This window comes from Kitasatospora sp. NE20-6, assembly GCF_045862635.1.
The window spans coordinates 1-57,491 of record NZ_BPRL01000003.1; the positions used below are offsets into that span (position 1 = coordinate 1).

At 74.4% G+C, this 57,491-nt stretch carries 47 protein-coding genes, 1 tRNA gene, 2 rRNA genes and 1 pseudogene (1 of these 51 running past the window's edge); 39 read left to right on the forward strand and 12 right to left on the reverse strand.

All coding sequences use genetic code 11. From position 1 onward, the window contains the following. The 4 genes from SNE206_RS02320 to SNE206_RS02335 all read left to right on the forward strand — a co-directional run. Positions 1–125: ribosomal RNA gene (locus tag SNE206_RS02320) — 23S ribosomal RNA — on the forward strand; the annotation flags it as partial. Between the two features lie 110 nt (positions 126–235). Next, positions 236–352 (forward strand): 5S ribosomal RNA (rrf, locus tag SNE206_RS02325). A 442-nt stretch (positions 353–794) separates the two neighbouring features. After that, on the forward strand, positions 795–2,369 hold the full coding sequence (locus SNE206_RS02330) for a hypothetical protein (protein WP_407911620.1): 1,575 nt from the start codon (positions 795–797) through the stop codon (positions 2,367–2,369). Continuing rightward, positions 2,354–3,328 carry a hypothetical protein gene (locus SNE206_RS02335; protein WP_407911621.1) on the forward strand — a complete coding sequence of 325 codons (975 nt, stop codon included), beginning with the start codon at positions 2,354–2,356 and terminating at the stop codon, positions 3,326–3,328. Before SNE206_RS02330 ends, SNE206_RS02335 begins: the two co-directional genes overlap by 16 nt. A gap of 61 nt (positions 3,329–3,389) precedes the next feature. Here the strand turns inward: SNE206_RS02335 and SNE206_RS02340 are convergent, their stop codons facing one another. Beyond that, positions 3,390–4,754: a DUF1015 family protein gene (locus SNE206_RS02340; RefSeq protein ID WP_407911622.1), complete on the reverse strand. Its 1,365-nt coding sequence runs from the start codon at positions 4,752–4,754 to the stop codon at positions 3,390–3,392. A gap of 103 nt (positions 4,755–4,857) precedes the next feature. Here SNE206_RS02340 and SNE206_RS02345 point away from each other — a divergent pair, with 103 nt between their 5' ends. Then, a complete protein-coding gene (locus SNE206_RS02345; RefSeq protein ID WP_407911623.1) occupies positions 4,858–5,352 on the forward strand; it encodes a tetratricopeptide repeat protein in 495 nt (164 codons plus the stop codon). 32 nt (positions 5,353–5,384) lie between these two features. Further along, entirely contained in the window at positions 5,385–6,482 is a 1,098-nt protein-coding gene (locus tag SNE206_RS02350) for an HAD-IIA family hydrolase (RefSeq protein ID WP_407911624.1), read from the forward strand. Between the two features lie 72 nt (positions 6,483–6,554). Here the strand turns inward: SNE206_RS02350 and SNE206_RS02355 are convergent, their stop codons facing one another. Further along, complete coding sequence (locus SNE206_RS02355) at positions 6,555–6,902, reverse strand: SCP2 sterol-binding domain-containing protein (RefSeq protein ID WP_407911625.1); 348 nt, start codon at positions 6,900–6,902, stop codon at positions 6,555–6,557. 159 nt (positions 6,903–7,061) lie between these two features. On the opposite strand from SNE206_RS02355, the gene SNE206_RS02360 reads away from it, so the two are divergent. The 4 genes from SNE206_RS02360 to SNE206_RS02375 all read left to right on the forward strand — a co-directional run bounded on the left by SNE206_RS02360 (position 7,062) and on the right by SNE206_RS02375 (position 10,055). Beyond that, positions 7,062–8,048 carry a hypothetical protein gene (locus SNE206_RS02360; protein WP_407911626.1) on the forward strand — a complete coding sequence of 329 codons (987 nt, stop codon included), beginning with the start codon at positions 7,062–7,064 and terminating at the stop codon, positions 8,046–8,048. Then, positions 8,041–8,196 (forward strand): hypothetical protein, encoded by a 156-nt coding sequence (locus SNE206_RS02365; RefSeq protein ID WP_407911627.1) that lies wholly within the window; start codon positions 8,041–8,043, stop codon positions 8,194–8,196. The genes SNE206_RS02360 and SNE206_RS02365 overlap by 8 nt, the downstream gene beginning before the upstream one ends. Before the next feature lie 58 nt (positions 8,197–8,254). After that, positions 8,255–9,061: a TlyA family RNA methyltransferase gene (locus tag SNE206_RS02370; RefSeq protein ID WP_407911967.1), complete on the forward strand. Its 807-nt coding sequence runs from the start codon at positions 8,255–8,257 to the stop codon at positions 9,059–9,061. A gap of 91 nt (positions 9,062–9,152) precedes the next feature. Then, positions 9,153–10,055: an NAD kinase gene (locus SNE206_RS02375; protein ID WP_407911628.1), complete on the forward strand. Its 903-nt coding sequence runs from the start codon at positions 9,153–9,155 to the stop codon at positions 10,053–10,055. Between the two features lie 51 nt (positions 10,056–10,106). Here the strand turns inward: SNE206_RS02375 and SNE206_RS02380 are convergent, their stop codons facing one another. Continuing rightward, entirely contained in the window at positions 10,107–11,612 is a 1,506-nt protein-coding gene (locus SNE206_RS02380; RefSeq protein WP_407911629.1) for a PLP-dependent aminotransferase family protein, read from the reverse strand. A gap of 79 nt (positions 11,613–11,691) precedes the next feature. On the opposite strand from SNE206_RS02380, the gene SNE206_RS02385 reads away from it, so the two are divergent. From SNE206_RS02385 to SNE206_RS02395, 3 genes are all read left to right on the forward strand, one after another. Beyond that, positions 11,692–12,486, forward strand: coding sequence for a YczE/YyaS/YitT family protein (locus SNE206_RS02385; protein WP_407911630.1), 795 nt, complete (start codon positions 11,692–11,694; stop codon positions 12,484–12,486). Between the two features lie 75 nt (positions 12,487–12,561). After that, positions 12,562–14,295 carry a DNA repair protein RecN gene (gene recN / locus SNE206_RS02390; protein WP_407911968.1) on the forward strand — a complete coding sequence of 578 codons (1,734 nt, stop codon included), beginning with the start codon at positions 12,562–12,564 and terminating at the stop codon, positions 14,293–14,295. A gap of 268 nt (positions 14,296–14,563) precedes the next feature. Then, positions 14,564–15,733 carry a glycosyltransferase family 4 protein gene (locus SNE206_RS02395; RefSeq protein WP_407911631.1) on the forward strand — a complete coding sequence of 390 codons (1,170 nt, stop codon included), beginning with the start codon at positions 14,564–14,566 and terminating at the stop codon, positions 15,731–15,733. Between the two features lie 29 nt (positions 15,734–15,762). On the opposite strand, the gene SNE206_RS02400 is transcribed toward SNE206_RS02395, so the two are convergent. After that, positions 15,763–17,706 carry a glycoside hydrolase family 15 protein gene (locus tag SNE206_RS02400; protein WP_407911632.1) on the reverse strand — a complete coding sequence of 648 codons (1,944 nt, stop codon included), beginning with the start codon at positions 17,704–17,706 and terminating at the stop codon, positions 15,763–15,765. Between the two features lie 628 nt (positions 17,707–18,334). Between SNE206_RS02400 and SNE206_RS02405 the strand changes: the two genes are divergently transcribed. The 10 genes from SNE206_RS02405 (at position 18,335) to SNE206_RS02450 (ending at position 31,102) form a co-directional block, all read left to right on the forward strand. Further along, positions 18,335–20,014 carry a CTP synthase gene (locus SNE206_RS02405; protein ID WP_407911633.1) on the forward strand — a complete coding sequence of 560 codons (1,680 nt, stop codon included), beginning with the start codon at positions 18,335–18,337 and terminating at the stop codon, positions 20,012–20,014. A 133-nt stretch (positions 20,015–20,147) separates the two neighbouring features. Continuing rightward, complete coding sequence (locus SNE206_RS02410) at positions 20,148–20,789, forward strand: NUDIX domain-containing protein (RefSeq protein WP_405011029.1); 642 nt, start codon at positions 20,148–20,150, stop codon at positions 20,787–20,789. A 164-nt stretch (positions 20,790–20,953) separates the two neighbouring features. Beyond that, positions 20,954–22,936 carry a tetratricopeptide repeat protein gene (locus tag SNE206_RS02415; protein ID WP_407911634.1) on the forward strand — a complete coding sequence of 661 codons (1,983 nt, stop codon included), beginning with the start codon at positions 20,954–20,956 and terminating at the stop codon, positions 22,934–22,936. A 243-nt stretch (positions 22,937–23,179) separates the two neighbouring features. Further along, complete coding sequence (ald, locus tag SNE206_RS02420) at positions 23,180–24,295, forward strand: alanine dehydrogenase (protein ID WP_407911635.1); 1,116 nt, start codon at positions 23,180–23,182, stop codon at positions 24,293–24,295. Between the two features lie 385 nt (positions 24,296–24,680). Then, positions 24,681–25,838 carry a ParA family protein gene (locus SNE206_RS02425; protein WP_407911636.1) on the forward strand — a complete coding sequence of 386 codons (1,158 nt, stop codon included), beginning with the start codon at positions 24,681–24,683 and terminating at the stop codon, positions 25,836–25,838. Positions 25,839–25,879: 41 nt separating this feature from the next. Beyond that, the gene (locus SNE206_RS02430) at positions 25,880–26,317 is read left to right on the forward strand and encodes a hypothetical protein (protein ID WP_407911637.1); all 438 of its coding nucleotides are present in this window, start codon (positions 25,880–25,882) and stop codon (positions 26,315–26,317) included. 155 nt (positions 26,318–26,472) lie between these two features. Next, on the forward strand, positions 26,473–27,420 hold the full coding sequence (locus SNE206_RS02435) for a segregation and condensation protein A (protein WP_407911638.1): 948 nt from the start codon (positions 26,473–26,475) through the stop codon (positions 27,418–27,420). Between the two features lie 401 nt (positions 27,421–27,821). Beyond that, positions 27,822–28,409, forward strand: a complete 588-nt coding sequence (gene scpB / locus SNE206_RS02440; RefSeq protein ID WP_407911969.1) for an SMC-Scp complex subunit ScpB — start codon at positions 27,822–27,824, stop codon at positions 28,407–28,409. A gap of 67 nt (positions 28,410–28,476) precedes the next feature. Then, entirely contained in the window at positions 28,477–29,925 is a 1,449-nt protein-coding gene (locus SNE206_RS02445; protein WP_407911639.1) for a pseudouridine synthase, read from the forward strand. A gap of 196 nt (positions 29,926–30,121) precedes the next feature. Further along, complete coding sequence (locus SNE206_RS02450) at positions 30,122–31,102, forward strand: helix-turn-helix domain-containing protein (RefSeq protein WP_405011022.1); 981 nt, start codon at positions 30,122–30,124, stop codon at positions 31,100–31,102. Between the two features lie 136 nt (positions 31,103–31,238). Here the strand turns inward: SNE206_RS02450 and SNE206_RS02455 are convergent, their stop codons facing one another. The 3 genes from SNE206_RS02455 to SNE206_RS02465 are packed head-to-tail and all read right to left on the reverse strand — an operon-like array spanning position 31,239 to position 35,491. After that, positions 31,239–31,601: a DUF952 domain-containing protein gene (locus SNE206_RS02455; RefSeq protein ID WP_407911640.1), complete on the reverse strand. Its 363-nt coding sequence runs from the start codon at positions 31,599–31,601 to the stop codon at positions 31,239–31,241. 54 nt (positions 31,602–31,655) lie between these two features. Next, positions 31,656–33,269: a mucoidy inhibitor MuiA family protein gene (locus SNE206_RS02460; RefSeq protein ID WP_407911641.1), complete on the reverse strand. Its 1,614-nt coding sequence runs from the start codon at positions 33,267–33,269 to the stop codon at positions 31,656–31,658. A 2-nt stretch (positions 33,270–33,271) separates the two neighbouring features. Then, on the reverse strand, positions 33,272–35,491 hold the full coding sequence (locus tag SNE206_RS02465; RefSeq protein WP_407911642.1) for a DUF4139 domain-containing protein: 2,220 nt from the start codon (positions 35,489–35,491) through the stop codon (positions 33,272–33,274). Positions 35,492–35,767: 276 nt separating this feature from the next. On the opposite strand from SNE206_RS02465, the gene SNE206_RS02470 reads away from it, so the two are divergent. The 4 genes from SNE206_RS02470 to der all read left to right on the forward strand — a co-directional run bounded on the left by SNE206_RS02470 (position 35,768) and on the right by der (position 40,065). Next, positions 35,768–36,853, forward strand: a complete 1,086-nt coding sequence (locus SNE206_RS02470; protein WP_407911643.1) for a prephenate dehydrogenase — start codon at positions 35,768–35,770, stop codon at positions 36,851–36,853. Between the two features lie 130 nt (positions 36,854–36,983). Continuing rightward, positions 36,984–37,502, forward strand: coding sequence for a hypothetical protein (locus tag SNE206_RS02475; RefSeq protein WP_407911644.1), 519 nt, complete (start codon positions 36,984–36,986; stop codon positions 37,500–37,502). 184 nt (positions 37,503–37,686) lie between these two features. Then, complete coding sequence (gene cmk, locus SNE206_RS02480; RefSeq protein WP_407911645.1) at positions 37,687–38,403, forward strand: (d)CMP kinase; 717 nt, start codon at positions 37,687–37,689, stop codon at positions 38,401–38,403. Positions 38,404–38,610: 207 nt separating this feature from the next. Next, positions 38,611–40,065: a ribosome biogenesis GTPase Der gene (gene der / locus SNE206_RS02485; RefSeq protein WP_407911646.1), complete on the forward strand. Its 1,455-nt coding sequence runs from the start codon at positions 38,611–38,613 to the stop codon at positions 40,063–40,065. A gap of 101 nt (positions 40,066–40,166) precedes the next feature. Here the strand turns inward: der and SNE206_RS02490 are convergent, their stop codons facing one another. Then, positions 40,167–40,796 carry a hypothetical protein gene (locus tag SNE206_RS02490; RefSeq protein ID WP_407911647.1) on the reverse strand — a complete coding sequence of 210 codons (630 nt, stop codon included), beginning with the start codon at positions 40,794–40,796 and terminating at the stop codon, positions 40,167–40,169. A 290-nt stretch (positions 40,797–41,086) separates the two neighbouring features. Then, the gene (locus SNE206_RS02495; RefSeq protein ID WP_407911648.1) at positions 41,087–42,001 is read right to left on the reverse strand and encodes a hypothetical protein; all 915 of its coding nucleotides are present in this window, start codon (positions 41,999–42,001) and stop codon (positions 41,087–41,089) included. Between the two features lie 581 nt (positions 42,002–42,582). Between SNE206_RS02495 and SNE206_RS02500 the strand changes: the two genes are divergently transcribed. Next, entirely contained in the window at positions 42,583–43,311 is a 729-nt protein-coding gene (locus SNE206_RS02500) for a transglycosylase family protein (protein WP_407911649.1), read from the forward strand. Between the two features lie 294 nt (positions 43,312–43,605). Continuing rightward, complete coding sequence (locus SNE206_RS02505; RefSeq protein ID WP_407911650.1) at positions 43,606–44,178, forward strand: transglycosylase family protein; 573 nt, start codon at positions 43,606–43,608, stop codon at positions 44,176–44,178. Here SNE206_RS02505 and SNE206_RS02510 read toward each other — a convergent pair. Further along, complete coding sequence (locus tag SNE206_RS02510) at positions 44,103–44,906, reverse strand: MBL fold metallo-hydrolase (RefSeq protein ID WP_407911651.1); 804 nt, start codon at positions 44,904–44,906, stop codon at positions 44,103–44,105. The two genes, SNE206_RS02505 and SNE206_RS02510, sit on opposite strands and share 76 nt — an antisense overlap. A gap of 273 nt (positions 44,907–45,179) precedes the next feature. Here SNE206_RS02510 and SNE206_RS02515 point away from each other — a divergent pair, with 273 nt between their 5' ends. From SNE206_RS02515 to SNE206_RS02535, 5 genes are all read left to right on the forward strand, one after another. Then, positions 45,180–45,890 (forward strand): alpha-ketoglutarate-dependent dioxygenase AlkB family protein, encoded by a 711-nt coding sequence (locus SNE206_RS02515; RefSeq protein ID WP_407911652.1) that lies wholly within the window; start codon positions 45,180–45,182, stop codon positions 45,888–45,890. A 263-nt stretch (positions 45,891–46,153) separates the two neighbouring features. Next, a complete protein-coding gene (locus tag SNE206_RS02520; RefSeq protein ID WP_407911653.1) occupies positions 46,154–47,017 on the forward strand; it encodes an acyl-CoA thioesterase in 864 nt (287 codons plus the stop codon). A 118-nt stretch (positions 47,018–47,135) separates the two neighbouring features. Then, complete coding sequence (locus SNE206_RS02525; RefSeq protein ID WP_407911654.1) at positions 47,136–47,960, forward strand: DUF1684 domain-containing protein; 825 nt, start codon at positions 47,136–47,138, stop codon at positions 47,958–47,960. A 33-nt stretch (positions 47,961–47,993) separates the two neighbouring features. Then, positions 47,994–49,379, forward strand: a complete 1,386-nt coding sequence (locus SNE206_RS02530) for an MFS transporter (RefSeq protein WP_407911655.1) — start codon at positions 47,994–47,996, stop codon at positions 49,377–49,379. A gap of 153 nt (positions 49,380–49,532) precedes the next feature. Next, positions 49,533–49,606, forward strand: a tRNA-Pro gene (locus tag SNE206_RS02535). A 161-nt stretch (positions 49,607–49,767) separates the two neighbouring features. Here SNE206_RS02535 and SNE206_RS02540 read toward each other — a convergent pair. Together SNE206_RS02540 and SNE206_RS02545 are read right to left on the reverse strand one after the other, a co-directional pair. Beyond that, positions 49,768–49,986, reverse strand: a complete 219-nt coding sequence (locus SNE206_RS02540) for a hypothetical protein (protein ID WP_407911656.1) — start codon at positions 49,984–49,986, stop codon at positions 49,768–49,770. Positions 49,987–50,619: 633 nt separating this feature from the next. Next, the gene (locus SNE206_RS02545; RefSeq protein ID WP_407911657.1) at positions 50,620–51,588 is read right to left on the reverse strand and encodes a glycoside hydrolase family 16 protein; all 969 of its coding nucleotides are present in this window, start codon (positions 51,586–51,588) and stop codon (positions 50,620–50,622) included. A 301-nt stretch (positions 51,589–51,889) separates the two neighbouring features. Between SNE206_RS02545 and SNE206_RS02550 the strand changes: the two genes are divergently transcribed. From SNE206_RS02550 to SNE206_RS02570, 5 genes and pseudogenes are all read left to right on the forward strand, one after another. Further along, on the forward strand, positions 51,890–52,360 hold the full coding sequence (locus SNE206_RS02550; protein ID WP_407911658.1) for a hypothetical protein: 471 nt from the start codon (positions 51,890–51,892) through the stop codon (positions 52,358–52,360). 106 nt (positions 52,361–52,466) lie between these two features. Then, the gene (locus SNE206_RS02555) at positions 52,467–54,542 is read left to right on the forward strand and encodes a bifunctional polysaccharide deacetylase/glycosyltransferase family 2 protein (protein ID WP_407911970.1); all 2,076 of its coding nucleotides are present in this window, start codon (positions 52,467–52,469) and stop codon (positions 54,540–54,542) included. 327 nt (positions 54,543–54,869) lie between these two features. Next, positions 54,870–55,841, forward strand: coding sequence for an HNH endonuclease (locus SNE206_RS02560; protein ID WP_407911659.1), 972 nt, complete (start codon positions 54,870–54,872; stop codon positions 55,839–55,841). Positions 55,842–56,173: 332 nt separating this feature from the next. Continuing rightward, on the forward strand, positions 56,174–56,677 hold the full coding sequence (locus SNE206_RS02565; RefSeq protein WP_407911660.1) for a hypothetical protein: 504 nt from the start codon (positions 56,174–56,176) through the stop codon (positions 56,675–56,677). A gap of 21 nt (positions 56,678–56,698) precedes the next feature. Then, a pseudogene (locus SNE206_RS02570) lies at positions 56,699–57,491 on the forward strand (sensor histidine kinase); its annotated part runs 425 nt beyond the window's last position; the annotation flags it as partial.

The following is a 57,491-nucleotide window of genomic DNA, read 5'->3' on the forward strand; positions in this document are numbered from 1 at the left end:
AGATGAGCACTCCCACCTCCTTGAGAGGGTAAGGCTCCCAGTAGACGACTGGGTTGATAGGCCGGATATGGAAGCCCTGTAAGGGGTGGAGTTGACCGGTACTAATAGGCCGAGGGCTTGTCCTCAGACGCTCGCGTTCACTGTGTGGTTCCCGGGTAGCGAACAGCTATCGCCGGCGAATCCAAGAAACACTTATTCAACTAAAAAGTGTGTTTCGCTGAATACCCGATAGGGTTTCGGTGGTCATAGCACGAGGGAAACGCCCGGTTACATTCCGAACCCGGAAGCTAAGCCTCGTAGCGCCGATGGTACTGCAGGGGGGACCCTGTGGGAGAGTAGGACGCCGCCGAACAATTCTTCAAAGGCCGCGGCCCCAGCGATTCGCTGGGGCCGCGGCCTTTTGTGTTTTCCGCGGACTTGGAGCAGTACCCGGTAGTGAGGTTCGAGCCCGGACGCGGCTCGGCACTCGATGCCGGACAATGGAAGTGGTGCACGGCCGTGTGGCCGGCACCGGGCCGTACAGGGCGTTGGTTTCACTGGACGACGACGCGGCCTGGCTGAAGCAGCAGAAGGAGTCACCGGAATGTCGAACCCGCCCCAGGACCGTCCCGAGCGTCGATCGGACGACGGCCGCGGCAACGAGCCCCGGTCCCGCGGGAGTTGGTCGAACGATCGGGACCGCGGCCCTCGCCGTGACGACCGCGGTGACCGCCCGTCGTACGGTGACCGCCCCCGCAGCGGAGACCGCCCGTCCTACGGTGACCGTGACCGTGGTGGCGACCGCCCCTCGTACGGTGACCGCTCGCGCAGTGGTGGCGACCGCCCGTCCGGTGGTGGCTTCAACCGTGGTGGTGACCGCCCTTCGTACGGCGACCGCCCTTCGTACGGCGACCGTCCGCGGACGGGTGACCGTCCGTCCGGTGGCGGCTTCCGTGACCGTGGCGACCGCCCGTCCTACGGTGACCGTCCCCGCACGGGCGACCGCCCGTCGTACGGTGACCGTGACCGTCCGCGTGGCGGTGACCGTCCCTCGTACGGCGACCGTCCGTCCGGTGGTGGCTTCAACCGTGGTGGTGACCGCCCTTCGTACGGTGACCGTCCCCGCACCGGTGACCGCCCCTCGTACGGTGACCGTGACCGTGGTGGCGACCGTCCCTCGGGTGGTGGCGGCTTCCGTGACCGTGGTGACCGTCCGTCCTACGGTGACCGTCCCCGCACGGGTGACCGCCCGTCGTACGGTGACCGTGACCGTGGTGGCGACCGTCCCTCGGGTGGCGGCTTCAACCGTGGTGGTGACCGCCCTTCGTACGGTGACCGTCCGCGGACGGGTGACCGTCCGTCCGGTGGTGGCTTCAACCGTGGTGGTGACCGTCCGTCCTACGGCGACCGTCCCCGCACGGGCGACCGCCCCTCGTACGGTGACCGTGACCGTGGTGGCGACCGTCCCTCGGGTGGCGGCTTCAACCGTGGTGGTGACCGTCCGTCCTACGGTGACCGTCCCCGCACCGGTGACCGTCCGTCCTACGGCGACCGTCCCCGCACGGGCGACCGCCCCTCGTATGGTGACCGTGACCGTGGTGGCGACCGTCCCTCGGGTGGTGGCTTCAACCGTGGTGGTGACCGTCCGCGGACGGGTGACCGTCCGTCCGGTGGTGGCTTCAACCGTGGTGGTGACCGTCCGTCGTACGGCGATCGTCCGCGGACGGGTGATCGTCCGTCGTACGGTGACCGTGACCGTGGTGGCGACCGTCCCTCGGGTGGCGGCTTCAACCGTGGTGGTGACCGCCCTTCGTACGGCGACCGTCCGCGCACGGGTGACCGTCCGTCCGGTGGTGGCTTCAACCGTGGTGGTGACCGTCCGTCGTACGGCGATCGTCCGCGGACGGGTGACCGTCCCTCGTACGGTGACCGTGACCGTGGTGGCGACCGTCCCTCGGGTGGCGGCTTCCGTGACCGTGGTGACCGTCCGTCCTACGGCGACCGTCCCCGCACCGGTGACCGCCCGTCCTACGGTGACCGTGACCGTGGTGGCGACCGTCCCTCGGGTGGCGGCTTCAACCGTGGTGGTGACCGCCCGTCCTACGGAGACCGTCCCCGTACGGGGGACCGTCCCTCCTACGGTGACCGTCCCCGCACGGGTGACCGGCCGTCCGGTGGTGGTTTCCGCGGGCGCGAGGACCGTCCGTCGTACGGCGACCGTGACCGCGGTGGCGACCGTGGCGGCCGCTTCGAGGGGCGCCGTGACGACCGTCGCGACGACCGCGGGGACTACGACGACCGCCGTGGCTCGTTCGAGCCGGTCAAGCGGCTGCCGATCCCGGACGAGGTCACCGGTTTCGAGATCGACGCGGACGTGCGTCAGGACCTGAAGAGCCTGCCGAAGACCCTCGCCGACGACGTCGCGCGCAACCTCGTGATGGTGGCGCGGCTGCTCGACACCGAGCCGGAGGAGGCCTACAACTACTCGCGGGTCGCGCTGCGGCTGGCGTCCCGTGTGGCGAGCGTGCGCGAGGCCGCCGGCTTCGCCTCGTACATGACGCAGCGGTACGCGGAGGCGCTGACCGAGTTCCGCGCCGCGCGCCGGATGACCGGGCGTTCGGACCTGTGGCCGGTGATGGCCGACTGCGAGCGCGGCCTCGGCCGTCCGGAGCGGGCGCTGGCGATGGCCGGTGAGCCCGAGGTGAAGCAGCTCGACAAGGCCGGCCAGGTCGAGATGCGCTTGGTCGCCGCGGGTGCCCGTAGCGACCTGGAGCAGTTCGACGCGGCCGTCGTGACGCTGCAGAGCCCGGAGCTGGCCTCCAACACCATCCACCCGTGGACGGCGCGCCTCCGGTACGCCTACGCGGAGGCGCTGATCGCCGCCGGCCGTGGCGAGGAGGCCCGCGACTGGTTCGCGAAGGCCGCCGACGCGGACACCGACGGTGCGACCAACGCCTCCGAGCGGCTGGCCGAGATCGACGGCCTGGAGTTCGTCGACGTCCTGGAGGACGACGGGGACGAGGACGGCGCGGAGGCCGCCCAGGACCTGGACGACGCCGACGGTGACGTCCGGGACGAGGACGAGGACGAGGACGAGGTCCGGGACGAGGACGACCTTCGGGACGCCGACGACATCGACGAGGACATCGACGAGGACGTCGACGATGCCGAGGACGTGGCCGACGACGAGCGGCAGGCTCCGGCCCGTCGTGTCGCCCGCGACGAGGTCGGCGACGACCGCATGATCTTCGAGGACGAGGAAGACGTCGAGGAGTTCTACGACGAGGACGACCTGGAGATCGACGAGGACGACGAGGACGACCGCGGCGGCGCGCCGCAGCGCGGCTGACCGGCCGACCACGAAGGGCCCCGCCCCACGGACGATCCGTGGGGCGGGGCCCTTCGGCGTTTCAGCCCAGCCCGAGCGAGCGCAGCACCAGCCCGGTCGCCGGCTTCGGGCCGAACGAGGTCGACTTGCGCGGCATCGTGACCCCCTGCTCGGCCAGGCGGCGCACCACCCGCTCCTCGACCGGGTGCAGCAGCACGGCGGTGCCGCCGGTGCGGGCGGCCTCCTGTTCGGCGGCGGCCGCGGTGTGCAGGTAGCCGATGTGGTCGGGTGCGTCGGGCACCTGCCAGGTGCGGTCGAGCAGGGTGGCGTGGAGGACGGTGGCGTCCAGGCGGCGCCACTCCTCGGGCCGGTCGGTCCGGACGGTGTCGGCGATCAGTTGCTCGTCCGGTTCGGCGACCAGGCGGTAGGTGCCGTCGCCGCCGGTGAGCAGGAACGCGTTGCCGCCGAGCTGCTTGGCCTCGCCGAGTGCCTCCAGGGCGGTCTGCAGCGGGCCCGGCACGTCCTTGACCTGCCAGTGCTCACCGAGCGCCGCCAGCGCCTCGGCCACCGGCAGGCGGTACAGCACGCGGTGGATCGCCCGCACGCGGAGCGGGTAGCGGGCGGTGTCGACGAGCAGCACCATGCCGCGGTCCCACGGGCTGCGCGGCAGGTGGCGGTGCTCGCGCTGCAGGCGCAGGTACATCTCCCACCGGTGGTGGCCGTCCGCGATCAGGGCACGGCAGGTGGCGAGGTCGCGGGCGACCGCGGCGATCTCGGCGGGGCCGGTGACCGCCCAGAGGCGGTGGTCGGTGCCGTCGGTGGTGGTCGTGGCGAGCAGCGGTTCGCCCGTGACCGTGCGTTCGACGACCGCGGCGGCACCCCCGTGCCCGCGGTAGGTGAGGAGCAGCGGTTCGAGGTTGGCGCGGGTGGTGCGCATCAGGCCGACGCGGTCGGCGACCGGGCGCGGCATGACGTCCTCGTGGGGGAGCACCACGCCGGCCTCGCGGCCGCTGACGGCGAGCGCGCCGATCAGGCCGCGCTGCAGGACGCCGCCGCCGTCCTCGTGGGTGCGCTGCTCGTAGACGTAGAGGGCGGGCAGCGGGTCGGCGGCGAGCACGCCCTCGGCGCGCCACTGGGCGAGGAGCCGGGCGGCGTGCCGGTACCGGGTGTCGCGGTCGGGCCGGTCGCCGCTGTCGTCCGGTTCGGGGCGGGGCAGGATCAGCCGGACCACGTTGTGCGGGTCGGCGGTCTCCAGGTCCAGCCGGCGGCCGGGGTCGACCACGTCGTACGGGGGCGAGGTGACCGCGGCGAGGGTACCGACCCGGTCGGGGACGTACCGCAGGCCGCGGAAGGGGGACAGGGACAGCCCTGCGGTGGCGACGTGCCCGGGATCGCCGGGGCCGCCCGCCGGAGCCGGGGCTCCGCTGTCTGCACTGGGTGCACTCATTCTGGGCATGTTAATCGCGTACGCCGTGTTGGGAGATCGTTGTGGGCAGGCAGCGCCCGGTGCCGTCACCGGATCGGGCTGCGGACGGGGAGCGAGGTACGGCATGAGCAGTGGCCAGGAGCGGGTGGACGGGGCCGAGGGCACCGGCGCCCCGGAGGGCGACGTCTACGACTGGTTCCGGCGCGGTGTCCGGCTGCTCGACGAGCGGCATCCCGCGGCGGCGGTGCAGCTCCTCGCCCGCGCGGCGGAGGAGGAGCCGCACTCGCGGTCGATCCGGGAGGCGCTGGCGCGGGCGCAGTTCGACGCGGGGTCGTACGCGGCGGCGCTGGAGAGCTTCCGGGCCGTGGCGCAGGCCGATCCGTCGGACGACTACGCTCAGTTCGGGTGGGGGGTGTCCGCGGCCCGGCTCGGCGACTTCGAGTCCTCCGCGGAGCACCTGGCGCTGGCGGTGGCGATGAGGCCCGACAACCAGCACTACCGGGCGGCCCTGCGCCAGACCAGAGCGACGCTCGCCGCCCGTGAGGGCGCCTTCGGGCCGCTCGTGCCCGGCGCGCCCGGCTACCTGGCGCCGCCGCAGGACCCGCACGACGAGGCATGACGACGACGTACCCGATCGAGGAAGAGCAGCCGATGACGGACACTTCGACCACCGAGCCCACCGAGCCCACCGAGCAGGCCGGGACGGCCGACGGGACCACCGGTGCGACGGGCCGGCCGCGGACGGCCCCCGGTGGGTCGGAGCGCCCGCTGACCGACGCGTACGACACGGCGCTGCTCGACCTGGACGGGGTGGTCTACGCGGGCCCGGGCGCGATCGACCACGCGGTCGACGCGCTGGCGCAGGCCCGCACCGGCGGCATGCGGCTGGCGTACGTCACCAACAACGCCTCGCGTCCGCCGCGGGTCGTCGCCGAGCACCTCACCGAGCTCGGGGTGCCCGCCGACGCCGAGGACGTCATCAATTCGGCGCAGGCGGCGGCCCGGCTCGTCGCGGAGAAGGTGCCGGCCGGTTCCAGGGTGCTGGTGATCGGCGGGGCCGGGCTGGTCGAGGCGCTCGCGGAGCGCGGCCTGGTCGCCGTCCGCTCGCTCGACGAGCAGCCGGTCGCGGTCGTGCAGGGCTTCGACCCGTCGCTCGGCTGGAAGGACCTGGCGGAGGCCTCGTACGCGGTGGCGTCCGGTCTGCCGTGGATCGCCTCCAACACCGACCTGACCGTGCCGACCGCGCGCGGCATCGCGCCCGGCAACGGCTCCCTGGTGGCCGCGGTCCGCACCGCGACCGGCGCGGAGCCGGAGGTCGCGGGGAAGCCGCTGCCGCCCATGCACCGGGAGACGGTCATCCGGACCGGCGCGAAGCGGCCGCTGGTGGTCGGCGACCGGCTGGACACCGACATCGAGGGCGCGTTCAACGGCGGGGTCGACAGCCTGCTCGTGTTCACCGGGGTGACCACGCCCGCCCTGCTGCTCGGCGCGCCCCCGCAGCACCGCCCGACCTATCTCGCGGCCGACCTGCGCGGGCTGCTCACCGGGCACCCCGAGGTGTCCGGCGACGGCGGCGCGTACACCTGCGGCGGCTGGACGGCGCACGCCGAGGACGGCGTGCTGCACGTGGACGGTACGGGCGACCGCTACGACGGGCTGCGGGCGCTCTGCGCGGCGTCCTGGACCGCAGGTGACCGGGAGGGCGAGGTGCCGGACGGGCGCAAGGCGCTGGCCGAGCTGGGCTTCTGACCGGTGCGCCGCTCGCGGGCGTGAACGGCCGGCACCGGCGGCCGGGTGCCGGGCTTCCGGTGGCCGGCCCGGTCAGAGCAGGGTGCGCAGCCGGAGCAGGTCGCGGAGGCCCGCCTCCAGCCGGACCCGGCCGGAGGCCCAGGCCGACGCGAAGTTGAGCCGGCCGCCGACCAGGTCGACGAGGTCGTCGCCGGTCATGGTGAGCCGGATGTCGGCCTTCGCGGCGGGCGGGCCGGGCGTCTCGACGACGTCGGCGATCCGGCCGTCGCGCAGGCGGCCGGAGAAGGTCAGGCCCAGGTCCGTGAGGTGGCAGGTGAGGGAGCGGTCCATCGCCGCGGCCTTGCGGACGTTGCCGTCGGAGCCGGCCATGTTGCGGCTGAGCTGCTCCAGTGCCGCGCGGCACTCCTCGGTGCTGGCCATCGGTTCCTCGGCTCCCGTCCGGTCCGGCCGGCCGGGGCGGCCGTCCGATCGGGCCCCACGCTAGCCCAGCAGGCGTCGCGGTCGGACGGTGGTGCAGCGGCGCGGGGGTGGTACGGGGTAGCGTCGGGACGGACCCGGGCAAGCGGAGGAGGCGTTCGGATGCTGCGTGATGCGGTGCGGGGCGTGGTGGTGGTCGCGGCGGGGATCGCGGAGGAGGCCGGACGGCGGGTGGTCGGCGTGGCGGCCGAGCTGCTGGAACGGTCCGGCGTGGACGTCGCGGCCGTCGAGCGGCGCGTCACGGAGCAGCTCCCGCCGTCGGTGCAGTCGCTGCAGGTGCTGGCCAACGAGGCGGTCACGGTCGGCCGGGCCGGCGTCGACCTGGCGGTCGGGGTGGCCCGTGGCGAGATGGAGCGTGCCTTCGAACGCGTCGGCGACCAGGTGGTGAAGGTCGGCGTGGTGCTGAGCTTCCTGGAGAACCGGTTGCGCGGTGCCGAGCCGGGGCCGGAGGAGCCGGCGGCGTCCGAGAAGCGGGCACCGCGGGCGGACGGACTCTTCGAGGCCGGCTGGGACGGTGCGGAGTGGACCCCGGAGACGGAGTGGGCCACCGGCACGGACTGGGCCGAGGAGGAGCCGGAGGCGGCGGGGTTCGCGGCGGCACCCGAGGCGGAGTCCGAGGCGGAGTCCGTGAAGCCGGCACCCGCGTCGCGCGCCGCCGCGAAGAAGCAGGGGTCCGCCGACGGTGCCGCACCGGCCGCGAAGCGGACGCCGGCCGAGCGGAGCCCGTCCCCGCGCAGGACCACGGCGACGCCCGCCGACATGCCGGCGGCCGACGAGGCCGCCGTCACGCAGCCGCCGGCGAAGAAGGCGGCGAAGAAGGCACCGGCGCGGAAGACCGCCGCCCGCAAGGCCGTCCCGGAGAAGCCGGCCCCCGAGCAGGCCGCGCCCGAGCGGGCTTCCGCGAAGAAGGCGGCGGCGAAGAAGACGACCGCCAAGAAGACGACGTCGAAGCGGACGACCACGCGCAAGGCCACCGCCAAGCGCACGGCAGCCCAGCCGCCGGCCGCGAAGAAGGCGACCGCGCGCAAGACCGTGGTGAAGAAGACCGTCACCCGCCGCCCCGGGACACCCGAGGACGGCGATGCCTGAGACCGCGCCCACCGGACACCCCGGGGTGGACGACGCCCTGGGCCGGCTGGAGGCCCTGGACGGGGTGGGGACCGAGGCACACCCCGCGGTGTACGAAGATGTCCACCGGCGGCTGTCCGACGTCCTGGCCGCCCTCGACGACGATTGACCGCCCGTCCCGGCCGCACCGGCCGGACCGGCACGTAGGAGATGGAACAGCAGTGGCAGTGGCACGACGCCGACTCGACGCGGAGCTGGTACGCCGCAAGCTGGCCCGCTCGCGCGAACACGCGAGCGAGCTGATCGCGGCGGGGCGGGTGACGGTCGGCGGCACCACCGCGACCAAACCCGCGACGCAGGTGGAGACGGCGGCCGCCGTGGTGGTGGCCAAGGACGACAGCGACCCGGAGTACGTGTCGCGCGGCGGCCACAAACTGGCCGGCGCCTTCGCCGCGTTCGTCCCGCAGGGCCTTGCGGTGAAGGGCCGGCGCGCCCTGGACGCCGGTGCGTCCACCGGAGGCTTCACGGACGTGCTGCTGCGCACCGGTGCCGCGCACGTGCTGGCGGTGGACGTCGGCTACGGCCAGCTGGCGTGGTCGCTGCAGAGCGACGAGCGGGTCACCGTGATGGACCGCACCAACGTGCGCGAGCTCACCGTGGAGCAGATCGGCGGCACCCCGGTCGACCTGGTCGTCGGCGACCTGTCGTTCATCTCGCTCGGTCTCGTGCTGCCCGCCCTGGCGGGCTGCTGCGCGGCCGGCGCGGACCTCGTCATGATGGTGAAGCCGCAGTTCGAGATCGGCAAGGACCGGCTCGGCAGCGGCGGTGTGGTGCGCAGTCCCGAGCTCCGCGCCGAGACGATCCGCCAGGTCGCCGGGCAGGCGTGGCAGCTCGGCCTGGGTGTGCGGGCGGTGACGGCGAGCCCGTTGCCGGGCCCGTCCGGCAACGTCGAGTACTTCCTGTGGCTGCGCCGGGACGCGCCGCAGCTGGATCCGTCCGAGGCGGACCGGGCCGTGGCGGAGGGCCCCCGATAGGCTGCGGGCGGACGTCTTACCCGCCACCGGGCGTGGCGGCCGGGTGCGGGTCGACGGGGATCCGGCAGGCGTGAGGGAGAGGGCAGCGGGCATGAGCGACGGACGGACGGTCTTCCTGATTGCGCACACCGGCCGGGAGGCGGCCCTGCGCAGCGTGGAGGGACTGGTGCACGGCCTGCTGAAGGCGGGCATCAGAATCCGGCTGCTGGCGTCCGAGGCGGTGGGCCTCGACCTGCCCGAGGGCGTCGAGCGGGTGCAGGGCGGGCACGGCGCCGCGGACGGCTGCGAGCTGATCCTCGTCGCCGGTGGCGACGGCACGCTGCTGCGCGGTGCGGAGCTGGCCCGGGAGTCGGGGCTGCCGATGCTCGGGATCAACCTGGGCCGGGTCGGCTTCCTGGCGGAGGCCGAGCGGGACGACCTGGCGGTGGTGGTCGACCGGGTGGTGGACGCCGACTACGAGGTCGAGGAGCGCATGACGATCGACGTCCTGGTGCGCACCAACGGCGATGTGGTGCACGAGGACTGGGCGCTCAACGAGGCGTCGATCGAGAAGGCCGCGCGGGAGCGGATGCTGGAGGTCGTGACCGAGGTCGACGGCCGTCCGGTCTCCAACTTCGGCTGCGACGGGGTGGTGTGCGCGACGCCGACGGGTTCGACCGCGTACGCGTTCTCCGGGGGCGGGCCGGTGGTGTGGCCGGAGGTCGAGGCGCTGCTGATGGTGCCGATCAGTGCGCACGCGCTGTTCGCGCGGCCGCTGGTGACCTCACCCGCGTCGGTGCTGGCGGTCGAGGTGCAGCCGAAGACCCCGCACGGGGTGCTCTGGCTGGACGGCCGGCGGTCGGTCGAACTCCCCGCCGGTGCGCGGGTGGAGGTCCGCAAGGGCCGTACGCCGGTGCGGCTCGCGCGGCTGCACCGGGCGCCGTTCACCGACCGGCTGGTGGCGAAGTTCGCGCTGCCGGTGGCAGGTTGGCGCGGCCGCACCGGCAACCACTGACGGTACGGGGCGGACGCCCCGTCAACCGGCTTCCTGCGGCGGGTGTCCCGGTCAGATCGTGAGGGCCGGGGTGCCCGCCGTCCCGGTGCGGCGGCCGTCGCGGGCGACGAGTGCGGCCGCCTCGGCCAGCCGGTCGACGGCCTGCCGGGCGGCGCCCGGCGGGACGGACAGCGGGATGCGCAGGTAGTCCTCGAAGGCGCCGCCGATCCCGAAGAGCGCGCCCGGGGCGAGCCGTACCCCGACCTGTTCGCCGGCGGCGGCCAGGGCGGTGCCGGAGGTGCCGGCGGTGGACAGCCAGAGCGCGAGGCCGCCGGGCGGCACCGTGAACTCCCAGTCGGGGAAGCGTGCGCGGAGTTCGGCGGCGAGGGCCTCGGCGCTGGCCCGCAGCCGCCGGTGCTGGTGCGCGCGGACCTCGGGCAGGCGTCCGGCGATGAGCTCGGCGGCGATCAGCTGGTCGAGGACGGCGGTGCCGACGTCGTGGAAGACCCGGTTGTCGGCCAACTGCCGTACCAGGGCGGGTGCCGCCCGCAGCCAGCCGATCCGCAGGCCGCCCCAGAGCAGCTTCCCGGCGGAGCCGACGGTCACCACCTGCGCCGTCCTGTCGAGTGCGGCCGTGGGCCGGGGGAGTGCCGACTCGTCGACGCCCCAGCCGAGTTCGGCGGTGGTCTCGTCGACGATCACGACGGTGCCCGCCGCGCGGGCCGCGACGAGCAGGGCGCGCCGCTGCTCCTCGTCGATCAGCGCCCCGGTGGGGTTGTGGAAGTCGGGGATGACGTACGCGCACTTCGGGGCGGCGCCGCGCAGCACGCGGCGCCACTGGGGGAGGTCCCACGTGCCGTGCTCGGCCATCGGGACGGGCACCAGGCGGGCGCCGCCGCGGCGCAGCGACTGCAGGGTGTGGGCGTAGCTGGGGGCTTCGACGGCGATGCGGTCGCCGCGTCCGGTCAGGGCCCGCCGGGCGAGGTGGAGGGCGCCCATCGCGCCGTTGGTGATCAGGATCTGGTCGGGGGTGGTCGGCAGGCCGCGTTCGGTGAAGCGGCGGGCGACGGCCTCGCGCAGGACGGGGACGCCGGTCGGGTAGTTGCCGTGCCCGGCGGCGTACGCGGGGAGCTGCTCGACGGCGCGGGCGGCGGCCTCGCCGAGGTGGGGCTGGGGGGCGGGGAGGGCGGCGACGCCGAGGTCGACGACGGTGTCGCGTTCGTCCGGCGGCACGGGGTGGAGCGCGTCGGCGGGGGGACGGGTGCCCTCCGGCAGGGTGGTCCAGCTGCCGGCGCCGCGGCGGCTGCGGAGGTAGCCGTCGGTGCGGAGGGCCTCGTACGCGGTGGTGACGGTGGTGCGGCTGAGGGTGAGTTCGGCGGCGAGTTCGCGTTCGGCGGGCAGGCGGGTGCCGACGGGGAGGCGTCCTTCGGCGACGAGCACGCGGACCTGCGCGGCGAGGGTGCGGTAGGCGGGACGGCGGCCGGGGGCGTCGGGGAGCCGGGCGGTGCGGAGCAGCCGCGCGAGGGCGGGCGGGGTGAGGGTGGTGTGCCACTCGGACATCGGCGTTCCAGTCCACATGGTTCGGATTGGACCTGGATCAGGCCCGTCCTGCCCGACCATGATGGGGCCAATTCGCGCACCGCCGCAAGGAGAGTCCATGGCCGCCACCACCGCCCCGCCGAGCCCGACACCCACGACCACCCCCGACGCCACGACGGGCGCCATCCTCGACGCCACGACCGCCGCCGCGACCGCCGCCGCCACCGGCCCGGCCGAGGGGGCGGGGGCCCGCAGGGACCGGCTGGGCCGCCGGCTCACCCAGCTCGCCGCCGGACTGGTGCTGTACGGCGTCAGCATGGGCCTGATGCTGCGCGCCTCGCTCGGCGGCAATCCGTGGGACGTCCTCCACCAGGGCCTGTCCCGCCACCTCGGCCTGAGCGTCGGCGTCTGGGTGACCCTGGTCGGCGCGGCCGTCCTCCTGCTGTGGATCCCGCTGCGGCAGCGGCCCGGCGTCGGGACCGTCGGCAACGTGCTGGTGCTCGGCGCTGCCATGGACCTCACCCTGCGGCTGGTCGACGGCCCGCACGCCATGCCCGCCCGGATCGCCCTGCTCGCCGCGGGCATCGTGCTCAACGGCCTCGCCACCGGCCTCTACATCGGCGCCCGCCTCGGGCCCGGCCCGCGCGACGGCCTGATGACCGGCCTGCACCGCCGCACCGGCCGCTCGCTGCGGCTGATCCGCACCGGCATCGAGCTGACCGTGCTCACCGCCGGCATCCTGCTCGGCGGCACCTTCGGCGTCGGCACGGTCGCCTACGCGCTGGCGATCGGGCCGCTCGCGCAGGTCTTCCTGCGGTGGTGCACGGTGCCGCCGCGGGCCGGCGCCGCGCCGGCGGCCGACCCGGCCGGGCCGGTGTCCGGGGATGCCGGGGAACCGGCCCGGAAGGGATGAACTTGGGGCCACCGGGCCCGGGCTCGTCGCGCGCCGACGGTGGGGTCTCGTAAGGTCGTCACCGTGTTGGACGAGATGCGGATACGGGATCTTGGCGTGATCGACGACGCCGTGGTCGAACTGGCACCGGGATTCACGGCCGTGACGGGCGAGACCGGTGCCGGCAAGACCATGGTGGTGACCAGCCTCGGCCTGCTGCTCGGCGGCCGGGCCGACCCGGGGCTGGTGCGCAACGGCTCGGACCGGGCCGTCGTCGAGGGGCGGATCAGCCTGCCCGGGGGGTCGCCGGTGATGGCCCGCGCGCTGGAGGCCGGCGCCGAACTGGACGACGGCGAACTGCTCATCAGCCGTACGGTCTCCGCCGAGGGCCGCTCACGCGCCTACGTCGGCGGGCGTGCCGTGCCGGTGGGCCTCCTCGCCGAACTCGGCGAGGACCTCGTCGCCGTGCACGGCCAGACCGACCAGCAGCGGCTGCTGCGGCCCTCGCGGCAGCGCGGCGCGCTCGACCGGTACGCCGGCGGGACGGTCGCCGGACCGCTGGCCCGCTACCGCGAGGTGTACCGCCGGCTGCGCGAGGTCTCGGCGACGCTGGAGGAGCTGACGACCAGGGCCCGCGAGCGGGCCCAGGAGGCCGACCTGCTGCGCTTCGGCCTCGACGAGGTCGCCGCCGCCGAGCCGGTCGCCGGGGAGGACACCGACCTCGCCGCCGAGGCCGAGCGGCTCGGCCACGCCGACGCGCTCTCCTCCTCCGCGACGCTCGCGCACGCCGCGCTGGCCGGCGACCCGGCCGACCCGGACGCGATCGACGCCGGCACCCTGGTCGCCCAGGCCCGCCGTGCCCTCGACGCCGTCCGCCACCACGACGAGCGCCTCGCCGGGCTCGCCGACCGCCTGAACGAGGTCGGCTACCTGCTGGCCGACGTGGCCGGCGACCTCGCCGGGTACGCCGACGACCTCGACGCCGACCCGGTGCGGCTCGCCGCGGTCGAGGACCGCCGGGCCGTCCTCACCCAGCTGCTGCGCAAGTACGGCGGCACCGAGGGCACCCTCGCCGAGGTGACGGAGTGGGCCGAGGCCGGTGCGCAGCGGCTCGCCGAACTCGACGGCGACGACGACCGCATCGACGACCTCGGCGCCCAGGAGACCGCGCTGCGCGCCGAGTTGGCGGAGCTCGCGGCCGAGGTGTCGGGTGCCCGGCACGCCGCCGCGGACGCCTTCGCCACCGCCGTCTCCGCGGAGCTCGCCGAACTCGCCATGCCGCACGCCCGGGTGACCTTCTCGATCTCCCAGGTCGACGACCCGGCCGGCATCGAGGTCGGCGACCGCACCGTCGCGTACGGCTCGCACGGCGTCGACGAGGTCGAGGTGCTCCTCGCGCCGCACCCGGGCGCGCAGCCCCGTCCGATCGCCAAGGGCGCGTCCGGCGGTGAGCTGTCGCGGGTGATGCTCGCCGTCGAGGTGGTGTTCGCGGGGGCCGACCCGGTGCCGACGTACCTCTTCGACGAGGTCGACGCCGGCGTCGGCGGCAAGGCGGCCGTCGAGATCGGCCGTCGGCTCGCCAAACTCGCCGAGTCCGCGCAGGTGGTGGTGGTCACGCACCTGCCGCAGGTCGCGGCGTTCGCCGACCGGCACCTGGTGGTGGAGAAGACGAACGACGGGGTCGTCACCCGCAGCGGCGTCAAGGTGCTGACCGACGAGGAACGGGTCCGTGAGCTGTCGCGGATGCTCGCGGGCCTGGAGGATTCCGAACTCGGCCGTGCACACGCCGAGGAGCTCCTCGCCGCCGCCCGGGCCCCGCGCGGCCGCTGACGGTCGGCCACCCGGCGGCCGTCCCCCGTTCGGCTCCGCGTCGGCCGGGGGACGGGCCGACGCGCCAGCACACGCCGCCGACTGTCCAAGACCCGGCCCGACCTGGCATGGTGGCGGCTGGACAATGGCTTTCCAGTCCCGAGGGCCGTCCGCGGGAACCCGCCTCCGCCGCCCACCGGCGACCGAGGGCAGCGGTCGGCCGACCCGGCCGGCGCACGGGGGGTCCGGCGACGGTGCTCGTCACCTGAACGAGTCGGAGCGAGACGACGTGGACCATTCCGCCGCCCGGGGCGCCGCAGCGGCCCCTGAAGAGCCCGGACAACTGCGTGCGGTGCTCGTGCTGTCGGCCGGCACCGGCGGCATCGGCGCCCATGTGCGCTCGCTCGCCCTGGGGTTGACCGCCCACGGGGTGACCGTCACGATCTGCGCGCCCGAGGCCGCGGACAGCCGGTTCGGCTTCTCCCGCACCGGTGCGAGGTTCCACCCCGTCGACATCACCCCGACCGCGGGCGCCCGCAGCGACGCCGCCGCGATCGGCGAGCTGCGCCGCGCGTTCACCGGCGCCGACGTCGTCCACGCGCACGGGCTGCGGGCCGCCCTGCTCTCCGACCTGGCGCTGCGCACCGCAGGACGCTTCCCCGGCCTGCGCCCGGAGACCCCGCTGGTCGTCACCTCGCACCACGCCATGCTTGCCACCGGCATGGAGCGGCGCCTGCAGCGCCTGATGGAGCGCCGGGTGGCGCGCGCGGCCGACCTGGTGCTCGGGGCGTCCTCGGACCTCGTCGCACGGGCCCGGGAGCTCGGCGCCACCGATGCGCGGCTCGGCCCGATCGCGGCCCCGCCGCTGCCGCCGGCCGGCCTGGACCGCGAGGCGGCCCGGGCGGCGCTCTTCGGCGGCAAGGACGAGCCGGAGCGGCCGGTGGTGCTCGCGATCGGCCGCCTGGTGCCGCAGAAGGCGTTCACCCTGCTGCTGGACGCCACCCCGCCGCTGGCCGACCTCGACCCGCTGGTGGTGATCGCCGGCGACGGGCCGGACGCGCAGGGCCTGCGGGAGCGGATCGCCGCCGAGGAGCTGCCGGTGAGCCTGCTGGGCCACCGGACCGACGTGCCCGACCTGTTCGCCGCCGCCGACGTGGTGGTGGTGTCCAGCCGCTGGGAGGCGCGCTCCCTGGTGGTGCAGGAGGCGATGCGGGCCGGTGTGCCGGTGGTGTCGACCGCGGTCGGCGGCGTGCCGGAGCTGGTCGGCGACGCCGCGGTGCTCGTCCCGTACGGCGACGCCGCCGTGCTCGCCGGGGCCGTCCGTGCGGTGCTGGGCGACCGGGACCGCCGGAAGGTGCTGGTCGAGGCCGGCCGCCAGCAGCTGGCGACCTGGCCCGACGAGGCGGCGACCGTCGCCCAGGTGCTGTCGACGTACGACGAGCTCGTGCAGCGCGGCTGAGCCTTTGCCGGGCCGCACGAGCCCGTGGGTCAGGCCTGCGGTTCGTCCGCGGCCCGGCCCGCGCCGTACGCGCCGCCGCAGGCGGTGAGCCGCAGCGCGGTGTCGATCAGCGGCACGTGGCTGAACGCCTGCGGGAAGTTGCCGACCTGGCGCTTGGCGACCGGATCCCACTCCTCGGCGAGCAGGCCGACGTCGTTGCGCAGCGCCAGCAGCCGGTCGAAGAGGTCACGGGCCTCGGAGACCCGGCCGATCATCGCGAGGTCGTCGGCCAGCCAGAACGAGCAGGCGAGGAACGCACCCTCGTGGCCGCTCAGGCCGTCGACGTTCGCGCCCTCCTCGGAGTGGGTGGGGTAGCGCAGCACGAAGCCGTCCTCGGTGGACAGCTCCCGCTGGATCGCCTCGATGGTGCCGATGACCCGCTTGTCGTCCGCCGGGAGGAAGCCCATCTGCGGGATGAGCAGCAGCGAGGCGTCGAGCTCCCGGCCGCCGTAGTACTGGGTGAAGGTGTTGCGCTCCGCGTCGTAGCCGCGCTCGCAGACGTCGGCGTGGATCTCGTCGCGCAGGGCCTTCCAGCGTTCCATCGGGCCCTCGGTGGCGGTGTCCTCCAGCAGCCGGATGGTGCGGTCGACGGCCACCCACGCCATCACCTTGGAGTGGACGAAGTGCCGGCGGGGGCCGCGGACCTCCCAGATGCCCTCGTCGGGCTCGCGCCAGTGCTTCTCCATGTAGGTGATCAGCTTCAGCTGGAGCTGGTGCGCGTGGTCGTTGCGGACGAGGCCGGTCATGTGGGCCAGGTGGAGGGCCTCGACGACCTCGCCGTAGACGTCGAGCTGGAGCTGCCCGGCGGCGCCGTTGCCGACCCGCACGGGCTGGGAGCCCTCGTAGCCGGGCAGCCAGTCGAGGGTCGACTCGGTGAGCTCGCGCTCGCCCGCGATGCCGTACATGATCTGCAGGTTCTCCGGGTCGCCGGCGACGGCGCGCAGCAGCCACTCGCGCCAGGCGCGGGCCTCCTCGCGGTAGCCGGTGCGCAGCAGCGAGGAGAGGGTGATCGCCGCGTCGCGCAGCCAGGTGTAGCGGTAGTCCCAGTTCCGCTCGCCGCCGATGTCCTCGGGCAGCGAGGTGGTGGGGGCGGCGACGATGCCGCCGGTGGGGGCGTAGGTGAGCGCCTTGAGGGTGATCAGCGACCGGATCACGGCCTCCCGGTAGGGGCCCTGGTAGGTGCAGTGGGCCACCCACTCCCGCCAGAACCGCTCGGTGGCGGCGAGGGCGTCCTCCGGTTCCGGCGCGGCGGGCGCGGCGAGGTGCGAGGCCTGCCAGGTGAGCGCGAACGCGATCCGCTCACCCTCGGTGACGGTGAAATCGGCGTAGGTGGTGAGGTCGCGGCCGTACGTCTCGGCCTCGCCGTCGAGCCAGACGGAGTCGGGGCCGGCGACGGCGACGGTGCGGTGGCCGCCGTCGGGCTGCTCCACGCGGTGCACCCAGGGCACGACCTTGCCGTAGCTGAAGCGCATGCGGACGGCGGAGCGCATGCGGACGCGGCCGGTGACGCCCTCGACGATGCGGATCATCTGCGGCACGTCGGGCGTGCCGAGCAGGTGCCGGGGCGGCATGAAGTCGATCACCCGGACGGTGCCGCCCTGGGTGTCCCACTCCTGCTCCAGGATCAGCGAGTCGCCGCGGTAGGTGCGGCGGTCCGCGGGCACGGCGGGGGCCGCGGCGGTGGGCGGCGGCACCCGGAGCTCACCGGTGTCGGTGACGTGGCCGGCGGCGGGCGGGGCGGCGGGCCGGTCGGGCACCTCCTCGGCGGGGCCGATCCGCCAGAAGCCGTGCTCGTCGGTGCCGAGCAGGCCCGCGAACACGGCCGGCGAGTCGAAGCGGGGCAGGCACAGCCAGTCCACCGCCCCGTCCCTGCTGACCAGGGCAGCGGTCTGCATGTCCCCGATGAGTGCGTAGTCCTCGATACGGCCGGCCACGTGGGTCTCCAGTTCGCGATGTGGCTGCGTCGACGGCGGGGCTCTGCGGGGCCGGAGTCGCCCGTCCGGCCTGGGGCACTCGCGAGGTCCGTGGGGTGGCGGAAAGGCTCGTGGAGTGCCCGTACGGGGCCTGGTCGGCCCCTGGCCGAGGCCCGGGCGCTGGGGTGGGACGGGGAGGATTCCGGTCGCGCATCGGGGACCGAGCGGAGTCGACCCGACCCCCTCGCCCTCCGCGTGCTGCTGTCGGCGATGCGTCCGTGCAGAATACGTCGGCCGGGGGTCCCACGGCACGCGCAGGGACGATCCCCGGGCGTACTCGCACCGAACTGACCAGCCCGGCTGGTCCGGCCGGGGGATCCCGGGTGATCCGTACGAGCCATCCGGAGCTGATCACTCCACCCGGTCCGCGGCGCGCGGGGGAGGCGCGCCGCCCCGGGCGGGACCGCGTCCCGCCCGGGGCGCTGATACCCTGGTATCCCGTGGACCGGTGGGAAGCGCACAGCTGAGGACCCCCCGACCGACGACTCGACGACCCGCCGGACCTCCGGCGTGCACTGCGTCGACGCGGACGCCAGGGAGGTCCGGCCACCGGAGTCACCCTCGACACGCGACCCACGGGAGCCCCCTCTTGGCACAGCCCCATTCCGGCAAGTCGGCCACCGGCCGCGCCGTGACGACCAAGCACCTCTTCGTCACCGGGGGTGTCGCCTCTTCGCTCGGCAAGGGGCTCACCGCCTCCAGCCTGGGCGCCCTGCTCAAGGCCCGCGGCCTGCGCGTGACGATGCAGAAGCTCGACCCGTACCTCAACGTGGACCCGGGCACGATGAACCCGTTCCAGCACGGCGAGGTCTTCGTCACGGACGACGGCGCCGAGACCGACCTCGACATCGGCCACTACGAGCGGTTCCTCGACACCAACCTGCACGGGTCGGCGAACGTCACGACCGGCCAGGTGTACTCGACGGTGATCGCCAAGGAGCGCCGCGGCGAGTACCTGGGCGACACCGTCCAGGTCATCCCGCACATCACCAACGAGATCAAGTCCCGGATCCGCCGGATGGCGACCGACGACGTCGACGTGGTGATCACCGAGGTCGGCGGCACCGTCGGCGACATCGAGTCGCTGCCGTTCCTGGAGGCCGTCCGCCAGGTCCGCCACGAGGTCGGCCGGGACAACGTCTTCTTCGTGCACGTCTCCCTGCTGCCGTACATCGGCCCCTCGGGCGAGCTGAAGACCAAGCCGACCCAGCACTCGGTGGCCGCGCTGCGCAACATCGGCATCCAGCCGGACGCCATCGTGCTGCGCGCCGACCGCGAGGTGCCGCAGGCCATCAAGCGCAAGATCTCGCTGATGTGCGACGTCGACGAGGAGGCGGTGGTCGCGGCCATCGACGCCAAGTCGATCTACGACATCCCGAAGGTGCTGCACGGCGAGGGCCTGGACGCGTACGTCGTGCGCCGTCTCGACCTGGCCTTCCGCGACGTCGACTGGACGGTCTGGGACGACCTGCTGCGCCGGGTCCACGAGCCCCAGCACATCGTCAAGGTCGCGCTGGTCGGCAAGTACATCGACCTTCCCGACGCCTACCTGTCGGTGACCGAGGCACTCCGTGCCGGAGGTTTCGCCAACAACGCGCGCGTCGAGATCAAGTGGGTCGCCTCCGACGACTGCCTGACCCCGGAGGGCGCGCAGGAGCAGCTCGGCGCCGTGGACGCGATCTGCATCCCCGGCGGCTTCGGCGACCGCGGCGTGGACGGCAAGGTCGCCGCGATCACCTACGCCCGCGAGAACCGCATCCCGCTGCTGGGCCTGTGCCTGGGCCTGCAGTGCGTCGTCATCGAGGCGGCCCGCAACCTCGCCGGCCTGCCCGAGGCGAACTCCACCGAGTTCGACGCGGCCGCGAAGTACCCGGTCATCTCGACGATGGCCGAGCAGCTCGCGATCGTCGACGGCAAGGGCGACCTCGGCGGCACCATGCGCCTGGGCCTCTACCCGGCGAAGCTCGCCGAGGGCTCGATCGTCCGCGAGGTCTACGACGGCGAGCAGTACGTCGAGGAGCGCCACCGCCACCGCTACGAGGTCAACAACGCCTACCGCGCCGACCTGGAGAAGACCGGCCTGCAGTTCTCCGGCCTCTCCCCGAAGGGCGACCTCGTGGAGTACGTCGAGTACCCGCGCGAGGTCCACCCCTACCTGGTCGCCACCCAGGCGCACCCGGAGCTGAAGTCCCGTCCGACCCGCCCGCACCCGCTCTTCGCCGGGCTGGTGGCGGCGGCCATCACGATCAAGACCGACGCCCAGCAGTAGGCCCGGACCACGGACGGCGGTCGTGCGGATTCCCCCGCACGGCCGCCGTCCGGCTGTTTCCGGGGCGACACGGGCGCAGGCTGAGGGGGCGTCGGGTTAGATTGTGTCGTACTGACGAAAAGGGGAGTGCGTGATGGACTTTCAGCAGCAGATCAGGGACGCGGCCGAGCAGTGGCCCGTCCGTGCCGGCGAGACGCCCTTCAAGGGCCGGGTCACCGGGGTGCGCACCGAGGAGGTGCACATGCCCGACGGCTCCTGGGCGCGCCGCGACTACCAGACCCACCCGGGCTCGGTGGCCGTGCTCGCCGTCGACGACCGGCAGCGCGTCCTGATCCTGCGGCAGTACCGCCACCCGGTCCGCCAGCGCCTGTGGGAGCTCCCCGCCGGCCTGCTGGACGTGCCCGGCGAGAACCCGCTGCACGCCGCGCAGCGCGAGCTGTACGAGGAGGCGCACTGCCAGGCCGGCGGGTGGCGCGTGCTGGTCGACTTCTACACCTCGCCCGGCGGCACCGACGAGGCCCTGCGGCTCTTCCTCGCCACCGACCTCTCCGAGGCCGACGGCGAGCGCTACGCCGCGCACGGCGAGGAGCTGGAGATCGAGACCGCGCGCGTGCCGCTGGCCGAGCTGGTCGGCCTCGTGCTCACCGGGGCGCTCCACAACCCGACCCTGGTCACCGGCACCCTCGCCCTGCACGCCGCCCTCACCGGCGACGGCCTGGACGCCCTGCGGCCCGCCGACTCGCCCTGGCCGGCCCGGCCGTTCCGCAGCGAGTGACGCCGCCGCTTGATCCACCGGGGTGATTCGCCGGTTGGTAGTACCGGATGTCAGCCCGGCCGGACCGCCCGCGCGAACTACGCTTCCGGCACGGGGCCCCGTCCGGGCCCCGGCATGCGGGTGACCGACGGGAGCTGGCGCGGGTGGCGAGGAAGACGGCGACCATGGACGACGAGCGGTCCGGCGGCCGCGCCCCCGCCCCGGCCGCGGCGGACGGCCTCCCGGCCGGGCCCGCCGTCTTCGCCGGGCGGCGGGCCGAACTCGCCGCCCTCGCCACGGCCGCCGGCCGCAGCACCGAAGGCCGCGGCCGGCTCGTCGTCCTCGCCGGCCGGCCCGGCTCCGGGCGCACCGCCCTCGCGGTGCGGTACGCCCGCTCGGCCGCCGCGCAGTACCCCGACGGGGTGCTCCACGCCCGGCTCACCGCACCCGACGGCAGCCGTACGCCGCCCGGCCGCGCCGCCCGCCGCCTGCTGGAGCAGCTCGACGCGGTGCCGGCCGGCCTGCTGCCCGAGGGCGGCCCCGAGGGCGTCGACGAGCCGGCCGCCACCGCACTGCGCGCCGTCCTCGCCGAGCGGCGCGTCCTCCTGCTGCTGGACGACGTCCGCGACGCCGCCCAGCTGCGGCCGCTGCTCGGCACCGGGCCGGGCTCCCTGGTGCTGGCGGTCACCACCGGCCCGCTCACCGGCATCGAGGCCGTCGACCCGGTGATCATCGGCGGCCTCGACCAGGCGTCCGCCGTCGGCCTGCTCGGCGACCTCGTCGGCGGCACCCGGGTCAGCTGCGACCCGGTCGGCGCCGGCGACCTCGCCGAGGCCTGCGCCTGCCGCCCGGCCGCGCTGCGGCTGACCGCCGTACGGCTGCGCGCCGACGCCCGCGCCGCCGTCACCGACGCCGTCGCCGAGCTCGCCGCAGGCACCCGCGAGCGTCCCGCCACCGCCGGCCCCCGCGACACCGGCCCCGCGGCGGGCGACCGGCCCGCCGAGGACACCGCCGCCGGCCCGGACGCGGAGGAGGAGCGGCGCCGCGCCCGCGCCCTCCTGCCGGAGGACGCGCCCGTGCCCGTACCCGACGGCGACCCGCTCGGAGCGGCGTTCGAACTGCTCTACCGCACCCTGCCCGCCGCCCAGGCCCGCATGCTGCGCATGCTCACCCTCGCGCCCTGCCAGCTCGCCGACCTGCGGACCGCCTCCGCGCTGGCCGGCTGCCCGGCGCCGGAGGCCGCCGCCCTGCTCGACCGGCTCGCCGAGCAGGAGCTGCTGAACGCCGAGGCGCCCTCCGGCGACGGCACCCCGCGCTACCGGGTGCCGGGCTGGCTGCACCCCCGGCTGGTCGAGCTGCGCGCCGAGGCGGACCGCCCCGCCGAGGTCGAACTCGCCCGCGCCCGGCTGCTGGAGCGCCTCGTCCGGATGGTCGACTCGGCGCAGGCCCTGCTCGCCCCCGGCGACGGGCCCCGGCCCGACCCGCTGCCCGGCGCCCTGCGGCTGAGCGGGGCCGGGCACGCCGCCCGGTGGCTCGACGAGGAGCGCGACCAGCTCCTCACCGCCGTCGGCGGCGCGATCGGGCACGGCGACCTCGACGGCTCCGCAGGGCGCCTGGTGGCCGCGCTGCTGCGCGCACTGCCGCTCACCGAGGCCACCGCCCCCGCCGACCTGCACCGGCTGCACGAACTCGTGCTGGAGGTCGCCGAGCGCGGCGCCGCGCCCCGGCGGGCCGCGGCCGCCCTGCTCAACCTCGGCGACCTGCAGGCCGCGGCCGGCCGCTGGGAGCGCGCCGCCGCGCGGTACCGCGACGCCCTGGACCGGGCGCGTGCGGCGGGCGACGACGCCGGATGCGCCCGCGCGCTGGAGAGCGCGGCCGGGTGCTACCGGGCGCTCGGCGACCCGCTGCGCGCCGGTGACTGGTACGGCCGGGCGCTGGCGCTGCGGCAGCAGGCCGGCGACGCCCCGGGGGAGGCCCGGCTGCTGGCGCGGGTCGCCGAGGCGCACTCCGCGCAGCGCCGTTTCGAGGAGGCGCTGCGGGAGTACCGGGCCGCGCTCGGAATGCTCCGCCGGCTCGGCGACGACCGGGGCGCGGCCTCGGTGGGGCACGCCCTGGACCGCCTCCAGCGGCAGCTCGCCGGCGAACTCGACCACCCGATTGCGGAGTAGTGTCTGATATGCGTGATTCGTTGGCCTATGGGGTGGCCGACACCTTGCAAGCCTACGAACCTGCCAATGAGTCCGGCTGATTTAGTCACTTTGGAAGGCTGACGTATCTGCTGGGCTTCATTACACTCGACAGCAGTCGCGCAGCGAACCGTGCCCCGGCGTTCTCCGGAGGCTTTCCCCGCGCGCGCCGCCCGCCGGTCTTCCCCCGGCCGGGCCCCCCAGGCAAGAGGGACGTGTTCAGTCGTGAAGGTCGGCATCCCCCGCGAGGTCAAGAACCACGAGTACCGCGTGGCCATCACGCCCGCCGGCGTGCATGAGCTGGTCCGCAACGGACACGAGGTCTTCGTCGAGGACAACGCCGGTGTCGGCTCCTCGATCCCCAACGAGGAGTACGTGGCCGCCGGCGCGAGCATCCTCCCCACCGCCGACGAGGTGTGGGCCACCGCCGACCTCCTGCTGAAGGTCAAGGAGCCCATCGCCGAGGAGTACCACCGCCTCCGCAAGGGCCAGACGCTCTTCACCTACCTGCACCTCGCCGCGGACCGCGCCGGCACCGAGGCGCTCGTCGCCTCCGGCACCACCGCGATCGCCTACGAGACCGTGCAGCTCGCCAACGGCGCCCTGCCGCTGCTCGCCCCGATGTCCGAGGTCGCGGGCCGCCTGGCGCCGCAGGTCGGCTCCTACCACCTGATGCGCCCGGCCGGCGGCCGCGGCGTGCTGCCCGGCGGCGTGCCCGGCACCCACCCCGCGAAGGCCGTGGTCATCGGCGGCGGGGTCTCCGGCTGGCACGCGGCCACCATCGCCATCGGCATGGGCTACGACGTGACCCTGCTCGACCGCGACATCAACAAGCTCCGCGAGGCCGACAAGATCTTCGGCACGAAGATCAAGGCCATCTCCTCCAACTCCTTCGAGCTGGAGAAGGCCGTCCTCGACGCCGACCTCGTCATCGGTGCCGTGCTCATCCCCGGCGCCAAGGCCCCCAAGCTCGTCACCAACGAACTGGTCTCCCGCATGAAGCCGGGCTCCGTGCTCGTCGACATCGCCATCGACCAGGGCGGCTGCTTCGAGGACTCCCGCGCCACCACGCACGCCGACCCGACCTTCCAGGTCCACAACTCGGTGTTCTACTGCGTGGCCAACATGCCGGGCGCCGTCCCGAACACCTCCACCTACGCGCTCACCAACGCGACGCTGCCCTACATCGTCGAGCTGGCGAACCGCGGCTGGAAGGAGGCGCTGCGCCGTGACGCGGCCCTCGCCAAGGGCCTGAACGTCCACGAGGGTCAGATCACCTACGCGGCGGTCGCCGAGGCCTTCGACCTGGCCTCCGTCCCGCTGGAGAGCGTCCTCGCCTGACGCCGGACCGACCCCGTACGCCCCCGGCCCGCAGTGTGCGGGCCGGGGGCTTCGGCGTGCCCCGGTGCCGGCCGGGAGCCCCCCGCCGGTGCGGTGACCGCCTGGTGGACGGCCGGTGTCAATTCATGTGCGTCGTGTCACCCGCCCTGCGGACCCGGCCGGTGCGGTCACCCTCCCGTGGGTGGCGCCCGCCGTGGAATCGTCAGGGGCCCGGGGGTGCGCAAGCCTTGACAGAAGGCGGTCCGGGAGCCGACACATCATGCCCACTACCGTGGATTGTGTTGCTGCGAACGCCTGGAACGGCCTAGAGTCGCAAATCGTCGGCATGCTGCCACGCTGACGTATCGACATAGAGTCCTGGAAGCCCAAGGAGGTAAGACGACTTGTGAATGAGTCGACATTTGCTCCCGGGGGTGGTCAGCCAGGACTGGCGGAGCGCGCCTCCGGACAGCCGAACGACGAGTACGCCCGGCAGTCCACGGTGGGCACGGTGGAGGTCGGCTCGGTCGCGGTCCGCACCTTCGAGGCCCGCCAGCACGCCGCCCAGGTGCCCGGCGACTACGACGCCGAGCTCGCCTCCTACGGCCTGGCCTACGCCGACCTCGCCTACGGTCCCTACGACGACCCGGACGCCGAGTACGAGCCCGACCCGGAGTACGCCGCCACCCTGGCCCCCGACGCCGCCCGGCAGCGCCGCGAGCGCGTCGGCCCGACCGGCCGCCCCCTCCCGTACTTCCCGATCCCCGCACCGCTGGCCGAGCACGGCCCCGCGCAGATCGTCGCGATGTGCAACCAGAAGGGCGGCGTCGGCAAGACCACGTCGACCATCAACCTGGGCGCCGCGCTCGCCGAGTACGGCCGCCGGGTGCTGCTCGTGGACTTCGACCCGCAGGGCGCGCTCTCGGTCGGCCTCGGCGTCAACCCGATGGAGCTCGACGTCACCGTCTACAACCTGCTCATGGAGCGGGGCCTGACGGCCGACGAGGTGCTGCTGAAGACCGCCGTCCCCGGCATGGACCTGCTGCCCTCCAACATCGACCTCTCCGCCGCCGAGGTGCAGCTCGTCAGCGAGGTCGCCCGCGAGTCCGCACTCGCCCGGGCCCTCAAGCCGCTGCTGCCCGACTACGACTACGTCATCATCGACTGCCAGCCCTCCCTGGGCCTGCTGACGGTCAATGCCCTGACGGCGGCTCACAGCGTCATCGTCCCGCTGGAGTGCGAGTTCTTCGCGCTGCGCGGCGTCGCGCTGCTCACCGAGACCATCGAGAAGGTCTGCGAGCGGCTCAACCCCGACCTGCGCCTCGACGGCATCCTCGCCACCATGTACGACTCCCGCACCGTGCACAGCCGCGAGGTGCTGGCCCGGGTCGTGGAGGCCTTCGGCGAGCACGTCTTCCACACCGTCATCGGGCGCACCGTCAGGTTCCCCGAGACCACGGTGGCCGGCGAGCCAATCACCACGTACGCCACCAACTCGGTCGGCGCCGCCGCCTACCGCCAGCTCGCCAGGGAGGTGCTCGACCGGTGCCGCCCCGCCGAGTGAGTCTCCCGGGAGCCGACGAGCTGTTCCGGACCACCGGGGGGATGGCCCTGTCGCCCTCGCTGAGCCGGCCGGCCGAGGCCCCCCGAGCGGAGACCGCCCGGCCCGCCGACCAGGGCGCGCCGGAGGGCGGCACCACCCCCGCGGGCGCCGAGGCCGCCCAGCAGCAGGCGGCCGCCGAGGCCGCCCGCCGGCACGCGGCCGCCGAGGAGCAGGCCGCCGAGCAGCAGCGCAGGCCGCGGCCGCGCAACCGCGCGGCACGACGCCCCTCCGGCCGGGAGCGGCACGACGAGAAGATCACGGTCTACGTCTCCGCCGAGGAGCTCATGGACCTGGAGCACGCCCGGCTGGTGCTCCGCGGCGAGCACGGCCTCGCGGTCGACCGCGGCCGCGTGGTGCGCGAGGCGATCTCCGTCGTGCTGGCCGACCTGGAGCAGCGCGGCGAGGCGAGCATCCTGGTGCGGCGCCTGCGCGGCCGCTGAGCCGCCGCACCGCACCACCGGCAGAACCGGCCCGCCGCACCGAACCGCACCGCACCGCACTGCACTGCACCGACGGCCCGCCGCTCACCGCGCCGGGCGTGTCGCGGGCCCACCGGGCCCCGGGCACGGCCCCGCCGGGCGAAGATGGTGGGGCCATGACGAGCCCGACCGAGCCCCCGCCGCCGGCCGCCTCCGCGGCCCCGGCCCAGGCCCCCGCGGACGCCCCGCCGCCCCCGGACACCGCCGGCCCCGGCGCGGGGCACGGCGGCTTCCTGGTGCGGCTCGACAACTTCGAGGGCCCCTTCGACCTCCTGCTCGGCCTGATCGCCAGGCACCGGATGGACATCACCGAGATCGCCCTGGCGAAGGTCACCGACGAGTTCGTCGCGCACATCCGGGCCATGGGCCCCGGCTGGGACCTCGACGCGGCGACCGAGTTCCTCGTCGTCGCGGCCACCCTGCTCGATCTCAAGGCCGCCCGGCTGCTGCCCGCCGCCGAGGTCGAGGACGAGGAGGACCTCGCCCTCCTGGAGGCCCGTGACCTCCTCTTCGCCCGGCTGCTGCAGTACCGCGCGTACAAGGAGGCCGCCGCCGTCCTCGCCGAGCGCTGGGCCGCCGAACAGCAGCGCCGCCCCCGCACCGTCGGACTGGAGCCCCACCACGCCCTGCTGCTGCCCGAGGTGGTCATCACCCTCGGCCCCGAGGGCTTCGCCCGGCTCGCCGCCCGCGCGATGACGCCCAGGCCCCGGCCCGCCGTGTACGTCGACCACATCCACACCCCGCCGGTGAGCGTCCGCGAACAGGCCGGAGTGGTCGTCGACCGGCTCACCGCGCTCGGCAGCGCCACGTTCGGCAGGCTGGTGGAGGACGCGGAGAACACCCTGGTGGTGGTGGCCCGGTTCCTCGCCCTGCTGGAGCTCTACCGCGAGCGGGTGCTCGACTTCGAGCAGCCCGACGCGCTCGGCGAGCTGCTGGTGCACTGGGTCGCCGAGGCGGACCGGCAGGTCGAGGTCACCGACGAGTTCGACCGGCCGCCCGGAGAAGCCGCGGAGCCCCGTACGGACACGGACCCCGCCGGAGGGGCCGGCAAGGACGGAGAGTGACAGTGAACGGTGAGCACCCGCGCCCCGGACGGCGCACCCTCGGACTGCCCGGCCAGGCCCGCCCCGACGAGTGGCAGGAGCCCGTCTACGGGCCGGAGGGGGACCAGGGCGACCCGGACCGCCCCGCCATCCCCGCGCCCGCCGCAGAGCCGCCCCAGGAGCCCGGGACCGGCCCGGCGGGGCCCGCCGTCCGGTCCGGCGCGGCCGCCGCCCCCGCGGAAGCCCCCGCCGGCCCCGCCGCGGACACCTCCGAACCCGAGCCGATGCCCGACCCGGCCCCGCTGCCCCGGCCCGAACCCGAGCCCGACCCGGTGCCGGACCGGCCGGAGAAGGAGGACGGCCCCGCCGCGGCCGCCGCGGAACCGGAGGTGCCGCTGCGGGCCGCACTGGAGGCGATCCTCATGGTCGTCGACGAACCCGCCACCGAGACCCACCTCGCCTCGGTGCTGGAGCGCCCGCGCGCCGAGGTCGCAACCGCCCTGCGCGAACTCGCCGCCGAGTACGAGACCCAGGGCCGGGGCTTCGACCTGCGGCTCGTCGCCGGGGGCTGGCGTTTCTACACCCGCGCCGACTGCGCACCGGCCGTCGACCGCTACGTCCTCGACGGCCGGCAGACCCGCCTCACACAGGCCGCGCTGGAGACCCTGGCCGTCGTCGCCTACCGGCAGCCGGTGTCGCGCAGCCGGGTCTCAGCCGTCCGCGGTGTGAACTGTGACGGCGTGATGCGTACCCTGGTACAGCGAGGACTGGTGGAAGAGACCGGCTCCGAGCCCGAAACAGGTGCGATCCTGTATCGGACGACGAACTACTTCCTGGAACGGACTGGGCTGCGAGGCCTGGACGAGCTGCCCGAGCTCGCGCCCTTCCTGCCCGAGGTCGACGACGTGGAAGCGGAGTCCCTCGAAGGCACGACGATCGCGGAGGCGGTCGCCGCCGCACACGCGGACGGCGGCGGTGACGAGGCGAACCGGTCTGTGTCTGACCGGTGAGGGGGCGGTGAGGTCGGCCGGGCACGACACGCACACCCACGACGGAACACGACGTACGGACATTTTGATGCGCAGCAGTGGCAACGGCAGGAACAGCAGCGGCGGCGGACAGGGCCGGGGAGGCCAGGGAGGCCAGGGACGCGGCGGACAGGGCGGGGGCCGGAGCGGCGGCGGCTCGTCGTACGGCGGTAGCAGCGGTGGCGGGTCGCGTGGCGGCTCGTACGGCGGTGGCAGCAGCAGTGGCGGCGGGTCGCGTGGCGGCTCGTACGGCGGTGGCAGCAGCAGCGGTGGCGGGTCGCGTGGCGGCTCGTACGGCGGTGGCAGCAGCAGTGGCGGCGGGTCGCGTGGCGGCTCGTACGGTGGCAGCGGTGGCGGTCGGAGCGGTGGCGGCTCGTACGGCGGCAGTGGCGGGGGCCGGAGCGGTGGCGGCTCGTACGGTGGCGGCGGGCGGGGCGGTTCCTCGGCCCCGCGTCCGAGCGACCGGCGTGACGACCGTCGCGACGACCGCAGGGACGACCGTCGTGAGGACCGGTACCCCGACCGTCCGCTGCGTCCCGAGGAGCGGCGCTACGACCGCCCCGAGTTCGGCGGCGGTCCCCACGCCTACCCCGGCCGCACCAGTGCGAGCCGCCGTCCGAGCCCGGCGCCGAAGCCGCGCCGCGAGGGCCAGGGCGCCCCGGGCGACCCGCGGCGCCAGCCGCAGCGCTCGCGCGAGCTGCAGGCCAAGATCGAGGACGCGGTGCTGGCCCGGCACGACAAGCCGGTGGTGAAGACCCCGAAGACCTTCGGCGAGCCCGAGGGCGAGCGCCTGCAGAAGGTGCTCGCGCGGGCCGGCATGGGCAGCCGCCGGGCCTGCGAGGAGCTCATCGAGCAGGGCCGTGTCGAGGTCAACGGCAAGCGCGTCACCGAGCAGGGCAAGCGTGTCGACCCGGAGAACGACGAGATCAAGGTGGACGGCCTGACGGTCGCCACGCAGTCGTTCCTGTTCTTCGCGCTGAACAAGCCGGCCGGCGTCGTCTCCACCATGGAGGACCCGGACGGCCGCCAGTGCCTGGGCGACTACGTCACCAACCGTGAGACCCGTCTCTTCCACGTCGGCCGGCTCGACACCGAGACCGAGGGCATCATCCTGCTCACCAACCACGGCGAGCTGGCCCACCGTCTCACCCACCCCCGGTACGGCGTGACCAAGACCTACCTCGCCGCGATCCAGGGCCCGATCCCCCGCGACCTCGGCAAGCAGCTCGCCAAGGGCGTGGAGCTGGAGGACGGCTACGCCCGGGCCGACAGCTTCAAGGTCATCTCGAACGTCGGCAAGAACTACCTCGTCGAGGTCACGCTGCACGAGGGCCGCAAGCACATCGTGCGCCGCATGCTCTCCGAGGCCGGCTTCCCGGTGGAGAAGCTCGTGCGCACCCACTTCGGCCCGATCGCCCTCGGCGACCAGAAGTCGGGCTGGCTGCGCCGCCTCACCAACCCGGAGGTCGGTCAGCTGATGCACGAGGTCGGACTGTAGCCACACCTTCGATTCGAAGGCCTCCCCTCCGTTCGGCGGGGAGGCCTTCCGGCTGTTCGGCGGGGAGCCCGTGTGAACCTCGCCCCAGCCGCTTGTCATGATGTGGATCTGTGGCGCAGGATGGCCACCGGACGTCGGGTCGACGAGTGGCGGAACTGCGCCACGGAGCCGCCGGCCGCATGGGGGAAGGAGTGGCGTGCTCGACGCATTCGGAGCGCTCGGCCTGGGACGGCCGGACGGGCAGGTGTACGCGGCCCTGGTGGTCACGCCGCAGTCCACCGCCGAGGAGCTGGCCGGCCAGTGCGAGCTGACGCTGCAGCAGAGCCAGGAGGCGCTGGACAGGCTCGCCGAGCAGGGCATGGCCACCCGCGCCCCGGTCGACCGGGAGCGCTACCTCGCCGTCGCGCCGGACGTGGCCATCGGCACCCTGATCGGCCACCGCGAGGCGGAGCTGCGCAGCGCCCGCGCCGAGATGCACCGGCTGATGGACGCGTTCCGCGAGGCGTCCCGCTACACCGACCCGGCGCACTCCGTGGAGGTGCTCACCGGCGGTGAGGCCATCGCCCAGCGGCTGGAGCACCTCGTCGACACCAGCCAGTACCAGGTGCGCGGTTTCGACTGCCCGCCGTACATCCAGGACCCGACGGCCCAGATGCCCCGGCAGCGTTCCAAGCTGAAGGCCGGCGTGCGGTTCCGCACCGTCTACGACAAGGACGCGGTGGCCTGGCCCGGCCGGCTGGAGAAGGAGATCCTCATCGGCGTCGAGGACGGCGAGGAGGCCCGTGTCCGCCCCGCGCTCCCGATGAAGATGATGATGTCCGACGACAAGATGGCGATCATCCCGATCACCGTCGGCGACAGCGTCCTCGACGCCGCCTACGTCATCCACCCCTCGGCGCTGCTCCAGGCCCTCGACGCGCTCTTCGAGGCCGAGTGGGAGCGGGCCGTGCCGCTGCAGGCCGCGATCGGCGACGGCGAGGCCGACCAGGGCCCGGAGGCCGACCACCGCAAGCTGCTCGGCCTGCTCGCGGCCGGCCTCACCGACGAGTCGATCGCCCGGTCGCTCGGCTGGAGCGCCCGCACCACCCAGCGGCGGCTGCAGAGCCTCATGCGGCAGCTCGGCGCGACCACGCGGTTCCAGGCCGGCATGGCGGCCCGCGAGCGCGGCTGGCTCTGAGCGCACGGCCGGCCCGGGGACGCGCCGCCGGAGTCGGCCGGGCGGGTCGCGCCGACCGGACCGGGTGCCGGGACGGGGTGCCAGGACCGGGCCCGGCCCGCGGCGGCCCCGCGCGGCACCCCGCGCGGGCCTGCCGTCAGCTCCAGGGCAGCAGCAGGGACCAGCTGCCGTCCCCGCCGCGTTCGAGCTTCTCCAGCCCCACCACGGCGGTCCGGTTGAGCCGGCCGTAGATGTGCGGGAACAGCACGTCGGGGTCGGCTCCGGGCGGCGGCGGGCCGGAGGGGGCCTCCCACTTCACCATCGGCTCGACGAGCTTCTCCTCGACCAGCAGCGCCATCAGCGGGTCGGGCGTGTCGGCGAAGAAGAGGTTGGCCACGGCCAGCGCCGTCCGCTCGTCGGGGGAGCAGTGGATGAAGCCGTCGGTGAGCAGCGAGGCGGCCGCGTACGGCCGCCCCGGGTCACGCAGCCAGTCGTCCAGCGGGGCGAGATGGTAGATCATGGGTCCTTTGTACCGGAGTCGACGGGCCAAACCCGGGCGGCTCCGGCGGCCGCGTCACAGGCCCGCCACCTTCGACGCGGCCGACACCTCGTAGACCAGCGTGAGGGTGCGCCGCCCGCCCGGCGGCAGCAGGACGTCCCAGCGGACGACGCCCTCGGCGTCCACCTCGTCCGGCGCCGGTGAGCACGCCTCCTTGCGCAGCCGCACCTCCACCGCCGACACCTCGGAGACCGGGATGCGCTCCCGGACGGCCACCACCTGCTCGTCCTGCTCGTCCGGGCCGGAGAACCGCGACACGTGCAGACGGACGGTGCGGGTCACCACGGTGCGCTGGGCCAGCCCGGCGGAGCCCCGGCTCTCCTCCGTCGCGCGGACCACGCGGTAGCCGTCCGAGCTGCCGAAGGCCAGCTCCGCGGGGGCGCCGGGTGCCGTGAACAGCAGCGCGCCCCGGCCGGTGAACCCGCTGCCCTGCACCAGGTCGACCGGGCCGGCGAGCAGTGCGTGCCCGGCGTCGTTGCGGAACCGCACCACCTGCGTGACCAGCGGCGACAGCTCCGGCGCGGCCGCGAGACCGCCGGCCGCCGCGGTGTCGAACGAGGTCAGCGGCACCCGGTGGGCCCGGCCGTCCGAGGGCACGGAGGCCGGGGCGGGCGCCCGCAGCACCCGCACCTCGCCGCCGTCGTCGACGCCCGGCAGGCCCTCGTCGGACGGCCCGGTGGAGCCGATGGCCTCCTCCCGCAGCTCGACCTCGACCGTCCGCCGCTCCTCGCCGGTGCGCTCGCGCAGGCTCAGCACGTCCTCGGTCAGCCGCGGCGGCTCCGACGCGAGCGCGGACCGCGCCGTCGACAGTGTCAGCCGCACCCCCGACCAGTCCTCGCCGGTGCGCTGCCACACCACGGCGTCCGTCTCCAGGGTCAGCCGCCCGTCCGCCAGGGTCGCCCGGTAGGCGGGCCGCCACAGCGCGCACGGCGTCAGGTGGCTCACCCGCAACGGCACCGGGCCGGCCGTGTCGGTCTCCACCGTCAGCTCGACGTGGGCGACCAGCTCGGCGGGCTCCTCCTCGGCCTCCTCCAGCGCCCGCTGCGCGGCGGCCAGCTCCTCGGCGAGCAGGTCGGTCCGCGCCCGGGCGGCACGCAACTGCTCGCCGTACGCGTCGCGTTCGCCGTCGATCCGGTCGAGCTCGCGGCTCCACCGGGCGCGTTCGGGCTCGCCCCGGCCGGCGCCCTCGCCGACCTCCCGCAGCAGGTCCGAGGCGAGCTGGGCGAGCAGGGAGAGCCTGGCCGCCAGGCGTTCGGCCAGCCGCTCGGCGGCCTGCCCCTCCTGTTCCAGGGCGTGCACCCGGCGGCGCAGCGGCGAGTCGTCCCCGGTGGGCGGCAGCGGCGCGCGGGGTGTCCAGCTGCGGACGATCCGGGCGTCCAGGACGCGGGCAGGGCCGTCCGGCTCGGCCCGCAGGGAGCGGTCGACGGCGAGCGCGGAGACCGGTCCGAGACGGAGCCGGGTGACCCCGGCGGCGAGGTCGGCGACCGCGGTGCGCTCGATGTGCGCGCGGTCCTCCAGGCAGGTCACGGCGGTCACCGGCAGCGGCAGGACGGCCTGCGCGGCCCGCGCGGGTGGCGCGGCCGCGGGCGGCGGGGTGACGGGGAGCGGGGTGGCGGGTGTGGCGGTCATGGTCAGCTCCTCCGGTTGCCGCCGACGATGGCCTTGCCGGCCGGGATGCGGATCTCGTAGCCGCCGTCGAGGGCGGTGGTGCCGCCCGCGGGCAGCTCCACGCGCCAGCGGCGCGTGCTGGCGGGGTAGGCGTCGGTCGGGTGGTCCGGGGCGGTCCAGGCTGCGCGTTCCTCGATCCGCACGTCCGTGTCGGCCGAGACCGGCACGCGCTCGCGCACCTCGACGGTGACGGCGTGCGACAGCCGGTTCGCCAGCTCCACGTGGATGCGGTGGTCGAGCACCGTGACGTTGTTGCGCAGACCCGCGGTCGACTCGTGCAGCTCGGTGCGGCGCGACACGCGGACGGCCTCCGCCTGCCCCAGGCCGACCCGGCGGGCTGCACCCGGTGCGAGGGTCGGCAGGGCGGAGGTCAGCAGGTGGTCGCCGTCCGCGGTGACCTCCACCGGGCCGGCCAGCAGGGCGCCCGCGCTGTGGTTGGAGAGCACCAGGGTGGCGTACACGGCCTCCTCGACCGCGGGCACGCACACGTACTCGGTGCGCAGCGACACCTCCATCGCGCCGACGGTGACGGTGTGCCAGGTGCCGTCCGAGGGGATGTCGGCCCGCGCCCCGGCGTCGTACCGCTGGTCGAACGAGCCCGCCGACACGCGCGGCCGCACCGCGTGGGCGGGCAGCGGCAGGGCGGACACCGAACGGGCCCGGTTCTCCTGGAGCACCGTCGCCGCGTCGTGCACCGCGTCCGGGACGAGCAGGCCGCGGCGGTGCGGCGTGTCGTCGGGGCCGTTCAGCACCAGGCCCGCGTAGTCCAGCTGGGACTCCGACGGGCCGGGCGGCGGCAGCACCTCCGGCAGGGCGTCCGACTGCGTCCCGAGCGGCGCCCCGGGATCGGCCGGGGCCGCGGCCGTGCTGCGGGCGCGCAGCGCCGGGGCGGGCGGCGGTGCGCCGTACGCCTGTGGCGCGCCGTACGCCTGCGGTGCGGGCGCACCCGGCGGCGCGCCGTACGCCTGCGGTGCGGGCGCACCCGGCGGCGCCGGCGCGGCGGACGCCATGGGGGCAGCCATGGGGGCCGCCATGGGGAACGCCGCGCCGGCCGGGGCGGGAGGCGGCGGCGGGACGGGCACCGCCATGCCGATCAGCGTGTCGCCGCCCCGCTCGGAGCCGCCCGGCCCCGAGCCTCCGAACCCCGGGCCTCCGAACCCCGGGCCGCCCAGCGCGCCGCCGCCCGGCCGTCCTGCGCGGCCCGGCCGCGGCGCCGACGCGACCGGCCGCCGCGCGCCGCCGAACTCCGGCTCCGGCGGGCGGCCCGCCGCGTCGTACCCGGCGAAGAGGTCACGGAGCCCGCCGGGAGGCTCCCGCCAGCCCGGCGGCGCCGGCACCGGCTGGCGGCGGCCGATCCGCAGCGAGCGCAGCTTCGGCAGGTCCGTCCGGCGGTGCAGGTCGGCCGTCGACAGGCCCACCCGCACGCCCGTCCAGTCCTCCCCGGTGCGCTGCGCGAGCTGTGCCCGCAGCAGCAGCGTGCCGGAGTCGTCGCCCTGCCGGTACGTCAGCCGGTACGTCGGCACCCACACGGCGCCGGGCACGCCGTACTCCAGCTCCAGCCCGACCTCGGTGCCGTCCGGCACGCCGTCGAGCGTGACCAGCGCCGTGCGGGTGAGCGCCGTCGGCTCCGCGCGGTCCGCGGTCGACGCGCGGGCCAGTGCGTCGATCGCGACGGCGAGCGCGTGCTCGGCCAGCCGCACCTCCTCGGCCAGCAGCGCGGCACGCGAGTGGAGCGCGGTGAGCCGTTCGTCGACGAAGTCGGCCAGCTCCAGCCAGGCGTCCGCGGGGACACGGCGGTGCGGTTCGTCGGGCTGCGGCGCCGGAGGCACCGCCCGGACGCCGGCGATCTCCGCGATCCGGGCGTCCTGCCGGGCGGCGCGGCCGCGGGCCGCGTCGACGGCGTCCCGGGCGCGCTCCACCCGCTGCTGCAGCTCCGGCAGGTCGGTGCGGTCGAGCAGCTCCGCCTCGGACTCCAGCCGCACCGACGTCACCCGCGCCCCGCCGGACAGCACCGACGCACGCAGCGACGACGCGTCCGCCACCCGCGGCAGGCCCGTCAGGCGCACCCGGCCGTCCGCCGGAACCGTTCCCCGTGCGCGGCGCCGGCACAGCGCCCCGCTCGCGTACACCACCACCGAGTCGAGCACCGACTCCCAGCGTCCTGCCGCCGTCTCCGCTGACACCCCGTCCTGCCCCCTTCGTCCGTCCCGTGAGCCCGGGGCGCCCAGTCTGCCCCTGCCGCCGCCGCGGCGCGCCGGATTTCCCCTGCGCGTCGGGAGAGTGGACGGCGGCGGGCCCTCGGCGGTTGCGCGGCAGGCCCCGCAGGCCGCGGACGGCCGCGGACGGCCCCGGGCGGCCCGGGGGCGGCGGGCCCGGGCGGACACCGGCGGGCCCGCTGCGAGAGGATGGGCGCACGGCGGACCACCGCCGGCCACCCGCACCAGGAGACGCACCCCGCCATGCGCACAGCCGCCGTCATCGGCACCGGACTGATCGGCACCTCCGCCGCCCTCGCGCTCGCCGGACGCGGCGTCGCCGTGTACCTGGAGGACGCGGACCCGGACGCGGCCCGTACGGCCTCCGCCCTGGGCGCGGGCACCACGGAACTCCCCGACGCGCCGGTCGACCTGGCGATCGTCGCCGTGCCGCCCGCCCTCGTCGGCAAGGTGCTCGCCGACTGCCAGCGCCGCGGCCTGGCCCGCTGCTACACCGACGTGGCCAGTGTGAAGGCCGGCCCCCGCAGCGAGGTCGCCGCGCTCGGCTGCGACACCGTGCACTACATCGGCGGGCACCCCATGGCCGGCCGGGAGCGCTCCGGCCCGCTGGCCGCCCGCGCCGACCTCTTCGAGGGCCGGCCGTGGGTGCTCACCCCCACCCCGGACACCGACACCGACACCCTCAACGCCGCGCTGGAGCTCGTCGCCCTCTGCGGGGCCATGCCGATCGTCATGGACGCCACCGCGCACGACCGCGCCGTCGGCCTCGTCTCGCACGCCCCGCAGCTGCTCTCCTCGATCATCGCCGCCCGCCTCGAACACGCCGACGAGACCGCCGTCCGGCTCTCCGGCCAGGGCGTCCGCGACGTCACCCGCATCGCCGCCTCCAACCCCGCGCTGTGGGTCGACATCCTCTCCGCCAACGCCGGGGTGGTCGCCGACATCCTGCAGGAGGTCGCCGCCGACATCGACGACACCGTGACCGCCCTGCGCGCCCTGCAGGCCGCCGACGAGGGCGAACGCCGCGCCGGCGCCTCCGGCATCGAGGCCGTCATGCGCCGCGGCAACACCGGCCAGGCCCGCATCCCCGGCAAGCACGGCGCGCCGCCCACCCGCTACGAGACCGTCACCGTCGTGCTCGGCGACCAGCCGGGCGAGCTCGGCCGGCTCTTCGGCGAGGTCGGCACCCTCGGCGTCAACATCGAGGACGTCACCATCGAGCACTCCACCGGCCAGCAGGTCGGCCACGTGCACCTCGACGTCGCCCCGGCCGCCGTGCGGCTCCTCACCAACGGGCTGCGCGACCGCGGCTGGAGCGTCCGGGACTGATCCCGCCCGGCGGCACGGCGGGTGCGGCCGGAACCGTACGGTGCGGTCGGCGCGTTCCCTCCCGTGGGGCTGCGGGCCGCCGACGGCGTCCGGGCCGCCGGGGCCCTGCCGCGCACGGGGGAGGACACCGGTGGACGCATCACGGACGGACGGCGGCCTGAGCTGGAGCCCGGGCCCGCCCGACCGGGAACGCACCCTGACCGGCCTCGGGGCGGCCGACGCCGTCGCCGCGCTGGTGCTCGTGCTCCTGTGGCCGGAGCTGCGCTGGTGGGTCTTCGCGATCGGCGGCCTGCTCGGCGCCGGCCAGGCCGTCGGCCTGCGGATGCTGGGCGTACGGCACGCCGGGCTGGTGGTGCGGGTCGAGCTGGAGCCCGCCCCGGGCACGGCGAGGTTCGCACTGCACTCCGGGGAGACCGTGACGGTGCCGCTGGCCGCCGTCGAACGGATCGGGCTCACGCACCGGGGCGAGCGCGACGGCCTTCGCACCCGCTCCGACGCGGCTTTCGCACTGCGGCCCGCCCCGGGCCGTCCCGGCACGCTGCGGACGGCGCGCACCGTCCTCCCGGACGGCGCCGGGGCGGCGCTGGAGGCCTTCGCCCGGGCGAACGGGGTGCGCTTCCACGAGGAGGAGCGGCTGCCCCGGGACTGAGCGCCGGGGAGAGTGCCGGAGGCGAGTGCCGGGGGGTGGGTACGGGGCCGGGCGCCGGGGGGTGCCCCGGCCGACCGGCCGCCCCCGGGCCGGTGGGCGCCCGGACGGGAACCCTCCGCCGGTCCATTAACCTTGAGATAGTCATCCCGGCCCAGCGCGCCGGACCGAGAGAGAGGTTCGCCCCGTGGACACTGCCGACCGAGCGCACGCCCCGGTCGTCGTCGCCATCGACGGACCCTCCGGTTCCGGCAAGTCGACCGTCTCCCGGGCGGTCGCCGCCCGGCTCGGCCTGAGTTTCCTGGACACCGGCGCCATGTACCGCGCGATGACCTGGTGGATGCTGGCCAACGACGTCGACGTCGACGACGCCGAGGCGGTCGCCATCGCCTGCGGCAAGCCCGTCATCCTCTCCGGCACGGACGCGGCCGGCCCGACCATCACGGTCGACGGCCAGGACGTCTCCGGCCCGATCCGCGGCCCCGAGGTCACCGCCAAGGTGTCCGCGGTCTCCGCCGTCCCGGCCGTGCGCTCGCGCCTGGTGGAGCTGCAGCGCAGCTGCGCCGAGCACGCGGTGCGCGGCATGGTCGCCGAGGGCCGGGACATGGGCACCGTGGTCTTCCCCGAGGCCACCGCGAAGATCTTCCTCACCGCCTCGGGCACCGCCCGCGCCGAGCGCCGCGCCGCGGAACTCCGGGCGAAGGGCGTCGACGAGGAGACGATCACCGCGATGGCCGCGGACCTGGCCCGCCGGGACGCCGCCGACTCCTCCCGGGAGACGGCCCCGCTGACCCAGGCCGCGGACGCCGTGCTCGTCGACACCAGCACGCTCACCCTCGACCAGGTGATCGACACCGTCGCCGCCCTCGTGGAGGAGCGGTCGCAGGAGCCGTCCACCGTCTGAGCCGTTCCGGCCACCGCAGCACCGCAGCACCACCGCTGTGCCGCAGCACCACCTGAACCTCTTGAACCTCTTGAACCGTTCGTGAACCACCCCGGACCGTCCGGTCCGACCCTCAGGCCACAGGATCGTGGCCTCGCGCTGCCCCTGCGGGCAGATACGCACGGCGTGCCCCTGGGAAGGGCCGCGCCGGGAAATGGAAAACCGAGCATGAGCAACGACACCACCACGCACCACGGCGAACTCGGCGACAGCGAGTACGCCGAGTTCCTCGCGCTGGCCGCCGAGGAGGGCTTCGACGCCGAGGAGATCGACGCCGACCTCGACGCCGCCTCGCACGGACCGCTGCCGGTGCTGGCCGTCGTCGGCCGCCCGAACGTCGGCAAGTCGACCCTCGTCAACCGCATCATCGGCCGCCGCGAGGCCGTCGTCGAGGACCGCCCGGGCGTGACCCGCGACCGCGTGACCTACGAGGCGACCTGGAACGGCCGCCGCTTCAAGCTCGTCGACACCGGCGGCTGGGAGATCGACGTCCTCGGCCTCGACGCCGCCGTCGCCGCGCAGGCCGAGTACGGCATCGAGTCCGCCGACGCGGTGCTCTTCGTCGTCGACGCCACCGTCGGCGCCACCGACACCGACGAAGCCCTGATCAAGATCATCCGCAGGGCGGGCAAGCCGACCGTCCTCTGCGCCAACAAGGTCGACGGCCCGTCCACCGAGGCCGAGGCCGCCTACCTGTGGTCGCTCGGCCTCGGCGAGCCGTACCCCGTCTCCGCCCTGCACGGCCGCGGCTCCGGCGACCTCCTGGACGCCGTCATGGACGCCATGCCCGAGGCCCCGCCGCAGACCTTCGGCTCCGGCCCGCTCGGCGGCCCCCGCCGCGTGGCCCTGATCGGCCGCCCGAACGTCGGCAAGTCCAGCCTCCTCAACAAGGTCGCCGGCGAGGAGCGCGTGGTCGTCAACGAGCTGGCCGGCACCACCCGCGACCCGGTCGACGAGATGATCGAACTCGGCGGCAAGACCTGGAAGTTCGTCGACACCGCCGGTATCCGCCGTCGCGTTCACCTCACCGCCGGCGCCGACTTCTACGCCTCGCTGCGCACCTCCTCCGCGCTGGAGAAGGCCGAGGTCGCGGTCGTGCTGGTCGACGCCAGCGAGACCCTCGCCGAGCAGGACACCCGGATCATCTCGATGGCCGTCGAGGCCGGACGCGCCGTCGTCATCGCCTACAACAAGTGGGACCAGCTCGACGAGGAGCGCCGCTACTACCTGGAGCGCGAGATCGAGCGCGACCTCGTCCAGGTGCAGTGGGCCCCCCGCGTCAACGTGTCGGCGAAGACCGGCCGCCACATGGAGAAGCTCGTCCCCGCCATCGAGACCGCGCTGGCCGGCTGGGAGACCCGCATCCCGACCGCGCGCCTCAACGCCTTCCTCGGCGAGCTCGTCGCCTCGCACCCGCACCCGGTGCGCGGCGGCAAGCAGCCCCGCATCCTCTTCGGCACCCAGGCCGGCGCCCGCCCGCCGCGCTTCGTGCTCTTCGCCTCCGGCTTCCTGGAGGCCGGCTACCGGCGCTTCATCGAGCGCCGCCTGCGCGAGGAGTTCGGCTTCGCCGGCACCCCGATCTCGATCTCGGTGCGGGTGCGCGAGAAGCGCCGCAAGAAGTAGGACCACCACCGACGGCCGGGGCCGGGCAGCGATCACGCTGCCCGGCCCCGGCCGTTTCCGTGTCCCCGGGAGGCGGGGGCACGCGCCGGGTGAGCGCGGGGTCAGTGCTGCTCGCCCGAGCGGCCCGGCGGCAGCTGCAGCACCGAGCGGTGCCGTCCGCCGCCCGCCGTCACGACGTCGAGGCCCACCGGGAGCCGCCCCCCGCCGCCTGCCGCGCCCGCCGCGGCGCCGTGCCCGTCGGCCTCCGCGCGGCCGGAACCGAGGTACCCGGCCGCCACCCAGCCCTGCCCGCCGCCCGACGCCTGCGCGGTCGCCGCGCGGCCCTGCTGGTGCTCCACGTGCTGCAGCCGGCCCGACGCCTCCGTGAACGCGCTGCCGTGCGCGCTTTCGTGCGTGTCGCCGTGCGCGTCGCCCGCGGTCCGGCTCTCGGAGATGAACTGCGGCATCCCCTGGGCGTGCCCCGGGAACGTCTCGAACGCCTGGTGCTGCGGGTACGGCGCCGACCCGGCCGACCCGGCGTACCCGTAGCCGCCGAACACGGGGAGGCGCAGCTGCTCCTCGTCGGTCCGGTCACCCGGGAGGGCCCGGAAGAGTCTGCGGTACTCGGAGTACAGCGAGTCGTAGATCGGGGTCGGCGAGGTCGGGCGGTCCGTGTCGTACGCGGGGCGCATGCCCGGAATGGTGCGGGCGGCGGACGGGCGGGTGGTGGGGGCGACGTCGTAGCTGTACACGTGAGGGCCAACGAGCGAGGCCGCCCGGGGATGCGGGGCGGGACGGCCCTCATCCCCGGGCGGCGCGCGGCCGGCCGGTCGTCTGCTGCCCATCGGGCGCCGCCCGGGGGTGCGCCGGGTGCTGCCCGGTCGTCACGGGCTCCGGCGGCCGCCGGAGCCGGGCGCCGGAGCCGGGTGGGCCGGTGCTGCTGGGTGCCGGGCGCCGGAGCCGGGTGGGCCGGTGCTGCTGGGTGCCGGGCGCCGGTGCCGGGTGGGCCGGTGCTGCCGGGTCGGTGTCCCTCCGGGGGCGGTCAGGTGCCGGCGAGCGGGAGCATGCCGGCGGCCAGGATGCCCTGACCGGCGGCCCGGTCGAGGGCGATGCGCAGCAGGTCCTCGCGGGGCTGGCGGCCGATGGTGCCGGCCGGCACGGCGTACATGATCACCTCCGAGCGGCGGCTCACGGAGGACCGCCAGGCGTCGGTGACCTGGAGCGGCTGGTGGGCCTGCCACCAGGCGGTGCTGCCCCCGGCCGCGGAGGGCTGCAGGATCGCGTGCAGCTGGCCCATCGCCATCAGCACCGACCAGCCGGTGAGCGGGCGCACCGGCACCCGGTCGACCGATCCGACGAGCTGGAAACTGTGGTCGGTGAGGAGGGAGAGGAACTCGTCCTCCGCCGAGCCGCTGCCGGGCCGGGCGATCGGGCCGGTCGGCTCGACGACCAGCGCGGCGTACGGGGTGTCCCCGCAGAGCACCAGGCCGCAGGTGACGCCGAGGACGGCGGGCTGGGCGCCGGGGTCGGCGGGGGCGTACTGGGGTGCGGGGGCCGGAGCGGGCGGGGGCGTGTAGGCGGGCGCGGGGACGCCCGGGTAGGCGTGCGCGGTGGCCGGGTACCCGGCGTGGGCGGCGTGCACGGGCTCCGGCGCGTAGGCGGACGGTGCGGGCGCGCCGACGCCGCCCTGCGCCTGGCTGATCGAGCGGACGGCGCCCAGCAGCTGCTCCTCGGCCACCGGAACCACCTGGGACGGGATGCAGCGGGCGTGGGCGAAGGCGAGCACGGCCGTCTCGTCGCCGATGAAGAGCACCGTGCTGGTGGCTTCGCGCAGCGAGTCGCCGGGGCCCCGGCAGGAGGTGCAGTCGTAGGCGTCGGGGGCGTGGGCGCCGGCGAGCAGGCGATCCGCCTCGTCGTCGCCGATCTCGGCTCGTACTTCGTCGCAGACATCGAGCATGCGCGGCAAGGGGACTCCTCCGGTCGTCAGGGGTGGCACGGGCGCACGTGGCCGCCATTCCCAACGGGCCGCCTGTGGCCGGGGTCACGGGTGCGTCCGGCGACGACGGGATTTGCCGCGGATCTGACTGCAACGGGTGGGCGAATGGTCGCCGTCTGTCGATCCTGTGCCCGAGGTCACAGCGCGTCACCGGTGAGCAGGGTCACGACCGGGCGATGGTTGATCATGGAAAATATGGTCAAAAGGGGCATAGTGTTGCGATCTGCTAGATCGATACCGGCGGTAACGCACCGCTGAGCTGCGCGGACCCGAAACCGTTTGGTGCCCGGCCGGACGGCTCGTAGCTTTTTGGGCAGTGCACCGAGCACTTCCCGGGTTCACCCCCACGCACCGCCCACCGGCTCCGACCGGTCGGAGCCGGTGCCCGCCGCAGCGGCTGACCACCGCGGCCGGCGAGGACGGTGGCCGGGGCGGCACGGCACGTACGACACGTGCACAGCCGCCTTGCGGACGAGGCAGACGAACCGGGCCCCCAGGGCTCTGGTTCCGCATGCCCGCCCGGGGCTGTGGAGAGGAATCCCATGACCTTCCGTAACGAGTCCGCCGCTGCCACCACCACCGCCGTCAAGCGCAACCGCGTGCGGACGGCCCTCGTCGGCGGCGCCATGGTCGCCGCCCTCCCGGTGGCCGGCCTCGTCACGGCCAACTCCGCCTCCGCCGCCTCCGTCTCCACCTGGGACGCCGTCGCCCAGTGCGAGTCGGGCGGCAACTGGGCCATCAACACCGGCAACGGCTTCTACGGCGGCCTGCAGTTCACCAACAGCACCTGGGCCGCCTTCGGCGGCACCGCGTACGCCTCGCAGGCCAACCTCGCCACCAAGGCGCAGCAGATCTCCGTCGCCGAGAAGGTCCTCGCCTCGCAGGGCCCCGGCGCCTGGCCCGTCTGCTCCGTCAAGGCCGGTCTGACCAAGGGCGGCGCCGCCGCCCAGGTCGACACCACCACCCCGGCCGCCACCCCGGCCCCGAAGGCCGCCGCGCCCAAGGCTGCTGCGCCCAAGGCCGCCGCCCCGGCGACCACCGCGCCGAAGGCCGACACCGAGCAGAAGGCCTCGCGCAGCGAGACCCGCGCCAAGTCGGACTGGAACACCAAGAAGACCGACGGCGGCTCGTACACCGTGCAGGCCGGCGACACCCTGAGCAAGATCGCCAACGCCAAGGGCGTCGACTGGAAGACCCTGTACGACAACAACGCCGGCGTCATCGGCAGCAACCCGAACCTGATCCTCCCGGGCCAGGTCCTGTCGGTCTGACACCGGACCCCCGAACAGCCCGGCACGGCGTCCACCGCCCACGGCTGACGCAGTGCCGACGCCCGCCGGCCGCCGCCCGTACCCCGCGTACGGACGGCGGCCGGCGGGCGTTGCCGCGGGTCTTGCCGCGTGTCTTGCCGACGGGGGCTCGCGGGTCGGCGCTGCCGGGTCGGTGGTCCCCGGGTCGGTGGTTCCCGGGTTGGTGGTCCTGGCGTCCGGTCCGCGGGCGGTGTCCCCGTGCGGTGGCTACGCTCGGGTGCTGTGTGCTCCGAGGCCCTGAGGGCGCTCCGTCCGGTGTTCGCGCCCCTGGCCCTGCTGCCGGGTGTGCTGGTGTCGGGCGTTCTGCTGCCGGGTGTGCTGGTGTCGGGTGTCCTGGTGTCTGCGCCGTCCGCGGCCGCGGTCCCGTCCCCGGTGCCCGCCCGTGCGCACCCCGTGGCGGCCGCCGGGGCAGGGCCCGCCGGAGTCCGTCCGTACGGCCGGCGCGTCACCGCCCGGGCCGATGCCGGCGTCCCCACCCCCGACGCGGTGTGGGACGCCCTCGCCGACTGCGAGAGCGGCGGCGACTGGCAGGCGGACACCGGGAACGGCTACTACGGCGGCCTCCAGATCTGGCCGCCCACCTGGGCCGAGGCCGGCGGACTGCAGTTCGCCGCCCGCCCCGACCTCGCCGCCCGGCGCGAGCAGATCACCGTCGCCGAGGAGATCCTGAGCCGACAGGGCTGGCAGGCCTGGGCGTCCTGTGCCCGGCAGATCGGCCTGCTGCCGCGGACCGGCCCCGGCCGCGGCGCCGCTCACCCCCAGGCCAGTTCGCCCTTCGCCACCTTCGTGCCGAGCTCGACGGCCACCGGCAGGCCCGCGTCCGGGTAGAGGCGCAGCAGCGCCGCCTGGGCCGCGGCGGCGTCCGGCGCCTTGCCGAGCTCCCGCTCGAAGTCCTTCAGGTAGTCGCGGGTCCAGGTGATCGCCGAGGTGTCGGTCGGGGCGCCCGCCGTCCTGTGCCCGGCCACCACCAGGGCCGGTTCCAGCGCCTCCATGGCGTCCAGCAGGTCGATCCAGGCGGCGCGCTGCGCGGGGTCGGGGGTGTCCGCCGTCCACACGTGCACGCCCTGGAAGAGCGCGACCCCGCCGAGCATCACCCGGCTGCGGTGCTCCCAGAGGAAGTGGTGGCCGGGCAGCTTCGGCTCGAACCCGCGCACCTCGAACCGGTGCCCCTCGAACGTCACCACGTCGCCCTCCAGCGGCTGCAGCCGCGGCGGCCGCGTCGGCAGCTCGCTGCCCAGGTGCGCCCAGACCGCCAGCTTGGCCGGGTACGTCTCCGCGATGTGCGCCACGACCTGCGGGTGGGCCACGAAGCGGGCGTCGGGAAAGGCGTTCTGCACCTCTTCGGTGCCGAAGTAGAAATCCGGGTCGCCGTGGCTCACCACGACCGTGTCGAGCGGCCGGCCGACGGCCCGGACGACCTCGGTGAGCCGCCGCCCGTCCGAACGGGTGAACCCGGTGTCCACCAGCATCGTCCCGTGGGCGCCCGTGACGAGCACGGCCGTCTTGTGCATCGACGACTCGGGGAGGTCGACGACGGCGAAGTCCAGCCTGCTCATACCGGCTCCTTCGGGGGCGCGGCGCGGCGCGGCGTACGCGCAGCGGCGGGGCGGGCGGGGAGCGCGGCGCCGCAGGGGCGGGCCGGGCCTCCCGACCAGCGTGGGCCGCCGCACCCGTCGGCGCATGTCGATCGGGCCCGGGACGGTCCCGCCGTCCCGGGGGCGGGTGCGGTCGGCGTCCGGGCGCCGGACGGGACGGGACGGGGTGGGACCGGGGGAGTGCGCCGCTGCCGGAAGCCTCCGTGGGCTCCCGTGGGCTGGAAGGATGGGGGCATGAGCGGCGATCCCCTCCCGTTCCCGCGCGAGCGCGCCGACCCGGCCCCCGGTGCCGTGCACCTCCCCGACTGGCTGGCCCCCGCCGAACAGCGCCGGCTCGTCGAGGCCTGCCGCGCCTGGGCGCGCCCGCCCGCCGGGATGCGGACCGTCCGGCTGCCCGGCGGCGCCGAGATGTCCGTCCGGACGGTCTGCCTCGGCTGGCACTGGTACCCGTACGGCTACGCCCGCACCGTCGTCGACGGGGACGGCGCCCCCGTCAAACCGTTCCCCGACGAACTGGGAGACCTCGCCCGCCGGGCCCTCACCGCCGCGTACGGCCCCGGCGACCGTGCCCCGGTCTCCGGTGCGGCCGGGTACGACGTGCCCGACATCGCCGGTGCGGCCGGGTACGCGCCCGACACCGCCCTCGTCAACCACTACCCGTACGGTGCGCGGATGGGCCTGCACAAGGACAAGGACGAACGCACCGACGCACCGGTGGTCTCCCTCTCCCTCGGCGACACCTGCGTCTTCCGGTTCGGCAACACCGAGACCCGCACCCGCCCGTGGACCGACCTCGAACTGCGCAGCGGCGACCTCTTCGTCTTCGGCGGCCCCGCCCGGTTCGCCTACCACGGCGTCGTCCGCACCCTGCCCGGCACCGCCGATCCCGCGCTCGGGCTGACCGGGCGTCTGAACATCACCGTCCGGCAGTCGGGGCTGGCCTGACCGCCGGTTGCCGCCCGATGTCCGCTGCCCACCGTCCCGATGTCCGCTGCCCGTGGGACGGTGGCCGCCACGCCTACCCACGCCTGCCCACGCCAGGCCCGCCCACGCCATGCCGACGGCCGGAATCCCGGTGACCGACACCCCCGGGCGGCGGGAATTCCCCGATACGGAGGAGACTTCTCGGTAGACGTAGAAGGCGCCGGGCGCCGCCGGACCGGAGATCCCGGGACCGGCGGGCGGCGGCCGGGAGAGGACACACGACCATGGGGACGCCCGTCGACCAGCTCGTCGACCTGCTCGACCTGGAGCAGATCGAGCTCAACATCTTCCGCGGCCGCAGCCCGGAGGAGGCCCTGCAGCGGACGTTCGGCGGCCAGGTCGCGGGGCAGGCGCTCGTCGCCGCCGGCCGCACCGTCGAAGCCGGCCGCCCCGTCCACTCGCTGCACGCCTACTTCCTGCGCCCGGGCGTGCCCGGCGTGCCGATCGTCTACCAGGTCGACCGCATCCGCGACGGCCGCGCGTTCACCACCCGGCGCGTCCTGGCGATCCAGCAGGGCCGGTCGATCTTCGCGCTCACCGCCGACTTCCACCTGCCCGAGCAGGGCGGCATCGAGCACCAGGACGCGATGCCCGACGTGCCCGCGCCCGAGGACCTCCCCAGCGCCCTCGACGAGGTCGGCTCCCGCCTCGGCGAACTGCCGCCCTTCATCAGCCGCCGCCAGCCCTTCGACATCCGCTACGTCGACCGGCTGCGCTGGACGAAGGAGGACCTCGAAGGCGTCCAGCCGCGCAGCGGCGTCTGGCTGCGCACCAACGGCGCCCTCCCGGACGACCCGCTGATCCACGTCTGCGCGCTCACCTACGCCAGCGACATGACGCTCCTCGACGCGGTCCGCGCCCCCGTCGAACCCCTCTGGGGCGAACGCAACTTCGACATGGCCTCGCTCGACCACGCCATGTGGTTCCACCGGCCGTTCCGCGCCGACGAATGGCTGCTCTACCAGCAGGAGTCGCCGATCGCGCACGGCGCCCGCGGCCTCGCCCGCGGCGAGATCTTCGACCGCAGCGGGCAGCTGGTGGTGTCCGTCGTCCAGGAGGGACTCTTCCGACCGCTCGGACGGCGCTGACCGCCGCCCACCGGCCCGCACCCGCAGCCCGCCCCGCACCGAGGCCCACCCCGCGCCCGCAGCCGTACCCGCAGCCCCAGCCGTACCCGCCACGCGCCGACGCTCAGGAGGACATCCGATGACCGCCGCCGAGACCGCCCTCGAATCCTGGCATCGCTGGACGGAGGCCCGCACCGCGGCCGCCGGCGCCCCGCACGGGCCGCTCGCCCTCGTCGGCACCCACTGGCTCGGGCCCGACCGCGAACGCATCCCCGGCCTCCCCGGCGAATGGTGGGCCCACGACGGCACCGTACGGCTGCACGCCGAGGCCGCCGACGGCATCCTCCCCGAGGGCGACGCGTCCCCGCCCGGAGGTGCGTCCCTGCACGGCGAGGTCGCCCTCCGCCCCGACACCCACCCCGAGCCGCAGCGCGCCACCCACGGCGAGCTGCGGCTCGTGCCGATCGAACGCGAAGGCGAACTCGCCCTGCGCGTCTTCGACCCCGCCGCACCCGCCCGGACCGCCTTCGCAGGCATCGACACCTACCCGTACGCCCCCGACTGGGCCGTCCCCGCCGTCTTCACACCGTTCGAGCACGGCGACCAGGCCCTCACCGTGCCCAACGCCGACGGCCGGGAACGCCCCCTCGCCCTCGCCGGGCAGATCGCCTTCACCCTCTGCGGCGAGGAGCACGCACTCACCGTCGGCCGCTCCACCGGCGGCCGGCTGAGCGCCGTCATCGCGGACACCACCAGCGGCCACGAGACGTACCGCTTCCGGTTCCTCACCCTGCCCGCCCCCGACGCCGACGGTCGCACCGTGCTCGACCTCAACCGCGCCTTCCTGCCGCCCTGCGCCTTCGCCGACCACTTCATCTGCCCGTTCCCGCCGCCGGGCAACAAGCTCCCCGTCGCCGTGGAAGCCGGCGAACGGCACGTCGTCACCAAGGGGGAACCCGCCTGACCCCGGCAAAGACTCCTGGTCGACGATGGTGGCATGCCCTCAGACCATCCCGCCGCCGCCCCGGCTCCCGGTGCCCCTGCTCCTGGTGTCCCGGCCACCGGTGCCCCTGCCGCTGACGACGACTCCATACCCGTAGCCGGACCCGACCCCGCCCCGGCAGCGACAGCGGGCGGCCGCCTGGGCCGCGCCGCCCGCGGAGCCCTCGCCGACATCGGACCCCTGCGCGACCACCCCGACTACCGGCGCCTCTGGTTCGGCCAGACCGTCTCCTCCGTCGGCCAGCAGATGACCGCCGTCGCCGTCGCCGTACAGGTCTGGGACCTCACCCGCTCCAGCTTCGCCACCGGCCTCGTCGGACTCTTCTCACTCGTCCCCCTCGTCACCCTCGGTCTCTGGGGCGGCGCCATCGCCGACACCGTCGACCGCCGCCGCCTCGGACTCATCGGCTCCGCCGGTCTCGCCGTCGTCTCCGTCCTCCTCGCCACCCAGGCCGTCCTCGACCTCGGCGCCGTCGCCCTGCTGTACGCGGCCGTCGCCGCCCAGGCCGGATTCTTCGCCCTCGCCTCGCCCGCGCGGTCGTCGATGATCCCCCGCCTCGTGCCCAAGCACCAGCTCCCCGCCGCCAACGCCCTCAACACCGTCAGCATGAACCTCGGCATGACCGTCGGCCCCATGCTCGGCGGCCTCCTCATCGGCGCGTACGGCGTGCAGTCCGCGTACATCGTCGACGCCGTCGCCTTCAGCGCCACGCTGTACGCCATGTGGCGCCTGCCCGCCATGCGTCCCCTCGGCGACCGCAAGGGACGTGCCTCCGTCCTCGACGGCCTGCGCTTCCTCGCCACCCGCCCCAACCTGCGCACCAGCTTCCTCGCCGACCTCGCCGCCATGATCTTCGGCCTGCCGCGCGCCCTCTTCCCCGCCATCGCCGCCGGCTTCTACGGCGGCGGCGCCGGCACCGTCGGCCTCCTCGTCGCCGCCCCCGCCGTCGGCGCCCTCGGCGGCGCGCTCTTCTCCGGCTGGGTCGGCCGCGTCCACCGCCACGGCGCCGCCGTCCTCGCCGCCGTCGCCGCCTGGGGCCTCGCCATCGCCGGCTTCGGCCTCGTCCACAACCTCTGGATCGGCCTCGCCCTCCTCGCCGCCGCCGGCTGCGCCGACACCGTCAGCATGATCTTCCGCAACACGATGATGCAGGTCGCCGCCCCCGACGAGATGCGCGGGCGCCTCCAGGGCATCTTCATCGTCGTCGTCGCCGGCGGCCCCCGCCTCGGCGACTTCGAATCCGGCACCGTCGCCGCCCTCACCTCCTCCGTCACCACCGCCGTCGTCACCGGCGGACTCGCCTGCGTCGCCGCCGTCCTCCTCCTCGCCGCCCGCCGCCCCGCCTTCCTCCGCTACGACTCCCGCCACCCCACCCCCTGACCAGCCAACTCGCCACCACCCCCCACACCCGAAACCTGGCAGCGAGCACCCCTCCACGTGCTGTATTGTTTTCCACGTCGCCGGGAGACCGGGGACAAGGTCAAGAAGCCGAAGATCACCGACCCCGGTCGGCGAACCGAAGCAACAGGACCACGGGACGTGGCGCAGCTTGGTAGCGCACTTGACTGGGGGTCAAGGGGTCGCAGGTTCAAATCCTGTCGTCCCGACAGAAATGTCGGAGCCCCGCTGACTGGACGAAAGTCCAGACCAGCGGGGCTTTTGCCGTTCCTGCGGTCGTTCAGCGAACGAGCCGCAGGTGGCGTCCGGGGGAGTTCGGCGGAACCACTTTCGGGACCAGGGGCCCTGCGCGGGCCGCTCAGGTGCGCGCTCAGCGCCTCGTGGGGCGTTGTTCCGGCAGCGGGCGGATTTCGGGGATCAGTAGGGCCGTTCTCCGGCGCTTGCCCTTGTTGCCCTTGTTTAACAGCAGGACGGGGCCGGGCGTGGTCTGCCGACAGAGGTCCCGCATCCAGGTCGTCCGGTTGATGTTTTTGGTCCGGGCACCGGAGGCCTCCTCGATGCGGGTGGCGGTGCGGGCCGTGAACCTCATGACGTCGTCCCGCCCCGGGTGTTGGTCGGCGGGACGTTCGACCAGGGCCGTGGCGAGTTGGTCCAGCGCCGCCCGGTTGCGCAGTGCGAGAGAGCAGGGGCCGTCCAGTTCGTCCCTGGCCTGCTTGTACTCCTGCTGTCAACCGACCATCCGGGCCGGGTTCACGTCACCGCGAGGCTGGACTTCACGGTCGATTTGCTGCACTCGTCCGCGATCCACCCGTACACGGCGCGGTCGGCCACCGCCATCGTGGCTTCGGTCGGGGCGATGCCGCGGAGGCGGCCTTCTGCATCCGTTCGATCCAGCCGAGTGTGTCGTTCTCGGTCTCGAACGCCCCGGAACGGGAGGGCTGCTTCTTCGTCCGAAGACCGGTCCACCGCGCCGGGCATGGAAGGGAGTTGCCCGGTGGGGCTGGTGCTCCACGTCAGGTGGCAGCTTGACCCAGGGGCGACGGCTACGAGGCCGGCGAGACGGTGCGGTCGGCCGCCGGCACGCCGGTGACGTGTGGAAGCCGATGATCCACCGGGACCTTCGGCTGGCTGAGCGGGATCCTCCCGGCCGGCCACCGGTCGGGTGTCTGCGGCGGAAGGACGGGCCGGGGGCCGGGCCCGTCCTTCGCCGTTGGGGCCGGGTTCAGGACGTCGCGAGGGTGTCCACGAAGTTGGTGCCGGCGCTGTAGAAGTCGTCCACCGTCTTCTGGACGTCCGTGTAGGGGACGGCCGCGGCGTCCTTGTAGTAGAACCAGTTGATCTTCAGGTTCCAGGTGCGCTGTCCGCCGAGGGACGGCAGCAGGTCGATGAACCAGTTGCTGAAGTGGACGTCCATCTTCTCGCGCGGGACGTACTTGCCGGTGCTGGTGAACAGCTCCTTGCCGTCCATGGAGTAGGTGGCCTTCCCGTCCACGGCGGTGACCATCATGACGTGCCAGCCCTTGTAGTGCTGCTTGTGCGGCTTGGTGACCCGGTCCGGCGGATCGGCCTTGAACCAGCTGGTGGTGTCGAGCTGCGGACCCGGCGTGCCCCAGCCGCCGTTCGGCATGTACTCGTAGTCGAGCTCGCTGTAGTTCGCCGAGTCGTCCGAGGGGGAGATCGGGAAGTAGGACTGGACGACGTGGTCGCCGTTCTTGCCGCCGGCCGGCTTGTCGCTGAGGTAGACCCGGGCGGCGAAGGTGCCGTTGAAGAGCTTGGTGCCGGTGCTCTGGATCTCGACCTGCTTGGTGCCCTTCTGGGTGCCGTCGGTGGACGCCTGCAGCTGCAGGGTCCGGCCGCCCTGGGCGGTGGTGTCGGCGGGGAAGCTCGCGCCGGCGTCGGACCACGTGTCCTTGATCCCGGGGCCGCCCTCGCCGGTGCGGATCTCCCAGCCGTGGGCGGTGAGCGCGGGGTCGGTGGGACCGGTGTACTGGAAGCTGTCGAACAGGGTGCCCGGCGGGCCGGTCGGGGTCGGCGAGGCGCTGGTCGCGGACCCGTCCTTCGCCGTCGCGGCGGCGCCGTCGCCGCCACCGGACGCCGCACCGCTCGAACAGGCGGTGAGCACGCACAGCAGGGTCGGGAGGGTGAGCACGCTCCACACGCGGTGACGAGGGATGCGGCGGGGCTGACTCACGCGGGCTCCTTGGGGCGTACCGATCACACGTGCGCACTGATCAGATGAGGGGGTCATCCTAACGGGACGGGCAAGCCCCTCCGGTGCGTGCCCGTCCGGATCCGGAGGGCCGGAGTCCGAGGTCGACGGTGAGTGCACGCTTGCACTCCGGTATGCGTCGACCGGCATTTCGATCCGATTACAACCCCCCGTCAGATCGGGTCAAATCCACCCATCGGTCCTCATTCGGTTCAGGCCGGTGTACTAGCGTTCGCTCTACGCTCCCGCGGTCCACGTACCCTGCACTGAAAGGCGTCGCAAGGTGCGCCCAGCCATCACCTCCGTCGAACACGGACCGGTGCACCCGTCGCAGTCTGACGTGTACGAGTCAAGCCTTGAAGAGGCTGCTCCCGCGCCGGTGTTCGTCGACCAGTCCGGTCTGCGCGGCCGGCTGCTGCGGGGCCTCGGCTGGCCGGTCTCGCTGGTCGGCGCGATCCTGGCGGTCGGCATGGCCAGCAGCATGGTCGGCATGCAGGCGGACGCCCCGGCGATGGGGATACCCGCGCATCCGCCTGTCCACTCGCCGGCCCCGTCGCCCACGCCCGTGACGTCGCCGTCACCCACCCCGTCGCACTCGCGCTCGCCGTCGCACTCGGCGTCGCCGTCGCACTCGCCGTCCTCGCCCAGGACGCCCTCGCGCTCCGCGACCCCCTCGACGAAGACCACACCGAAGTCGACGACCACCCCACGGCGTGGCGCGACGCCCTCGGGCCAGTCGACCAAGCAGCCCTGAACCGCCGCACCACCCATCTCCAGGAGCGCCATTGTCCCGCCACCAGCGCCGTCGGCAGTCCCTGCGGAGGCCGCGTCGGCTGGCCGCGCCGCCGCTGCGCTTCTTCATGCCGCTGTCCCTGCTGGCGTGCCTGCTCTCGCTCATCGTCCTGCGCGGCCTGGCCACCAACGAGGTGTTCCACGACGCCCGGGTCGCCGACTCGGCCGACCAGACGACCGTGCCGCAGGACCTGCTCAAGGGCGGCCCGATCATCGACGCGCGCGGCAGCAGGAACGACCACCCGGTGAGCTACAGCATCCCGGACCGCACCGTGGTCCTGAGCTTCGACGACGGCCCCTCGGAGGAGTGGACCCCGAAGATCCTGGAGATCCTCGCGGCCCGCGACGTCCGCGCGGACTTCTTCGTGACCGGCGCCATGACCGCCCGCAACCCGGACCTGATCCGGAAGATCGTGGCGGGCGGCCACGAGATCGGCCTGCACAGCTTCACCCACCCCGACCTGGCGTTCCAGTCGCACACCCGGATCAGCTGGGAGATGGCCCAGACCCAGCTGGCGCTGGCCGGCGTCGCGGGGGTGCACAGTTCGCTGTTCCGCCCGCCGTACTCCTCCAACTCGGCCGCGCTGGACGACTGGAGCTACCCGGTGATCAAGTACCTGGGTGCCCGCGGCTACGTCACCGCCTTCATCGACCACGACACCGACGACTGGAAGCGTCCGGGTGTGGACGCGATCGTCAAGGAGGGGCTGCCGGCCAAGCCCGGCGCGGGCGAGCTGATCCTGCTGCACGACGCCGGTGGCGACCGCTCCCAGACCGTCGAGGCGCTCGGCGTGCTCATCGACAAGCTGCGGGCCGACGGCTACCGCTTCGCCACCATCTCCGAGGCGCTCGGCGCCTCCAGCGCCACCACGCCGGTGCACGGCTTCCAGCTGTGGGCGGGCAAGGGCTACATCTGGGCCACCCAGCTGGCCCTGCACACCCTGCCGGTGCTGATCGGGCTGCTGGCCGTGGTCGGCTTCCTGAACTTCGGCCGGTTCGCGCTGATGCTGGTCCTCGCTCCGATCCACGCCCGCCGCGCCAAGCGGCAGGACGCCTGGGGCGAGCCCGTCACCAGGCCGGTCACCGTGCTCGTCCCGGCCTACAACGAGCGCGAGTGCATCGCCAACACCCTCAACTCGCTGGCCGCCAGTGACTACCCGATCGAGGTCATCGTCATCGACGACGGCTCCTCGGACGAGACCGCGGACATCGTCGAGGAGATGGACCTGCCGTTCGTCCGGCTGATCCGCAAGGTCAACGGCGGCAAGTCCAGCGCGCTCAACGTCGGCATCGAGGCCGCCTCGCACGACATCGTCGTGATGATGGACGGCGACACCGTCTTCGAGCCGTCCACCGTGCGCGAGCTGGTCCAGCCCTTCGGCGACCCGGGGATCGGCGCGGTCTCGGGCAACGCCAAGGTCGGCAACCGCGACACCCTGATCGGCGCCTGGCAGCACATCGAGTACGTCCTCGGCCACAACCTGGACCGCCGGATGTACGACATGCTCGGCATCATCCCGACCATCCCCGGCGCGGTCGGCGCCTTCCGCAAGGAGGCCCTGCAGGCCGTCGGCGGGATGAGCGACGACACCCTCGCCGAGGACACCGACATCACCATGGCGGTGCTCTGCGAAGGCTGGCGGATCGTCTACACCGAGCGCGCCCGCGCCTGGACCGAGGCCCCCGCCAGCCTCCAGCAGCTCTGGTCCCAGCGGTACCGCTGGAGCTACGGCTCGATGCAGGCGATGTGGAAGCACCGCCGCGCCGTCACCGCCGGAGGACCGGCCGGGCGCTTCGGCCGCCTCGGGCTGCCGCTCGTCGTGCTGTTCGGCGTGGTCGCCCCGCTACTGGCGCCGCTGGTCGACATCTTCCTGATATACGGCGTGCTGTTCGCGGACGCCGGGCTGACCCTCACCAGCTTCGGCGGCTTCCTGCTGATCCAGGCCGCGCTCTCCTGGTACGCCTTCCGGCTCGACCGCGAGAAGCCCTGGCATCTGATCAGCCTCCCGACCCAGCAGCTGGTCTACCGGCAGCTGATGTACATCGTCCTGCTGCAGTCCGCGATCACCGCGATGACCGGTGGCCGACTGCGCTGGCAGAAGCTCCGGCGCACCGGCGAGGTCGCCGCACCGGTGGAGGCGTGACCGAGAAGTCCCCCCGGGGGTCCTGGACAGCTTGATACGTCGAAGACGCGGTGGTGGCGCACGCGCAGGCCGGACCGGTTTCCGCGGATCAGGTGGTCGGGGCGGAGACCGGCGCCTCGGGAACGTTCTCCGTGGCCCACGGCACCCCGCGGCCTGCGGGCGTCCCCGCACGGCCGGGATCGAGCGGGGCGGTCGTCCACCTTGCCGCGCTGTTCGGTGACGGGCGCACGGTGGGGCGTAGCCGGGGAGGGCTAGGTTGGTGGGCGACGGTGTGCGAGCTCCTGGTAGGTGGGTGCGCCGTTGCCGTGGGGTCGGAGGAATGGGGGCATGCGTATGGCTGCGTGGCTGGTTCTGGCGGTGGGGGACGACCGCTCGCACGGGGGCAACGACGGGTACGACGATGAGCCGTCGCGGCATTACAGCTGGGACAGCACCGTCCCCAACCACGCCGCGATGCAGCCCGGTGACGTGATCGCGCTGTGGGACAAGAAGGCCCTGCTCGGCGTCTCGGTCATCGAGGACATCGCGACCGAGCAGTCCGAGAAGGACGTCTACAGCTGCCCGGCCTGCGGAAGGGCCAGTTTCAAGGCCCGCAAGACCAAGTTGCCGGTGTACGTGTGCTGGGACTGCGCGGCCGAGTTCGACGTCCCCAACACCCGCCGCAGATCCGTCACCACCTACCGCTCGCGACACGACGCGTTCTGGACGGACATGACCGGCCTCCTGACCGGACCCGTCCTGCGCTCGTTGTGCGACTCTCCGAAGTCGCAGAACAGCCTGCGCCCGATCCGGTGGGACAGGCTGAGTGCCGCGATCGAGGCGACCGGTGGGAGCACGGTGCGGATCGTCGACGCCGGCCGCAAGGGTTTCCACGGTGACCAGCAGGGTTTCCACGGCGACCGGTCCATGAAGGGCGGTCACCGTATCGTCACTGTCCGAGCCAGGCTCGGACAGCGGGCCTTCCGTCAGCGCCTGTTGGCCGAGCACGGCGACACCTGCGCGTTCACCGGCCCGACCCCACGTGCCGCCCTCGACGCAGCACACCTCTACAGCTACGCGGCCAACGGCGAACACCACGAGGACGGTGGCCTGCTCCTGCGTCGGGACCTGCACCGCCTGTTCGACCTGGGCCTGGTGGCGGTGCATCCCGAGCGGCTGACCGTGGACGTGTCCGTCCAGCTCGCCGCCTATCCGTCCTACGCGCAGCTTCAGGACGCCGCAGTGGTCTCCCGGTTGTCCAAGGGCCACGTGGCGTGGTTGGAGGCGCACTGGACGCTTCACCGCACCGGCGCGAGGTAGTTCCTGGAACGGTCACCGGCGAGGCCCGCGACCGTGATCGGAGTTCCCGTCGGACCCAGGTGGTGCGGCGGGTGCGTGCTCGGCGCGGGTGGCGGCGAGGACGGTGTGGCGGTGGCGGCACGCTTGCCTGGACGTGGGTCGGAGATTCGTCAGGTCTTGTCTGAAATCGGCTGCTTGTGCACGTGGAAGTGGATGCGCTCAGGAGTTGGACGGTGTTCCTAAGTGATCGTCAACTCATCTATAGTGACCAACAGTTGATCTGACAGGTGCGCGTCCCTATCGACGGCATCCGCTGGGCGACATCGCGGCCACGAGCATCCCAGAGGACTTTGATGACGGCGTCACCTCCCTTTCCTCGGCGCGGCTCGGAGCGTTCGCGGCTGCGTGGACCTGCTGCGGGGTTCCTGGCGGCGGTGCTGGTGGCCGGGGTGGTGGTGGCGGTGTCCGCCGCCGCCGTGCCCGGGTCGGCGCGGGCGGGGGTCGTCGTGGGCGGGGCCGTCCTCGCGGTTCTGTGCGGGGGTGCCGTGGCGGTGGCCGTGCATGGCGTGCGGTCCGCGCGGTGGCACCGGGCGGAGGCGGAGTCGATGTCCGGGGACGCCGACCGGCTGCTCCGGGAGCGGGACGGACTCGCTCGTGAACTCGGTTCCGAGCGGCACCGGTTGACGGACGAGTACACGCGCCGGATCGCGGCCCGGGCCGACGAGCACGCCCACCACGTCGCCACGCTCTCCGAGGAGGGCACGCTGCGGATCGCGGCACTGGAGGACGGGCACGAGCGCCTTCTCGCGAAGCTGTCGGAGGAGCACGCGGGCCGGATCGCGACGCTGGGCGAGTAGCACGAGCGGGTCGTCTCCGCACTGTCGGAGGAGTACGACCGGGAGCGTCTGCGGCTCACCGGGGAGAACGGCCGGCTGGCCGCGGCGGCCCGGCGGGCCGAGGACGACCGGGCTGCGGCGCTCGCCGCCTGTGCCAACGCGGCGGGCCGGCTGCAGGCGCTGGCCACCGGCATCCTGGCCGACCTGCGGGAGATGGAGGACCGGCACAGCGACGAGACGGTGCTCGGCGACCTGCTCCACCTGGACCACCGGGCGGCGCAGGCCGGCCGGATCGCGGACTCCGTCGCGGTGCTGACCGGGGCGCGCTCCGGCCGGCGGTGGGCCCGTCCGATCGGCATGGAGTCGATCCTGCGCGGGGCGATGGGCCGGATCGGCGGCTACCAGCGGGTGCGGGTGCACTCGGGCAGCGACGTGGCCGTCGCCGGGCACGCCGCCGAGGGTGTCATGCATGTGCTCGCCGAACTGCTGGACAACGCCGCGAACTTCTCGGCTCCGACGGCCGAGGTGCACGTGTACGTCGAGGAGGTCCCCGCCGGCGTGATCGTCTCGGTCGAGGACAGCGGCCTGGTGATGGGCGAGGTGCAGCTGGACCGTGCCAAGCGCGCCGTCTCGGGGGAGAGCACTGACCTCGGCGGCCTCACCGGCACCCGGCTGGGTCTTGCCGTCGTCGGCCGGCTGGCCCGCAAGCACGGTCTCTCGGTGTCGTTCCGGCCGTCCGCCCGCGGCGGCACCGGCGTGCTGGTGCTCATGCCGCACGAACTGCTGACCCGGGTCACCGCTCCGCAGCCGGGCTCGGCCCCCCGTACGTCGCTCG

Excerpts from the sequence above, each read along its gene's own strand:
- SNE206_RS02340 (WP_407911622.1), bottom strand. The coding sequence starts at position 4,754 with ATGAGTGCACCCAGTGCAGACAGCGGAGCCCCGGCTCCGGCGGGCGGC.
- SNE206_RS02345 (WP_407911623.1), top strand. The coding sequence starts at position 4,858 with ATGAGCAGTGGCCAGGAGCGGGTGGACGGGGCCGAGGGCACCGGCGCC.
- SNE206_RS02350 (WP_407911624.1), top strand. The coding sequence starts at position 5,385 with ATGACGGACACTTCGACCACCGAGCCCACCGAGCCCACCGAGCAGGCC.
- SNE206_RS02355 (WP_407911625.1), bottom strand. The coding sequence starts at position 6,902 with ATGGCCAGCACCGAGGAGTGCCGCGCGGCACTGGAGCAGCTCAGCCGC.
- SNE206_RS02360 (WP_407911626.1), top strand. The coding sequence starts at position 7,062 with ATGCTGCGTGATGCGGTGCGGGGCGTGGTGGTGGTCGCGGCGGGGATC.
- SNE206_RS02365 (WP_407911627.1), top strand. The coding sequence starts at position 8,041 with ATGCCTGAGACCGCGCCCACCGGACACCCCGGGGTGGACGACGCCCTG.
- SNE206_RS02375 (WP_407911628.1), top strand. The coding sequence starts at position 9,153 with ATGAGCGACGGACGGACGGTCTTCCTGATTGCGCACACCGGCCGGGAG.
- SNE206_RS02380 (WP_407911629.1), bottom strand. The coding sequence starts at position 11,612 with ATGTGGACTGGAACGCCGATGTCCGAGTGGCACACCACCCTCACCCCG.
- SNE206_RS02385 (WP_407911630.1), top strand. The coding sequence starts at position 11,692 with ATGGCCGCCACCACCGCCCCGCCGAGCCCGACACCCACGACCACCCCC.
- recN (WP_407911968.1), top strand. The coding sequence starts at position 12,562 with ATGCGGATACGGGATCTTGGCGTGATCGACGACGCCGTGGTCGAACTG.
- SNE206_RS02410 (WP_405011029.1), top strand. The coding sequence starts at position 20,148 with ATGGACTTTCAGCAGCAGATCAGGGACGCGGCCGAGCAGTGGCCCGTC.
- SNE206_RS02415 (WP_407911634.1), top strand. The coding sequence starts at position 20,954 with ATGGACGACGAGCGGTCCGGCGGCCGCGCCCCCGCCCCGGCCGCGGCG.
- SNE206_RS02430 (WP_407911637.1), top strand. The coding sequence starts at position 25,880 with ATGGCCCTGTCGCCCTCGCTGAGCCGGCCGGCCGAGGCCCCCCGAGCG.
- SNE206_RS02435 (WP_407911638.1), top strand. The coding sequence starts at position 26,473 with ATGACGAGCCCGACCGAGCCCCCGCCGCCGGCCGCCTCCGCGGCCCCG.
- scpB (WP_407911969.1), top strand. The coding sequence starts at position 27,822 with ATGGTCGTCGACGAACCCGCCACCGAGACCCACCTCGCCTCGGTGCTG.
- SNE206_RS02445 (WP_407911639.1), top strand. The coding sequence starts at position 28,477 with ATGCGCAGCAGTGGCAACGGCAGGAACAGCAGCGGCGGCGGACAGGGC.
- SNE206_RS02455 (WP_407911640.1), bottom strand. The coding sequence starts at position 31,601 with ATGATCTACCATCTCGCCCCGCTGGACGACTGGCTGCGTGACCCGGGG.
- SNE206_RS02460 (WP_407911641.1), bottom strand. The coding sequence starts at position 33,269 with ATGACCGCCACACCCGCCACCCCGCTCCCCGTCACCCCGCCGCCCGCG.
- SNE206_RS02470 (WP_407911643.1), top strand. The coding sequence starts at position 35,768 with ATGCGCACAGCCGCCGTCATCGGCACCGGACTGATCGGCACCTCCGCC.
- der (WP_407911646.1), top strand. The coding sequence starts at position 38,611 with ATGAGCAACGACACCACCACGCACCACGGCGAACTCGGCGACAGCGAG.
- SNE206_RS02495 (WP_407911648.1), bottom strand. The coding sequence starts at position 42,001 with ATGCTCGATGTCTGCGACGAAGTACGAGCCGAGATCGGCGACGACGAG.
- SNE206_RS02500 (WP_407911649.1), top strand. The coding sequence starts at position 42,583 with ATGACCTTCCGTAACGAGTCCGCCGCTGCCACCACCACCGCCGTCAAG.
- SNE206_RS02510 (WP_407911651.1), bottom strand. The coding sequence starts at position 44,906 with ATGAGCAGGCTGGACTTCGCCGTCGTCGACCTCCCCGAGTCGTCGATG.
- SNE206_RS02515 (WP_407911652.1), top strand. The coding sequence starts at position 45,180 with ATGAGCGGCGATCCCCTCCCGTTCCCGCGCGAGCGCGCCGACCCGGCC.
- SNE206_RS02520 (WP_407911653.1), top strand. The coding sequence starts at position 46,154 with ATGGGGACGCCCGTCGACCAGCTCGTCGACCTGCTCGACCTGGAGCAG.
- SNE206_RS02525 (WP_407911654.1), top strand. The coding sequence starts at position 47,136 with ATGACCGCCGCCGAGACCGCCCTCGAATCCTGGCATCGCTGGACGGAG.
- SNE206_RS02530 (WP_407911655.1), top strand. The coding sequence starts at position 47,994 with ATGCCCTCAGACCATCCCGCCGCCGCCCCGGCTCCCGGTGCCCCTGCT.
- SNE206_RS02540 (WP_407911656.1), bottom strand. The coding sequence starts at position 49,986 with ATGAGGTTCACGGCCCGCACCGCCACCCGCATCGAGGAGGCCTCCGGT.
- SNE206_RS02555 (WP_407911970.1), top strand. The coding sequence starts at position 52,467 with ATGCCGCTGTCCCTGCTGGCGTGCCTGCTCTCGCTCATCGTCCTGCGC.
- SNE206_RS02560 (WP_407911659.1), top strand. The coding sequence starts at position 54,870 with ATGCGTATGGCTGCGTGGCTGGTTCTGGCGGTGGGGGACGACCGCTCG.
- SNE206_RS02565 (WP_407911660.1), top strand. The coding sequence starts at position 56,174 with ATGACGGCGTCACCTCCCTTTCCTCGGCGCGGCTCGGAGCGTTCGCGG.